Annotated in this window: 54 protein-coding genes (2 of these 54 cut by a window edge); 15 read left to right on the top strand and 39 right to left on the bottom strand. The window is 66.9% G+C overall.

Going from position 1 to position 56542, the window contains the following annotated elements:
* Together EC845_RS07755 and fabV are read left to right on the top strand one after the other, a co-directional pair.
* A protein-coding gene (locus EC845_RS07755) for an aspartate dehydrogenase (protein WP_123296855.1) crosses the window boundary here: on the top strand, positions 1 to 376 show its end. 434 nt of this gene lie to the left of the window's left edge; 376 of the gene's 810 nt are visible here — the last part of the coding sequence; its start codon lies beyond the left edge, outside the window; it ends in the stop codon at positions 374 to 376.
* 212 nt (positions 377 to 588) lie between these two features.
* A complete protein-coding gene (fabV, locus tag EC845_RS07750) occupies positions 589 to 1785 on the top strand; it encodes an enoyl-ACP reductase FabV (RefSeq protein WP_123296853.1) in 1197 nt (398 codons plus the stop codon).
* Positions 1786 to 1863: 78 nt separating this feature from the next.
* Here the strand turns inward: fabV and EC845_RS07745 are convergent, their stop codons facing one another.
* Positions 1864 to 3405: an acetyl-CoA hydrolase/transferase family protein gene (locus EC845_RS07745; RefSeq protein ID WP_123296851.1), complete on the bottom strand. Its 1542-nt coding sequence runs from the start codon at positions 3403 to 3405 to the stop codon at positions 1864 to 1866.
* A 254-nt stretch (positions 3406 to 3659) separates the two neighbouring features.
* Complete coding sequence (locus tag EC845_RS07740; RefSeq protein WP_233597982.1) at positions 3660 to 4898, bottom strand: nitrate/nitrite transporter; 1239 nt, start codon at positions 4896 to 4898, stop codon at positions 3660 to 3662.
* A 116-nt stretch (positions 4899 to 5014) separates the two neighbouring features.
* On the opposite strand from EC845_RS07740, the gene rutR reads away from it, so the two are divergent.
* Entirely contained in the window at positions 5015 to 5677 is a 663-nt protein-coding gene (rutR, locus tag EC845_RS07735) for an HTH-type transcriptional regulator RutR (RefSeq protein ID WP_123296847.1), read from the top strand.
* Here rutR and rutD read toward each other — a convergent pair.
* From rutD to rutA, 4 genes are all read right to left on the bottom strand, one after another.
* Entirely contained in the window at positions 5674 to 6459 is a 786-nt protein-coding gene (gene rutD, locus EC845_RS07730; protein ID WP_123296845.1) for a pyrimidine utilization protein D, read from the bottom strand. The two genes, rutR and rutD, sit on opposite strands and share 4 nt — an antisense overlap.
* Entirely contained in the window at positions 6456 to 6854 is a 399-nt protein-coding gene (gene rutC / locus EC845_RS07725) for a pyrimidine utilization protein C (RefSeq protein ID WP_123296843.1), read from the bottom strand. The genes rutD and rutC overlap by 4 nt, the downstream gene beginning before the upstream one ends.
* Before the next feature lie 61 nt (positions 6855 to 6915).
* Positions 6916 to 7719: a pyrimidine utilization protein B gene (rutB, locus tag EC845_RS07720; RefSeq protein ID WP_123296841.1), complete on the bottom strand. Its 804-nt coding sequence runs from the start codon at positions 7717 to 7719 to the stop codon at positions 6916 to 6918.
* Positions 7720 to 7731: 12 nt separating this feature from the next.
* Positions 7732 to 8847: a pyrimidine utilization protein A gene (rutA, locus tag EC845_RS07715; RefSeq protein WP_123296840.1), complete on the bottom strand. Its 1116-nt coding sequence runs from the start codon at positions 8845 to 8847 to the stop codon at positions 7732 to 7734.
* 393 nt (positions 8848 to 9240) lie between these two features.
* Here rutA and EC845_RS07710 point away from each other — a divergent pair, with 393 nt between their 5' ends.
* Positions 9241 to 10362, top strand: coding sequence for a 5-methyltetrahydropteroyltriglutamate--homocysteine S-methyltransferase (locus EC845_RS07710; RefSeq protein WP_123296837.1), 1122 nt, complete (start codon positions 9241 to 9243; stop codon positions 10360 to 10362).
* On the top strand, positions 10359 to 11699 hold the full coding sequence (locus EC845_RS07705; RefSeq protein ID WP_233597981.1) for an MFS transporter: 1341 nt from the start codon (positions 10359 to 10361) through the stop codon (positions 11697 to 11699). Before EC845_RS07710 ends, EC845_RS07705 begins: the two co-directional genes overlap by 4 nt.
* A 29-nt stretch (positions 11700 to 11728) precedes the next feature.
* On the opposite strand, the gene EC845_RS07700 is transcribed toward EC845_RS07705, so the two are convergent.
* A complete protein-coding gene (locus EC845_RS07700; protein WP_233597980.1) occupies positions 11729 to 12934 on the bottom strand; it encodes a glycerophosphodiester phosphodiesterase in 1206 nt (401 codons plus the stop codon).
* Positions 12935 to 13037: 103 nt separating this feature from the next.
* Between EC845_RS07700 and EC845_RS07695 the strand changes: the two genes are divergently transcribed.
* Complete coding sequence (locus EC845_RS07695; RefSeq protein ID WP_233597979.1) at positions 13038 to 13598, top strand: queuosine precursor transporter; 561 nt, start codon at positions 13038 to 13040, stop codon at positions 13596 to 13598.
* On the opposite strand, the gene EC845_RS07690 is transcribed toward EC845_RS07695, so the two are convergent.
* From EC845_RS07690 to EC845_RS07645, 10 genes are all read right to left on the bottom strand, one after another.
* Positions 13562 to 14272, bottom strand: a complete 711-nt coding sequence (locus EC845_RS07690; protein WP_123296836.1) for a TetR/AcrR family transcriptional regulator — start codon at positions 14270 to 14272, stop codon at positions 13562 to 13564. The genes EC845_RS07695 and EC845_RS07690 overlap by 37 nt on opposite strands.
* A gap of 183 nt (positions 14273 to 14455) precedes the next feature.
* The gene (locus EC845_RS07685; protein ID WP_123296834.1) at positions 14456 to 14776 is read right to left on the bottom strand and encodes a lipid asymmetry maintenance protein MlaB; all 321 of its coding nucleotides are present in this window, start codon (positions 14774 to 14776) and stop codon (positions 14456 to 14458) included.
* A 36-nt stretch (positions 14777 to 14812) separates the two neighbouring features.
* The gene (locus EC845_RS07680; RefSeq protein WP_123296832.1) at positions 14813 to 15469 is read right to left on the bottom strand and encodes a phospholipid-binding protein MlaC; all 657 of its coding nucleotides are present in this window, start codon (positions 15467 to 15469) and stop codon (positions 14813 to 14815) included.
* 161 nt (positions 15470 to 15630) lie between these two features.
* Positions 15631 to 16404: a VacJ family lipoprotein gene (locus tag EC845_RS07675; protein WP_123296830.1), complete on the bottom strand. Its 774-nt coding sequence runs from the start codon at positions 16402 to 16404 to the stop codon at positions 15631 to 15633.
* A 52-nt stretch (positions 16405 to 16456) separates the two neighbouring features.
* On the bottom strand, positions 16457 to 16948 hold the full coding sequence (gene mlaD / locus EC845_RS07670; RefSeq protein WP_123296828.1) for an outer membrane lipid asymmetry maintenance protein MlaD: 492 nt from the start codon (positions 16946 to 16948) through the stop codon (positions 16457 to 16459).
* Between the two features lie 71 nt (positions 16949 to 17019).
* Positions 17020 to 17802: a lipid asymmetry maintenance ABC transporter permease subunit MlaE gene (gene mlaE / locus EC845_RS07665; RefSeq protein WP_123296826.1), complete on the bottom strand. Its 783-nt coding sequence runs from the start codon at positions 17800 to 17802 to the stop codon at positions 17020 to 17022.
* A complete protein-coding gene (locus tag EC845_RS07660) occupies positions 17799 to 18620 on the bottom strand; it encodes an ABC transporter ATP-binding protein (RefSeq protein WP_123296825.1) in 822 nt (273 codons plus the stop codon). The genes mlaE and EC845_RS07660 overlap by 4 nt, the downstream gene beginning before the upstream one ends.
* A gap of 242 nt (positions 18621 to 18862) precedes the next feature.
* Positions 18863 to 20341 carry a glutamate synthase subunit beta gene (locus EC845_RS07655; RefSeq protein WP_123296822.1) on the bottom strand — a complete coding sequence of 493 codons (1479 nt, stop codon included), beginning with the start codon at positions 20339 to 20341 and terminating at the stop codon, positions 18863 to 18865.
* Between the two features lie 100 nt (positions 20342 to 20441).
* The gene (locus EC845_RS07650; protein WP_123296820.1) at positions 20442 to 25244 is read right to left on the bottom strand and encodes a glutamate synthase-related protein; all 4803 of its coding nucleotides are present in this window, start codon (positions 25242 to 25244) and stop codon (positions 20442 to 20444) included.
* A gap of 191 nt (positions 25245 to 25435) precedes the next feature.
* Complete coding sequence (locus EC845_RS07645; RefSeq protein WP_123296818.1) at positions 25436 to 26128, bottom strand: transposase; 693 nt, start codon at positions 26126 to 26128, stop codon at positions 25436 to 25438.
* 198 nt (positions 26129 to 26326) lie between these two features.
* Here EC845_RS07645 and EC845_RS07640 point away from each other — a divergent pair, with 198 nt between their 5' ends.
* The 4 genes from EC845_RS07640 (at position 26327) to EC845_RS07625 (ending at position 30402) form a co-directional block, all read left to right on the top strand.
* Entirely contained in the window at positions 26327 to 27376 is a 1050-nt protein-coding gene (locus tag EC845_RS07640) for a L,D-transpeptidase (protein WP_123296816.1), read from the top strand.
* Positions 27377 to 27527: 151 nt separating this feature from the next.
* The gene (locus tag EC845_RS07635; protein WP_199739752.1) at positions 27528 to 28337 is read left to right on the top strand and encodes a murein L,D-transpeptidase catalytic domain family protein; all 810 of its coding nucleotides are present in this window, start codon (positions 27528 to 27530) and stop codon (positions 28335 to 28337) included.
* Between the two features lie 106 nt (positions 28338 to 28443).
* A complete protein-coding gene (locus EC845_RS07630) occupies positions 28444 to 29133 on the top strand; it encodes a glutathione S-transferase family protein (RefSeq protein ID WP_123296814.1) in 690 nt (229 codons plus the stop codon).
* Between the two features lie 33 nt (positions 29134 to 29166).
* Positions 29167 to 30402 carry a multifunctional CCA addition/repair protein gene (locus EC845_RS07625; protein ID WP_123296812.1) on the top strand — a complete coding sequence of 412 codons (1236 nt, stop codon included), beginning with the start codon at positions 29167 to 29169 and terminating at the stop codon, positions 30400 to 30402.
* Between the two features lie 66 nt (positions 30403 to 30468).
* Here the strand turns inward: EC845_RS07625 and EC845_RS07620 are convergent, their stop codons facing one another.
* From EC845_RS07620 to EC845_RS07610, 3 genes are read right to left on the bottom strand one after another with little or no spacing between them, the layout of a single operon-like run.
* A complete protein-coding gene (locus tag EC845_RS07620; RefSeq protein WP_123296810.1) occupies positions 30469 to 31449 on the bottom strand; it encodes an ROK family protein in 981 nt (326 codons plus the stop codon).
* A 26-nt stretch (positions 31450 to 31475) separates the two neighbouring features.
* On the bottom strand, positions 31476 to 31670 hold the full coding sequence (locus EC845_RS07615) for a DUF2905 domain-containing protein (protein WP_123296808.1): 195 nt from the start codon (positions 31668 to 31670) through the stop codon (positions 31476 to 31478).
* A gap of 8 nt (positions 31671 to 31678) precedes the next feature.
* Positions 31679 to 32920, bottom strand: a complete 1242-nt coding sequence (locus EC845_RS07610; protein WP_123296807.1) for a class I SAM-dependent methyltransferase — start codon at positions 32918 to 32920, stop codon at positions 31679 to 31681.
* Positions 32921 to 33090: 170 nt separating this feature from the next.
* Between EC845_RS07610 and EC845_RS07605 the strand changes: the two genes are divergently transcribed.
* The 4 genes from EC845_RS07605 to EC845_RS07590 are packed head-to-tail and all read left to right on the top strand — an operon-like array spanning position 33091 to position 36064.
* On the top strand, positions 33091 to 33939 hold the full coding sequence (locus EC845_RS07605) for an SDR family oxidoreductase (RefSeq protein ID WP_123297965.1): 849 nt from the start codon (positions 33091 to 33093) through the stop codon (positions 33937 to 33939).
* Between the two features lie 19 nt (positions 33940 to 33958).
* Positions 33959 to 34327 (top strand): dihydroneopterin aldolase, encoded by a 369-nt coding sequence (locus tag EC845_RS07600; RefSeq protein ID WP_123296805.1) that lies wholly within the window; start codon positions 33959 to 33961, stop codon positions 34325 to 34327.
* A 51-nt stretch (positions 34328 to 34378) separates the two neighbouring features.
* Positions 34379 to 35401, top strand: coding sequence for a tRNA 2-thiocytidine(32) synthetase TtcA (gene ttcA / locus EC845_RS07595; RefSeq protein WP_123296803.1), 1023 nt, complete (start codon positions 34379 to 34381; stop codon positions 35399 to 35401).
* A gap of 21 nt (positions 35402 to 35422) precedes the next feature.
* Positions 35423 to 36064, top strand: a complete 642-nt coding sequence (locus EC845_RS07590; RefSeq protein WP_123296801.1) for a histidine phosphatase family protein — start codon at positions 35423 to 35425, stop codon at positions 36062 to 36064.
* 24 nt (positions 36065 to 36088) lie between these two features.
* Here the strand turns inward: EC845_RS07590 and EC845_RS07585 are convergent, their stop codons facing one another.
* The 4 genes from EC845_RS07585 to ftsZ all read right to left on the bottom strand — a co-directional run bounded on the left by EC845_RS07585 (position 36089) and on the right by ftsZ (position 39544).
* Positions 36089 to 37000 (bottom strand): NAD-dependent protein deacetylase, encoded by a 912-nt coding sequence (locus EC845_RS07585; RefSeq protein WP_199739751.1) that lies wholly within the window; start codon positions 36998 to 37000, stop codon positions 36089 to 36091.
* A gap of 13 nt (positions 37001 to 37013) precedes the next feature.
* On the bottom strand, positions 37014 to 37193 hold the full coding sequence (locus EC845_RS07580; protein WP_123296799.1) for a hypothetical protein: 180 nt from the start codon (positions 37191 to 37193) through the stop codon (positions 37014 to 37016).
* 23 nt (positions 37194 to 37216) lie between these two features.
* Entirely contained in the window at positions 37217 to 38140 is a 924-nt protein-coding gene (gene lpxC / locus EC845_RS07575; RefSeq protein WP_123296797.1) for a UDP-3-O-acyl-N-acetylglucosamine deacetylase, read from the bottom strand.
* Positions 38141 to 38338: 198 nt separating this feature from the next.
* Positions 38339 to 39544, bottom strand: coding sequence for a cell division protein FtsZ (gene ftsZ, locus EC845_RS07570; protein WP_123296795.1), 1206 nt, complete (start codon positions 39542 to 39544; stop codon positions 38339 to 38341).
* Here ftsZ and EC845_RS22115 point away from each other — a divergent pair.
* Positions 39543 to 39740, top strand: a complete 198-nt coding sequence (locus tag EC845_RS22115) for a hypothetical protein (protein ID WP_148077269.1) — start codon at positions 39543 to 39545, stop codon at positions 39738 to 39740. The genes ftsZ and EC845_RS22115 overlap by 2 nt on opposite strands.
* Positions 39741 to 39788: 48 nt before the next feature.
* Here EC845_RS22115 and ftsA read toward each other — a convergent pair whose 3' ends face one another.
* The 15 genes from ftsA to hslU all read right to left on the bottom strand — a co-directional run.
* Positions 39789 to 41018, bottom strand: coding sequence for a cell division protein FtsA (gene ftsA, locus EC845_RS07565; RefSeq protein WP_123296793.1), 1230 nt, complete (start codon positions 41016 to 41018; stop codon positions 39789 to 39791).
* 24 nt (positions 41019 to 41042) lie between these two features.
* The gene (locus EC845_RS07560; protein WP_233597977.1) at positions 41043 to 41846 is read right to left on the bottom strand and encodes a cell division protein FtsQ/DivIB; all 804 of its coding nucleotides are present in this window, start codon (positions 41844 to 41846) and stop codon (positions 41043 to 41045) included.
* Positions 41843 to 42841, bottom strand: a complete 999-nt coding sequence (locus EC845_RS07555) for a D-alanine--D-alanine ligase (protein ID WP_233597976.1) — start codon at positions 42839 to 42841, stop codon at positions 41843 to 41845. Before EC845_RS07555 ends, EC845_RS07560 begins: the two co-directional genes overlap by 4 nt.
* Positions 42838 to 44253 (bottom strand): UDP-N-acetylmuramate--L-alanine ligase, encoded by a 1416-nt coding sequence (murC, locus tag EC845_RS07550; RefSeq protein WP_123296791.1) that lies wholly within the window; start codon positions 44251 to 44253, stop codon positions 42838 to 42840. Before murC ends, EC845_RS07555 begins: the two co-directional genes overlap by 4 nt.
* A complete protein-coding gene (murG, locus tag EC845_RS07545) occupies positions 44250 to 45359 on the bottom strand; it encodes an undecaprenyldiphospho-muramoylpentapeptide beta-N-acetylglucosaminyltransferase (protein ID WP_123296790.1) in 1110 nt (369 codons plus the stop codon). Before murG ends, murC begins: the two co-directional genes overlap by 4 nt.
* Positions 45356 to 46654 (bottom strand): putative lipid II flippase FtsW, encoded by a 1299-nt coding sequence (gene ftsW / locus EC845_RS07540; protein WP_123296788.1) that lies wholly within the window; start codon positions 46652 to 46654, stop codon positions 45356 to 45358. Before ftsW ends, murG begins: the two co-directional genes overlap by 4 nt.
* The gene (gene murD / locus EC845_RS07535; protein ID WP_123296786.1) at positions 46651 to 48429 is read right to left on the bottom strand and encodes a UDP-N-acetylmuramoyl-L-alanine--D-glutamate ligase; all 1779 of its coding nucleotides are present in this window, start codon (positions 48427 to 48429) and stop codon (positions 46651 to 46653) included. The genes ftsW and murD overlap by 4 nt, the downstream gene beginning before the upstream one ends.
* 10 nt (positions 48430 to 48439) lie before the next feature.
* The gene (gene mraY, locus EC845_RS07530; RefSeq protein ID WP_123296784.1) at positions 48440 to 49618 is read right to left on the bottom strand and encodes a phospho-N-acetylmuramoyl-pentapeptide-transferase; all 1179 of its coding nucleotides are present in this window, start codon (positions 49616 to 49618) and stop codon (positions 48440 to 48442) included.
* Between the two features lie 4 nt (positions 49619 to 49622).
* Positions 49623 to 51110 carry a UDP-N-acetylmuramoyl-tripeptide--D-alanyl-D-alanine ligase gene (gene murF / locus EC845_RS07525; protein WP_123296781.1) on the bottom strand — a complete coding sequence of 496 codons (1488 nt, stop codon included), beginning with the start codon at positions 51108 to 51110 and terminating at the stop codon, positions 49623 to 49625.
* Entirely contained in the window at positions 51107 to 52660 is a 1554-nt protein-coding gene (locus EC845_RS07520; protein ID WP_123296779.1) for a UDP-N-acetylmuramoyl-L-alanyl-D-glutamate--2,6-diaminopimelate ligase, read from the bottom strand. Before EC845_RS07520 ends, murF begins: the two co-directional genes overlap by 4 nt.
* Entirely contained in the window at positions 52657 to 54405 is a 1749-nt protein-coding gene (locus EC845_RS07515) for a penicillin-binding protein 2 (protein ID WP_123296778.1), read from the bottom strand. The genes EC845_RS07520 and EC845_RS07515 overlap by 4 nt, the downstream gene beginning before the upstream one ends.
* A complete protein-coding gene (ftsL, locus tag EC845_RS07510) occupies positions 54402 to 54722 on the bottom strand; it encodes a cell division protein FtsL (RefSeq protein ID WP_123296776.1) in 321 nt (106 codons plus the stop codon). The genes EC845_RS07515 and ftsL overlap by 4 nt, the downstream gene beginning before the upstream one ends.
* Positions 54719 to 55675 (bottom strand): 16S rRNA (cytosine(1402)-N(4))-methyltransferase RsmH, encoded by a 957-nt coding sequence (rsmH, locus tag EC845_RS07505; RefSeq protein WP_123296774.1) that lies wholly within the window; start codon positions 55673 to 55675, stop codon positions 54719 to 54721. Before rsmH ends, ftsL begins: the two co-directional genes overlap by 4 nt.
* A gap of 14 nt (positions 55676 to 55689) precedes the next feature.
* Positions 55690 to 56118, bottom strand: coding sequence for a division/cell wall cluster transcriptional repressor MraZ (gene mraZ / locus EC845_RS07500; protein ID WP_123296771.1), 429 nt, complete (start codon positions 56116 to 56118; stop codon positions 55690 to 55692).
* A 350-nt stretch (positions 56119 to 56468) separates the two neighbouring features.
* Positions 56469 to 56542 carry the 3' end of an ATP-dependent protease ATPase subunit HslU gene (gene hslU, locus EC845_RS07495; protein WP_123296770.1) on the bottom strand. It continues 1249 nt past the right edge of the window, so only the last 74 of its 1323 coding nucleotides appear in the window; the start codon falls outside the window, past its right edge — the gene reads right to left on this strand; the stop codon is at positions 56469 to 56471.

The raw sequence follows: 56542 nt of genomic DNA, 5'->3' as shown, positions 1-56542 counted from the left end.
GTATGTCGGCCGCAAACCGCCCTCGGCCTGGCAGGGCACGCCTGCCGCCGCCCTGCACGCGCTCGAGGACCTCGACCGCCCCCTGTGCATCTTCGAGGGCAGTGCCCGGGAAGCGGCGCGCCTCTACCCCAGGAATGCCAATGTGGCGGCCACCGTGTCGCTCGCCGGGCTGGGGCTGGATCGCACGCAGGTCCAGCTCTACGCCGACCCGCATGCCGGCGGCAACGTGCACGAGCTCCGGGCCGAAGGCGCCTTCGGCTCGCTCGTGCTCACCTTGCGCGGCCAGCCGCTCGCCAGCAACCCCAAGACCTCGGCACTGACCGTCTACAGCGCCTTGCGGGCCGTGCTCAACCGGCGCGCCGCCTGGAGAATCTGAGCGGCCAGCGGCGGCTCCGGCACGAATGCGCGACACGGCGGCCGCGTGGACAAGCCCCGTCAAAACCCGCCCTCGCCGCCTGCCGCGCCGCCCCCAGGCTGCGGCAGGGGCTGCGTCATGAGGCAAAATCCGGTTCATCGTGGCCACCCGCAGTGGCATGCGGTCCGGATGACGGGCCGCCCTCTTCCTTAGCATCTGGACTGAATAACCTCATGATCGTCAAACCCCGCGTGCGTGGCTTTATCTGTGTGACCGCCCATCCGGTTGGCTGCGAAGCCAACGTCAAGGAACAGATCGACTTCATCAAGGCACGCGGCCCCATCGCCAACGGCCCCAAGCGTGTGCTGGTGATCGGCGCATCCACCGGCTACGGCCTGGCCGCCCGCATCACCGCCGCATTCGGCTGCGGCGCCCAGACCCTCGGCGTGATGTTCGAGCGCGCCGGTACCGACGGCAAGCCGGGCACGGCAGGCTGGTACAACACCGCCGCTTTCCACAAGCTGGCCGGCCAGGAAGGCCTGTACGCCCAGAGCATCAACGGCGATGCGTTCTCCGACGCCGTCAAGCAGCAGACCATCGAGACCATCCGCCGCGACCTCGGCCAGGTCGACCAGGTCGTCTACAGCCTGGCCTCGCCGCGCCGCACCCACCCGCGCACCGGCCAGGTCCACACCTCCACGCTCAAGCCCATCGGCAGCGCCATCCACCTGCGCGGCATCGATACCGACAAGGAACAGATCACGGAAGTGACGCTCGAACCCGCCAGCCAGGAAGAGGTCGACAACACCGTCGCCGTGATGGGCGGTGAGGACTGGAAGTTCTGGATCGAGGCGCTGCGCGAAGCCGGCGTGCTGGCCGACGGCGCCACCACCACCGCCTTCACCTACCTGGGCGAAGAAGTGACGCAGGCCATCTACTGGAACGGCTCCATCGGTGCCGCCAAGAAGGATCTGGACCGCACGGTTCTGGGCCTGCGCGAGACGCTGGCCGCGACCGGCGGCGACGCCCGCGTGTCGGTACTCAAGGCCGTAGTGACGCAAGCCAGCTCGGCCATTCCGGTGATGCCGCTGTACCTCTCGCTGCTGTTCAAGGTGATGAAGGAACAGGGCACGCACGAGGGTTGCATCGAGCAGCTCGACGAGCTCTACCGCAACAGCCTGTGCAGCGCCACGCCGGTGCTCGACGACGAAGGCCGCCTGCGCGCCGACTACAAGGAACTGGCACCCGAAGTGCAGGACCGCGTGAAGGCCCTGTGGAACGAAGTGACCAACGAGAACCTGCACGAGCTGACCGACTTTGCCGGCTACAAGCAGGATTTCCTGCGTCTTTTCGGTTTTGGCCTGCAGGGCGTGGACTACGGTGCCGATGTGGCGGTCGAAGTCGACATCCCCGGCGTGATCACGGTCTGAAGACCGCCGCCCGGCCAACACGCCCGGCCGGGCCACGGCGCCGCTTCGCATCGAACACGGCCCCACGCCGGCCGGTCATCAGCCCACCGCAGCCAGCTTGGGCGGCTGCGGTGCCCGCATGCTGCCCGTGTCCAGCCAGCGCTGATGCCAGGACAGCGCCTCGCCCAGCATGTGCGGCGTGTGCAGCCCGTAGCTGGTGTGCAGGGTCCGATCGAAATAATCGCTCAGCGCATCGCGGTAGTCGGGATGCACGCAGCGGTCGATCAGCACCCGGGCCCGCTGCTTGGGCGACAGGCCCCGCAAGTCCGCCAGCCCCTGTTCGGTCACCACGATGGAGACATCGTGTTCGGTGTGGTCGACGTGGCTGACCATGGGCACCAAGGCCGAGATCGAGCCGTTCTTGGCCGTGCTGGGGCTGAGAAACACCGACAGGAAACTGTTGCGCGTGAAATCGCCCGAGCCGCCGATGCCGTTCTGGATCCGTGAACCCATCACGTGGGTGGAATTGACATTGCCGTAGAGATCGGCCTCGATCATGCCGTTCATGCCGATGCAGCCCAGGCGCCGAACCAGTTCGGGGTGGTTGGAAATCTCCTGCGTCCGCATGACGATGCGCTGGCGGTAGAAGTCGATGTTGCGCTTGAACTCCTCGTTGGCCTGCGGGCTCAGCGCGAACCCCGTGCACGAGGCCATCTCGAGCACGCCTTCGCGCAACAGATCCAGCATGCCGTCCTGAATCACCTCGGTGAAGGCCGTCAGGTTGCGGAAACCGCTGGCCCCCAGTCCGGTGAGCACGGCATTGGGAATATTGCCCACGCCCGACTGCAAGGGCAGCAGATTGGCCGGCAGCCGCCCGAGGCTCACCTCGTGCTTGAGGAACGCGATGAGATGCTCGGCAATGCGTTCGCTGGTGGCATCGACCGGACTGAAGGGGCTGTTGCGGTCGGGGGCATCGGTGCGCACCACGGCCACCACCTTGGCCGGATCCACGCGCAGGTAGCGGTCGCCGATGCGGTCTGCAGCATGCGACAGCGGGATCGGCTTGCGGTGCGGCGGCAAGGCCGTGCCGTAGTAGATGTCGTGCATGCCGTCGACGCCGGCCGGCTGCCATTCGTTGACCTCGATGATCACGCGCCGGGCCAGGTCCAGCCAGGTCTTGTTGTTGCCGACCGATGTGGACGGCACCAGCAGGCCGTCCTCGCGGATGGCCGACACCTCGACCACCGCCGTGTCGATGTCGCCGTAGAAACCGAACCACGTGTGCTGTGCCACGTGGCTCAGGTGCGCGTCGATGTACTCCATGCGGCCGTCGTTGATGCGCTGGCGGGCATCGGGATCGGTCTGGAAAGGCAGTCGCAGGCTCATCCCGTCGACCTTGGCCAACGCACCGTCGAGCTCGGGCGCGGTCGATGCGCCGGTCAGCACCCGCACCTTGAAGGCCTCGCCCCGGTGGTGCGCCGCATCGATGTGGCGGGCCAGGGCTGCCGGCACGACCTTGGGATAACCCGACCCCGTGAAGCCGCTCATCGCCACGGTTTCCCCGGGCTGGATGAAGGCAGCGGCTTCGTCGGCACTCATGACACGGGCGTGGAAAGGGCTGTACTGGATGCGGTCGGTCATGTGAACACCTGTCTCTTGTCTCGGGATCGTCGGGGACGTCGCGTCCGCGGTCTGCCGCTCCCGGCATCGGCCAAGGGCCGAAGGAAAACCCGCCGCAAAAAACGGGCGAGCGGGGACTCGAGGACGATTATCCGGCCGGAGCAGCGGCGCATCCATGACACCGGCGAGTGGCCGAACGATTCAGTCTGTCATCGGGCGGCAAACGGTCCGCGCCTGCAATGGACGGAATGGCCGAGAGGGCCGAAAGGGCCGGTTCAGGCCGGCTGCTGCGCGGGCGGCTGGGGCAGCCATGCGAAGGCCGCAGCGCCCGCCACCATCAGCAAGGCCAGTCCGCCCAGCACTGCGGCATAGGGATCCCATCCCAGCGAGGACGCCCAACTGGCCAGCGCCCCGGTCAGCCACTGCACCCAGGCGACGCCCAAGAACATCGCCATGGTGAACACGGCCATCGCCCGGCCGGTGATGGCTTTCGGATAAGCGGCCCGCACATCCGCGTACTGCCACACCACGTAGCCCGACAGACAGCCCAGCAGCACCGGCACGGCGACATCCAGCCAGACCGATCCCAGAAAAGCCATCAGCAGATAGAACACGGCCAGCACCAGCGAGAACGCGACGATCCAGGGCCGCCGCAGCACGCCTGGATCGAGCCGGCCGAACAGCAAAGGGCCGACCAGCGCCGTCACCGATACCGCCGTCGCCACATGCCCGCTCTGCAGCAGCGAGAAGCCGTGGCGCTGCACCAGCAGCGGCCCCAGCCAGAGACCGCGCAGCGCGATGAAACAGGCATAACTGACCAGTGCCAGCGCCACGATGCCCCAGGTGTGGCGAAGCAGCAGCAGATCGCCGAAACGGCGGATGGCCTGGCCCAGCGATTCGGCGCCTGCCGCGCCGGGCTCCGGCCGGTCGTGCACCAGCCAGGCCATGATGGCCCAAGCCGCCATGGCCGCCAGGCCCAGCACGACAAAGCCCATGCGCCAGGAAGACGCCTGCACCAGCGATGCCAGCGGCGTGCCGGTGAACAGCATGCCCAGCCCGCCCAGGCCCATGGCAAAACCCGAAAGCGAGGCAAAGCGCTCGGTCGGGAATCGCCGTGCGATGAACACCGTGCACACGAGGAAAGCCGGTGCACACCCCATGCCGATCAGCACCTGCGCGGCCAGCAGCCAGGGATAGGACGGCGCCCACGCCGCCAGGCCGGAGCCGACGATGGCCAGGGGAAACGCCGTCAGGATGGTGCGGCGGACCCCATGCAGGTCGATGCCGATGCCCATGAACATCTGCATCGATCCGAAGGCGAGGTGGAACATGCCCGCGAACAGGCCGAGCTGCTGCGGCGACAGGTTCCACTCGTTCTGCAGCGGCACGGCCAGAATCGCCGCGACCGTCCGGTAGGCCTGGCTCAGGCTGAAGCCGGCCACCAGCGCCAGCAGCATGGCCACGGCCGAAACGTTTCGGCGACGAGCGGGCGCGGCGGCAACAGGTGGTGTCATGGCAAACCGGAAGGGCGTGGAAGGACGGCGTATCTCAGGGGCCAAGATAGCACGAGCCGCCCTGCGTTCGGGAACGGCGCCAGCAGGATCTGGCACGACTATCGCTAGGAAGAAGCATGAGCCATCGCCCTCCTCGCCTCCCGGTCCAAGCCGTTCGCCCCACCCGGGAACAGTCGGTCAGGGACAAGCGCGCCGTCATCATGCGTGCCGCGCTCGACCTGTTCTCGCGCTACGGACGGCACGGCACCTCGGTCGACCAGATCGCCAGCGCCGCGGGCCTGTCGAAAAGCAATCTGCTCTACCACTTCAGCAACAAGGACGATCTCTATGTCTGCGTGCTGCGCGAGCTGCTCGAGGTGTGGCTCGCACCGCTGCGCGACTTCAGCGCCGAGCAGGATCCGGCGGATGCACTGGCCGACTACATCCGGCGCAAGCTCGCCATGTCGCGCGACCAGCCCCATGCCTCCCGCCTGTTCTGCCTGGAAATGGTACAGGGCGCGCCGCTGCTGCGCGACGAGCTGGCGCACGAGCTCCGGCTGCTGGTCGAGTGCAAATCGGATGTCATCCGCACCTGGGTGAACCAGGGCCGACTGGCCCCGGTGGATCCGCACCACCTGCTGTTTCACCTCTGGGCGGTCACCCAGCACTATGCCGACTTCGCGGTTCAGGTCGAGGCCCTCACCGGCCGCACGCTGCAGGATCCGGATTTCTTCGAATCCACCGTCGCCAATCTGGTGGCGATCACGCTGGGAGGCGTTGTGCCCCGGCCGGCCGGCTAGCGCGCCACCTTCGCCAGAAAAGCCAGCATGCCGGCGTTGAAGGCCGGTGCCTCGGTGGCGCTGTGTGCGTGGCCGCCATGCGGCACGCTCTCGAGCGTGGCCTTCGGCAGACCCTGGGCCAGGCGCTGCGAGCAGGTCCAGGGCACCAGCACGTCGTCCATGGCGGCGGCCACCCACACCGGCACGGCGATGTCGCCCAGCCGGCTGTCGACATCGAACGCACGCAGCGCCGCGATGCGGGTCTGCATGGTTTGAGCACCGGGGAAATGGGCCAGCGCATGCTCGACCTCGCCCTGCACCTGCTCGGCATGCGCCGCCGCCCAGGCCGCCGGATACAGGAATATCGGCTGGGCCTCGACATAGGCTCTCGGCCCGCTGCGGGCCAGCAGCTCCAGCCGCGCATCGAAACACCGGGCCGAATGCGGATTGGGCTTGGACCAGGCATTGATCAGCAGCAGGCTGGCCACCCGCGCCGGCGCATCCAGCGCCAGTTGCAAGCCCACCAGGCCGCCCAGCGCATGCCCCATCAGATGGCACGAGGCCGTCTGCGTGCGATCCAGAATCTCGGCCACGTCCTGCGCCATGTGCGCGATGCTGTAGGGTCGCGGCAGTTCGCCGGGACTGCGCCCCGTGCCCCGCTGGTCGTAGGCGATCACCCGGTAGCCGGCTTCCAGCAACGCGGGCAGTTGCGGTTTCCAGAAGCCGGCCGCACCGCCCAGGCCGGACGACAGCAGCACCGTCGGCGCATCCGCCGGACCGTGCACGTCATAGGTCAGGCTCATGACGGCTCCTGCGTGCCGACGTGTGCGATCGAGGCGATCTCCACCAGCGCCTCGGGCTTGACCAGTCCGCACTGGATGCAATAACGCGCCGGCTTCACGCCCGGAAAGAACTCGGCATACACCGTGTTGATCGCGGCGTAGTCCGCCCAGTCGCGCAGGAAGATGTGGTTGAACGTCACGTCCTCCATCGTGCCGCCGGCGGCCTCGATCACGCCCTGGATCACCGTCAGCACATGCCGGGTCTGCGCGGCCGCATCGCCCACATGGACCACGTTGTTGTCCTTGTCGAACGGCAAGGTTCCCGAGACATACAGCACCCCGTCGGCCAGCGTGCCCGGTACGAATGGCGCGATCGGCGTGCCCGTTCCGGGCGGGATGATGGCTTTTTTAGGCATGGATCAAAACTCCTGTCTGAACAAACAAAAACACGGCACGCACACGCGGCGGTGCACGGACTCACGCGCTGCGGCGTGCATGGGTTGCGGGCGAGACGGCCTGGCAGAACGCGTCGACCTGCGTCACCCAGCCAAAAAAAGTCTCGATGTTGTAGACCGCTGCCGACTGGATCGGCGCACCGCCCAGTTCGTGCGTGGCATCCTCGAGCAGCACGCCGAAATACTCCAGGTGGAAGGCATCGCGCAAAGTGGACTCCACGCACACATTGGTGGCGATGCCGGTGAAGACCAGGTTGCGGATGCCACGCGCACGCAACGTCGAATCGAGCGTGCTGTTGAAGAAACCGCTGTAGCGCGTCTTCGGCACCACGATGTCGCCCGGCTGCGGCGCGAGAGCCTCGACCATCTCGTAGTCCCAGCCCCCCTTGGCCAGAAAGCGCCCCTGCAGTTCAGGCCGCCGCCGCATGGTCTTGAGCGCATTCGACTTGTGCCAGTTGGGCGAGCCGGGGCCGCCGGCTTCCACATAGGCCGCATCCCAGCCGTTCTGCAGGAACACCACCGGAATGCCGGCCGCCCGCGCGGCGGCCACGGCCTGCGCCACCCGGCCGATCACGCCCTGCGCACCCGAGATATCGAATCCCGCCGTGTCCACGTAACCGCCGATCGAGGCATAGGCGTTCTGCATGTCCACCACGATGAGCGCCGTCTGCGCAGGCACCAGCGCCAGCGGCTCGGGCCGGGTCGGCAGCAGCAGCGCGCGGCCCGTGCCCAGCGCGGCTACCGCCTCGGGGGCGCCGACGGGTTCGGTGGAAGTCAGGGTCTGGTTGGTCTTGTGCAGAGTCGTCGTTTGCGGATTCGCGGCCATTTCGATCTCCTGTCAGGCGGCGGCCGCCAGAGCGGCCCGGGCGCGCGAGGGCACCGGCGTGTCGGCACAGACCCGCGAGGCCATCAGCGGCTGGATGCGCTCGCCGAAGTTGTGCACGCCCTGCACGAAGTCGTCGAACGTCAGCAGCACACCCTCCGTTCCGGGCACCTCGGCCATCTCGTCGAGCATGCGCGCCACGCTGGCGTACGAGCCCACCAGCGTGCCCATGTTGATGTTGACCGCCGAGGTCGGGTCCGTCATCTGCCGCACATTGGTGTCGGTGCCGGACTTCGTGTCCGCCGCGCCCTGCTGCCCCATCCAGGCGATGGCCTCCTGGTCGGCCCCGGCCTTGTAGTGTTCCCACTTGGCACGCGCGGCTTCGTCGGTCTCGTCGGCAATCACCATCATCAGCACGTAGGTGCTGACATGGCGGCCGGTCTTTTCGGTGGCCTCGATCAGCCGCTCGGCCGCGGGCGCAAACGCCTTGGGCGTGTTGAGCCCCTTGCCGAAACAGAAGTTGTAGTCGGCATGCCGGGCCGAGAACGCCATGCCGGCATCGCTCGAGCCGGCGCAGATCACCTTCATCTCGCCCTGCGGACGCGGACTCAGGCGGCAATCGTCCATCTGGAAATGCTGTCCCTTGAAATCCGACTGCCCCTTGCCCCACAGCTCGCGCAGCACCTGCACGTATTCGGTGAGGTATTCGTAACGCGTGCCGAAGAAAGCGTCGCCGGGCCACATGCCCATCTGCGAGTACTCGGGCCGTTGCCAGCCCGTCACCAGGTTGACGCCGAAACGCCCGTTCGAGATCGAATCGATGGTCGAGGCCATGCGGGCCACGATGGCCGGCGGCATGACCAGCGAAGCGGCTGTCGCGTACAGCTTGATCTTGGTGGTCACCGCGGCCAGCCCGGCCATCAGCGTGAAGGATTCGAGGTTGTGATCCCAGAATTCCGTCTTGCCCCCGAACCCGCGCAGCTTGATCATCGACAGCACGAAGTCCAGGCCGTAGTGCTCGGCCTCCAGCGTGATCTGCTTGTTGAGCTCGAACGTGGGCTTGTACTGAGGGGCCGTCTCGGACAGCAGCCAGCCGTTGTTGCCTATCGGAATGAAAACGCCAACCTTCATGATCAAAAGCTCCTGAGTGGGTAGAGGCCATCGCGCCGGCCCGTGGGGCCGGTGCACTCATGCAGACATCCAGCCCTATGCATGCGCCATGCCAGTCGACAATTCCTTTTGGATTCAACGACTTGCTCGTCCCTCTCGAAAATTGGCTGACCAAATGGTCCAAATTTGGGCAGAACGCCCCGGCCAGCCGACCGGTCGTGGTGCGGCTTGACCTGTTTCCGTGCGCCGTTCGACCGGCATCGCCGACCCCAGTTGAATTTTTTTCATGATCGAATGAAAAAATACATCTTGCATCGATGACCTGTCATTCACAGAATGACGGCCCCTGTTCTGGATAACAGACGCCCGGCGCCGGCGGCCTCTGTCCAGGCGAACCCCATTCCAAGACCCGTCATGACCACTCCTCTGAACCCGCCCTTCCGCGCCGATCACGTCGGCAGTTTCCTGCGCCCCCAGTACCTGCTCGAGGCGCGTGAACAGCATGCCAAGGGCGCGATCGATGCCGAGCAACTGCGCCGCGTCGAAGACCGTGCCATCGCCGAAATCGTGAAGTTCCAGGAAGACGTGGGCCTCAAGAGCATCACCGACGGCGAATTCCGCCGCACGTACTTCCATGTCGACTTCCTGCGCCAGCTCGGCGGTGTCTCCAGCGGCGAACCCGTCACCATCCAGCGCCCGGACGGCAAGCTCGAACTCGCGCCCCCGGTGATGAAGGTCGTCGACAAGGTGCGTCACGTCAAGGACATCCAGCGCGCCGACTTCGAGTTCCTGAAAAGCCAGGTCTCGGCCGGCAGCACGCCCAAGGTCACGATCCCGTCGCCCACCATGCTGCACTTCCGCGGCGGCCGTGCCGGCATCAGCCGCGAGCACTACCCTGAGCTCGATCCGGCCTTCTACGACGACGTGGCCCGCGCCTATGGCGAGGAACTGCAGTCGCTGGCCGCCGCCGGCTGCCGCTACGTGCAGATGGACGACACCAACCTGGCCTACCTGTGCGACGAGAAGATGCGTGAAGCCGCCCGCCAGCGCGGCGACGACCCGGACGAACTGCCGCACCGCTATGCCCAGTTCATCAACAAGGTCGCGGCCTACAAGCCGGAAGGCATGATCCTCGGCATCCACCTGTGCCGGGGCAACTTCAAGAGCACGCACGCCGCCAGCGGCAACTACGAGCCCGTGGCCGAAGCCCTGCTGGCCGAAATGAACCTCGACGCCTACTTCCTCGAGTACGACGACGACCGCAGCGGCGACTTCCGCCCGCTGCGTTTCCTGCCCAAGGGCAAGCTGGCCGTGCTCGGCCTGGTGACCACCAAGTTCGGCGAGCTCGAGTCGAAGGACGACCTCAAGCGCCGCATCGAAGAAGCCGCCCGCTACGCCCCGCTCGACCAGTTGGCCCTCTCGCCCCAGTGCGGTTTCTCCAGCACCGTGCACGGCAACGACATCGCCGTCGAGGCTCAGCGCACCAAGCTGCGCCTGGTGATCGAGACCGCACAGGAAGTCTGGGCCGACGCGTGAGTCGACACGACGACGCGCAGTCGACGCTGCGCCAGGGACCGATGCGCCCGTTCCAGATCGTGGCCATCGCCCTGTGTGTGCTCATCAGCATGATCGACGGTTTCGACGTGTTGGCCGTGGCCTTCACAGGCCCCTCGATTGCAGCGGAGTGGTCGCTCACACCCGCCCAGCTCGGCCTGGTCTTCAGCGCCGGGCTGGCCGGCATGGTGCTGGGTTCGATCTTCATCTCGCCCTTGGCCGACAGCCTGGGACGCCGCCGCATCGTGCTCGGATGCCTGGTCATCCTGACACTGGGCATGGCCGCGACGGCGCTGGCCCAGAACCTCGAACAGCTGCTCGCCCTCCGGGTCTTCACCGGCCTGGGCATGGGCGGCATCCTGGCCGGCATCAACACCGTGGTGGCCGAGTACGCCAACGACCGCCGGCGCGATCTGGCCATCAGCTTCATGGCCATCGGTTATCCGATCGGGGCCATGCTGGGTGGCCTGGCCTCGTCCTGGATCATCGCCAACCAGGGCTGGCACGCGGTGTTCCTCTACGGCGCAGCCGCTTCGGCGCTGACCCTGCCGCTGGTCATGGCCGCCATGCCCGAGTCGCTCGACTTCCTGCTCGCGCGCCGGCCGCCCGGCGCCTTGGCGCGCTACAACCGCCTGCGCACCAAGCTCGGGCTGCAGACCGTGACCGCCCTGCCCGCTGCGGCCGCCCGCGCACCCCGTACCGGCATGGCGCAGGTGTTTCGCCTAGGCATGGCCCGCAGCACCGTGCTGGTGTGCCTGAGCTATTTTCTGCTCATGGTGTCGTTCTACTTTCTGGTCAACTGGACCCCCAAGGTGCTGGTCAGCATGGGCCGGTCGGTCCAGCAAGGCATTTCGGGGGCGGTGCTGATGAACCTCGGCGGCATCGCCGGCGGTCTGCTGCTCGGCCTGCTGTCGCCGCGCCTGGGCCTGCTGCGCGTGACCACGGCGGCGCTGGTGCTGTGTTTCGGCAGCGTGGTGTGGTTCGGCGGCACGCACGCCGGGTTGAACGGCCTGATGGCGCTGACCCTGGTCATCGGCTGCTTCATGTTCGGCAGCATGATCGGTCTCTATGCCCTGGCGCCCGCCGTGTTCCCGACGGCCGTGCGGGCCTCGGGCACCGGTCTTGCCCTGGGTATCGGACGCCTGGGCGCCACCGTCGGCCCGGCCCTGGCCGGTCTGCTCATCGCAGCCGACTGGTCGCGTCCGGCCTACTTCGGTGCATTGGCTCTGCCGCTGCTGCTGGCGGCCTGCTGTGTCTGGGCATTGCATCGCCCGGCTGCGGCAGCGCTGACGATCGGCTCGGCACCGGCCCGCAGCTGACCGCAAAAGGCTGCACCCGCTGCAGCCGCCTACCGCCGTCCGGAGCCGCACGCTGCGGCGGCGGCGCTCTTCGCCGTGCCCGCGGCGGCGTCCACCGCCCGGCGTGCCACACCCGGGTCGTCGGCAAACACCCCGTCGACGCCCGCGCGCAGATAGGCGACCACCTCGGCTTCGCCCCGGCCCCTGACTGTGTCGTCGCCCACCGGTTCGCCCTTGAGCGCCGCCGGCAGGAAGGCATTCTCGGGCCGCAAGGTCCACACCACCACACTCAGGTCGGCCGCGTGGGCCCGCGCCACCAGCTCGGAGGCCGCGCCACCGCGGGCCACGGCTTCCGGCCCCAGGACCAGCGATTTCACGGGCGCCAGCACATCGGCATAACGGCGCATGGCCGCCAGCCCTTCCGGCGTGAGCAGATCGGCGTAGCTTCGGCTGTCGCCTGCCACCGTGAAGTCGTACGGCTGGCCCCGTGCACCCACGAGTTGCGCCAGCCGCACGGGCGTGCGCTGCCGCAGCGCCTGCAGATTCGCGACCTCGAACGATTGGATCACCACCGGCGCATCCGCCTGGTTGAGTCCGTTCGCCTCGAGCAATGCCACCAGAGGCTCTTCCAGCGGCATGCCGATGGACTGGAAGTACGTCGGATGTTTGGTCTCGGGCGCCATGCCGATCGCACGGCCCAGCCGCGTCGATTCGCTGCGGACCAGATCCACGATCTGCTGCAGCGAGGGGATGCCATAGCGGCCATCCAGACGCGCATTGGCGGGCCGGATGGCCGGGATGCGCTCGCGCGCCCGCAGGGTCTGCAGTTCGGCCCAACTGAAATCCTCGGCGAACCAGCCGCTGACCCGCCGGCCGTCGACGGTCTTCGTGGTGCGTCGGTCGGCGTAGTCGGGCCGCTCGGCGACATCGGTGGTCGCCTCCACCACGTGGCCATCTGGCCCCAGCACCGCCAGCGCGTTCTCGTGACGCGCCACCAGCACGCCGTCGCGCGTGATGACCAGATCGGGCTCGATCACATCGGCACCGTCCGCAATCGCCTGCCGGTAGGCCTCCAGCGTATGCTCCGGCCGCAGGGCCGAAGCGCCGCGATGCGCGTACACCGCCGGCACGGGCGGCCAGTCGTCGCCGCCGGAAACATGCCAGGGCCGGGGCAGGCCGCAGCCCGCGGCCAGGGACTCGCCGCGCGCCGACGGCATGGCGGAGGCCAGCACGGTGCCCCACGCCAAAGCGATCATCGCACTGCGCCAGCCGGCTGGAACCGGTGACTTTCGGCCAGGCAACCCCATGCGCATCCCTTCTTTTGCAAGCGTTCAGGATCGATTAAACGACAATGTCGACATGACACGTCAGCCCGGCTCCTCCCACCTCTCGATCGCCCATCTCTGGCCGCCCGTGGCGGCCATGGCGCTGGTCATTGCGCTGTCCAACTACCTGGTGCAGTTTCCCATCACTGCCTGGCTGACATGGGGGGCATTCAGCTACCCTCTGGTTTTCCTGGTGTGCGACCTCACCAATCGCGCCGTCGGCCCCGCGGCGGCCCGGCGAGTCGCCTGGATCGGCTTTGCCGTCGCCATCCTGCTGTCGCTGGCCGTGGCCCCCTGGCGCATCGCCCTGGCCTCGGGTACGGCCTTCATCGTGGCGCAGGGGCTGGATATCGCCCTGTTCAACCGCCTGCGGCAGGCCAGTTGGTGGAAGGCGCCGCTGGCGGCCTCGGCTGCCGCGTCGGTGATCGACACATTGGTGTTCTTTTCGATTGCCTTTGCCGGCACGGCTTTTAACTGGCTGACCCTGGCCCTGGGCGACATGCTGGTCAAGCTCGCCATGGCAGTCGTGCTGCTGGCGCCCTATCGCTACATGCTCGGTCATCTCCAGGCCTGGCGGCCTTCGTCGGCGTCCTGAGCCGAAGGCAGGCTGGCCGGGCAGTTCATCTGGCTGACCACCAGTTCGTCGAGTTGCTGGCGAGAGGACGCCGGCAGATAAGGCGCCATCAGGGCCATCACCTGAACCGTTCCGCGCTGCATGGCCGCCGGACCGCTGTCGGGTTCGAGCGCCTGTCGCGGGTCGCGCACGTATTCGTAGCTCAGCCAATACATCAGCACCAGCACCATGCTGGCGGCCAGGCTGTCGGCATCGCGGGGCTGCAGCTGCAACGTACCCGCGCGCTGCAGCGTCACCAGCACTTCGAGCAGAGCCGCCTTCTTGTGCGCCAGCAGTTCCTGCATGTGCGTCTCGACGCGGTGGTTGTTGGCCAGCAGATGATTGAGGTCGCGGTACACGAAGCGGTACTGCCAGATGCTGCCGAACAAGGCCTGGGTGAACTGCCAGGCACCCGGCACGTCGCGCACCAGGTCGCTGGTATTGAGCACGGCCAGCATGGAGAACTCATGCTGGTCGAACAGGGTGTTGATCAGGTCGTCCTTGGAGGCGTAGTGGTAATACAGATTGCCCGGGCTGATGCCCATCTCGGACGAAATCTGCGTGGTCGAGACATTGGTCATCCCAAACCGATTGCACAAGTCCAGCGCAACCTCGAGTATGCGCTCCGCAGTACGACGCGGCGGCTTTTTACTCATGCAACGTGCCCTCTCGCGTAAACGCCCAAAGCGCGGCAAACGACCGCGCTGTGACGCTACTTTATAGGGAACGCACTCAAATCCTGTTAGCGCAAGCCCTAGGTCGGGAAGCCGGGCGGGCACACGTTTCGTGGTAGCCGGCAGCCTGCCGAACCGCGCCGCGCCAGCCGGCGCAGCCTCGACTCAGGCGGCGGCGGGCTGCTGCACGTCGACCAGTTCGTCCACGCCGTAGAGCACCGCGAGCTCGAGCAGATAAGGGGGCAGATTGCGCACCCTGAAATCCAGCCGGGCTTCCTGGGCCGTACGGCGGCAGGCCAGGATCACCGCCAGCGCGGTCGAATCGAAACGCCGCAGTTGCGAGCCGTCCAGCACCACCGCACCGCTGCGCTGGGCGCGCATCGCCTGCGCCAGCATGCGTTGCGCGTCGCTGCCCTGCGCATGGGTCAGCTCCGAAGGGAGCACCAGGGGCGCGGCGGGGGCATGGGATTCGGTGGACACGCTCATGGGTTTGCTCCAGGGCCGTTCAGGCCGTCGTCGTCATCAGGGCTTGGCAGCGGCGGCAGCGGGAGCCGACGTGCCTTGGCGGGCCGCCTGCTCGTTGAGCTGCTTGATCAGGCCATCGATGCCCGAATTGTTGACCACCTGGGCGAACTGGCTGCGGTAGGAGTCCGCCATCCACACGCCCATCACGTTGATGTCGTAGACCTTCCAGCCGTCGGCCATCTTCTGCATGCGATAGTCGAGCTGCACCGGACCGGCCTGACCGCCCTGGAGTTCGCTGTTGACGACGACCTCGGTGTCGGACGGCGCAGCGCGCAGCGGCCGCACGGCCAGCGTCTGGTTGCCGACTTGCCTGAGTGCACCCGCATAGGTGCGCACCAGCAGGTTCTTGAAGGCATCCTGCAATTGCGTGCGCTGCTGCGGCGTCGCATTGCGCCACGACGGGCCAATGGTCGAAGCCGTCATGCGTGCAAAGTTCACATGCGGCATCACCTTTTCGTTGACGACCGACATCACCTGCGTCACGTCGCCCGCCTTCAGGCCGGGGTCCTTGCGCACGATGTCGAGCAGTTCGGTCGACAGGCGTTTGATCATGGCATCCGGTGCCTCGACCTGCTGCGCCATGGCGGCACCGCCCCACAGCGAAGCCGAACCGATCAGCGCGGCAGAAAGAATATGGAATAAACGACGGTTCATGTTGTTGCTTTCTTGAGAGGGAGTTCGAGCTCCCGGTCATGTCGTGGAAGACATTGCAGGCAAACAGGGGCATCCACCCCATGTTTGAGACTGCGTTTTGTCGACGGATGTTCCCGAACAGCCGTGAATCCGGCTGGCCCGGATCACCGTCGGCGCCAGAATCAGGGGGCGACGGTCACGGGTGCCGGTCCAGGTGCCGAGTCATCCACACTGTAGTCGGTGTTGTCGTACTGAACTTCGCCATTCTTGCCCACCGTGCGTAGTTGCAGGTAAGCATCGCGTGTCAGCAAATACCGATCCAGCGCCGCCGTGTTGAGCAGGTCGGTGGCATTGAGCAGACGCGCACGCGCATCCAGGATCCGGCCGCCCGTCAGGCTGTTGCGCCAAGGGATGTCGTTGATCTGGCCGATCGGGTTGCCCCACGAATCGACAGGCAGTGCAGCGGTGTCGCGAATGGTCGAGGGGCCGAGCAGCGGCAGCACGAAGTACGGACCCGTCGGCACGCCCCAGTGGCCCAGCGTGAGACCGAAGTCCTGCTTGTGGCGGGCAATGCCCATGGGCGTGGCCACGTCGATCAAGCCGCCGATGCCGAAGACCGAATTGGTCGCCACGCGGAAAAAGCTGTCGGTGGTCGCTTGGCCCTTGCCTTGCAACAGGTTGTTCACCGTCGACCACATGTCGCTGAGGTTGCCGAAGAAGTTGCTCACACCCGTGCGGATGGGCGACGGCACCACGTTCACGTAACCTTGCGCCACGGGACGGGCAATGTTGTCGTCCACCGCATCGTTGAATTTGGAGATGGTGCGGTTGTAGGGCTCGAGCGGATCGCGCGGATCGGCGTTCGGCCCCGTCGCGCAAGCCCCGAGGGCCAGCGGCAAAAACAGGCACAGTGCAGCCTTGCGCAGGTGCTGGACGGGTTGCTCGGTCGTTTTCATTGCAGTCATTGTCGGTCTACCGGGATGGCGGAATTGTACGAGGGGGAGCCCGTCAGGGCTTCGCGGCCGGCGTATCGGCCGACGAACCGCCCTCGGCAGCCTTGTTGTAGAGGAACTGGCCGATCAGGTTTTCGAGCACCACGGCCGACTGGGTCTGGTTCACGACCGCACCCGCCGCCAGTTGCTCGTCCTCGTATCCGGCATCGACGCCGATGTATTGCTCGCCGAGCAGACCGCTGGTCAGGATCTTGAACGAGCTGTCCTTGGGAAAGTGGTACTGGTTGCGCATGGCCAGCGTGACATTGGCCCGGTAGGTCTGGCCGTCGAGCTGGATGTTGTCGACCCGGCCGACGTTCACGCCGGCACTCTTGACCGCGGCGCCGGGCTTGAGGCCGCCGATGTTGTCGAAGCGCGCGGTGATGGCGTAGGTGCTGTCGAAGTTCAGCGTCAGCAGGTTGGCCGCCTTGAGTGCCATGAACACGATGGCGGCGGCACCCAGCAGAACAAAAAGCCCGACCCAGATATCGTGGCGTGAGCGTTGCATAAATTCTTACTCCATTGCGGCCGTCGGGGCCTTGGGACCCGGCGGCCGGACATGCTGGAAACCAGCGTGAATCAAAAACTGAACATCAGGGCGGTGAGTACGAAGTCGAGACCGAGCACCACCAGCGAACCGATCACCACCGTCCGGGTGGTCGCCCGCGACACGCCTTCGGGCGTCGGCGTGGCGTTGTAGCCCTGGAACAGGGCCGTGAAGGTCACCGCCAGGCCAAACACCACGGCCTTGATGAGACCGTTGCCGATGTCCGTCCAGACATCGACACCCGACTGCATCTGCCCCCAGAAGGAACCGGAGTCGACGTTGAGCATCTGCACGCCCACGACCCAGGTGCCGATGATGGCCACGGCACTGAACATCGCGGCCAGCAGCGGCACGGCGATGACGCCGCCCCAGAAACGCGGCGCCAGCACACGGGCCACCGGGTTCACGGCCATCATCTCCATGGCCGAAAGCTGTTCGCCCGATTTCATCAGGCCGATCTCGGCCGTGAGCGAGGTACCCGCGCGGCCGGTGAACAGCAGCGCCGTGAGCACCGGCCCGAGCTCGCGCACCAGCGTCAACGCGACCAGCAGGCCCAGCGCGTCGGAAGAGCCGTAACGGCCCAGCGCATAGTAGAACTGCAGTCCCATCACGAAGCCGACGAAAAGGCCCGAGATGCCGATGATGACCAGCGAATAGTTGCCCAGGAAATGGACCTGGTCGACCACCAGGCCGAAACGCCGCAGCATGCCGCGGCCCTGCGCCAGCAACTGCCAGAAAAGACGGGCACCCGCGCCCAGGTCCGCGATCTTGCTGCGAACCGCAAAACCGACATCCGAAGGATTCCACCAACTCATGCCTGACCTCCGGGCACACCGAAATCCTGGGCCACGCTGGGCCCTGGGTAATGGAAATGCACGGGGCCGTCGGGCCGCGCCTGGACGAACTGCTGCACCAGGGGATCGGTGCTGGCACGAACCTCTTCGGGCGTGCCCTGCGCGGCGATGCCGCCGTTGGCCAGGATGATCACCTGGTCGGCAATGGCAAACGTTTCTTCCAGATCGTGCGAGACCAGGATGGTGGTCAGTCCCAGCGCCCGGTTGAGCCGGCGGATCAACTGCGCGGACGTGCCCAGCGAGATCGGATCCAGACCCGCGAACGGTTCGTCGTACATGATCAGCTCGGGATCCAGTGCGATGGCGCGGGCCAGCGCCACCCGGCGTGCCATGCCGCCGGACAGGTCGCTGGGCATGAGATCACGCGCGCCCCGCAGACCGACGGCATTGAGTTTCATCAGCACGATGTCGCGGATCAGCTCTTCGGGCAGATCGGTGTGTTCGCGCAGCGGGAAAGCGACGTTGTCGTAGACCGACATGTCGGTGAACAAGGCGCCGAACTGAAACAGCATGCCCATGCGCCGGCGTGCCTGGTACAGCCCCCGGGCGTCGAGACGGCCGACGTCCTGGCCGTCGAACAGCAGTTCGCCGGATTGCGCATGGGCCTGGCCCCCGATCAGACGCAGCACGGTGGTCTTGCCGCCGCCGGACGCCCCCATCAGGGCCGTCACTTGGCCACGCAGCACATCGAAGCTCAGGTTCTTCAGAATGGTCCGCTCCCCGTACCCGAAGGTCAGGTTGCGGCACTGGATCAGCGCGGAATCGTTGGTTGATGTCATCAGCTTGCAGTTGCCGGCATCATCATGCTCAGCCGGTGGGAGTAAGGGACGATGATACGATTTTTTGCGACTCCGCCAATTTCGGAAATGTAATGCCCCAAAAAGCAGACGGCGTACAGCGCTTGGAGCGCTGTACGCCGTCGTGTTTTCCAGCCCCGGACAGCCGGGGGCGGACACGGAAGACCGGGATCCGCCGGTGATCGACAGCCTCGAACCTGCGCAGATGCACAGGCTCGCGGGCGTCAACGCGGCAGGTCGGAGTAGCCCATCAGGAACTCGTCGACCGACCGGGCGGCCTGGCGGCCTTCGCGGATGGCCCAGACCACCAGCGACTGACCGCGGCGGATGTCGCCGGCCGCGAAGACCTTGGGCACGCTGGTGGCGTAGCCCCCGGTGAAATCGGTCGTGGCGCGTGCGTTGCCGCGGTTGTCCTTCTCGACACCAAAAGCCTCGAGCACGGCGGCCACCGGATGCACGAAGCCCATGGCCAGCAGCACGAGATCGGCCTGGTAGGTCTTCTCGGTGCCGGGCACCTCGACGAACTTGCCTTCCTTGAACTCGACCTGCACGGTGGTCAGACCGGTGAGCTTGCCCTTCTCGCCGATGAACTCCTTGGTGGCGATGGCGAATTCGCGCACGCCGCCTTCGTCATGGCTGGAGCTGGTACGCAGCTTGTAGGGCCAGTAAGGCCAGGTCAGCGACTTGTTCTCGGACTCGGGCGGCATGGGCATGAGTTCGAACTGCGTCACGCTGGCCGCGCCGTGGCGGTGGCTCGTGCCCACGCAGTCGCTGCCGGTGTCGCCGCCGCCGATGACGATCACGTGTTTGCCGTCGGCACGGATCTGGCCCTTGAACTTGTCACCCGCGTTGACCTTGTTCTGCTGCGGCAGGAACTCCATGGCGAAGTGCACGCCGGCCAGCTCGCGGCCGGGCACGGGCAGGTCGCGCGACTGCTCGGAACCACCGGTCAGCAGCACGGCGTCGAACTCGGCGTCGAGCTGCTCGGGCGTCACGACTTCCTTGGCCCAGTTGGTGACCTTGGAGTCCTTGCCCAGCGTGTCCTGGGCGTAGCCCACGGCCACGCCGGTGCGCACGGTCACGCCTTCGGCTTCCATCTGCGCCACGCGGCGATCGATGTGGCTCTTTTCCATCTTGAAGTCGGGAATGCCGTAGCGCAGCAGGCCGCCGACACGGTCGTTTTTCTCGAACAGCGTCACGTCGTGACCGGCGCGGGCGAGCTGCTGGGCAGCGGCCATGCCGGCCGGGCCGGCGCCGACCACGGCCACACGCTTGCCGGTGCGATGCTTGGCGATCTGGGGCTGGACCCAGCCTTCGCTCCAGGCACGGTCGATGATCGCGTGCTCGATCGACTTGATGCCGACCGCATCGTCATTGATGTTGAGCACGCAGGCGGCCTCGCAGGGTGCGGGGCAGATGCGGCCGGTGAATTCCGGAAAGTTGTTGGTGCTGTGGAGCACCGTGATCGCGCTCTTCCAGTCCTGGCGATAGACCAGGTCGTTGAAGTCGGGAATCACGTTGTTGACCGGGCAGCCGTTGTTGCAGAACGGCGTCCCGCAATCCATGCAACGGGCACCCTGCACCTTGGCCTGCTCGGACTCGAGTCCGATCACGAATTCCTTGTAGTGCTTGAGACGCTCCTCGACGGGCTTGTAGCCCTCTTCGATGCGCTCGTATTCCAGAAAGCCAGTGACTTTGCCCATGGCTCTTTCCTTTCAGTGTTCTTTCTTGTCTTCTCGTGGGGCGGCCCGTCCGCAGTGCCGCTGCAGGACGGGCCTGGCCGCGCAGGGCGGCCTCGTCGGCTTACTTGGCGTCGGCCGTGGTCGGCGTGACCTCGGCTGCGCGAGTCTCGGCCAGGGCCTTGGCTGTCGCCTCGGCCGCCAGGTTGCGTGCATGCATCTCGCCCAGGGCACGCTTGTATTCCTTGGGGAAGACCTTGACGAAGCGGGCACGGGCCTGCGCCCAGTGGTCGAGCAGTTCGCGCGCACGCTTGCTGCCGGTCCAGCGCAGGTGGTCCTGCAGCAGTTGCTTGAGCTGTTCCTCGTCGGTCTTGCCGCGGTGCCAGGTGCCGTGGTCGTCGCCGGCTTCCTGCGCATCCTGCGGCACCACCTTGTCGAGTGCGACCATCGCGGTGTTGCAGCGCTGGGCAAAGGTGCCGTCCTCGTCGTAGACGTAAGCCACGCCGCCCGACATGCCGGCCGCGAAGTTGCGTCCGGTCTTGCCCAGCACCACGGCCGTCCCGCCGGTCATGTACTCGCAACCGTGGTCGCCCGTGCCTTCGACCACCGTGGTGGCACCCGACAGGCGGACGGCAAAACGCTCGCCGGCCACGCCGCAGAAGAAGGACTCGCCGCTCGTCGCGCCGAACATCACGGTGTTGCCCACGATGATGTTCTCGTGCGCCGCACCGCGGAAGTCCAGGCTGGGCCGCACCACCACGCGTCCGCCGGACAGGCCCTTGCCGGTGTAGTCGTTGGCTTCGCCGATCAGGTAGAGCGTGATGCCGCGTGCCAGGAACGCGCCGAAGGACTGGCCGCCGGTGCCGTCGAACTGGATGCGGATGCTGTCGTCCGGCAAGCCTTCGGGATGGTGGCGGGTGACTTCACCGGACAGCATCGCGCCCACCGTGCGGTTGACGTTGCGCGCCACTTCCATGAACTTGACCTTCTCGCCATGCTCGATCGCCGGACGGGCCTTCTGGATCAACGACTGGTCGAGCGCGCGGTCGAGACCGTGGTCCTGGAACTCGGTGTGGTACAGGGTCGTGCCCATCAGCGGCGTCGGCACGGCGAACAGGCGAGAGAAGTCCAGACCGCGAGCCTTCCAGTGGGCCACGCCCTTCTGGGTGTCGAGCAGGTCGGCACGGCCGACCAGATCGTCGAACTTGCGGATGCCCAGTTGCGCCATGATCTGGCGCGCTTCTTCGGCCACGAAGAAGAAGTAGTTGATCACGTGCTCGGGCTTGCCGCTGAACTTGCGGCGCAGCACCGGATCCTGCGTGGCGACGCCGACCGGGCAGGTGTTGAGGTGGCACTTGCGCATCATGATGCAGCCCTCGACGACCAGCGGCGCCGTGGCGAAACCGAACTCGTCGGCGCCCAGCAGTGCGCCGATGACGACGTCGCGGCCGGTCTTCATCTGGCCGTCGGCCTGCACGCGGATGCGGCTGCGCAGGCCGTTGAGCACCAGGGTCTGCTGGGTTTCGGCCAGGCCGATTTCCCAGGGCGAACCGGCGTGCTTGATCGACGACCAGGGCGAGGCGCCCGTACCGCCGTCATGGCCGGCGATCACCACGTGGTCGCTCTTGCACTTGGCCACGCCTGCGGCGATGGTGCCCACGCCGATCTCGGAGACCAGCTTGGTGCTGATGCTGGCATGCGGCGCCACGTTCTTCAGATCGTGGATCAGTTGTGCCAGATCCTCGATCGAGTAGATGTCGTGGTGCGGCGGCGGAGAAATCAGGCCCACGCCAGGCACCGAATGACGCTGCTTGCCGATGTAGTTGGTGACCTTGCCGCCGGGCAACTGGCCGCCTTCGCCGGGCTTGGCACCCTGCGCCATCTTGATCTGGATCTGGTCGGCCGACACCAGGTACTCGGCCGTCACGCCGAAGCGTCCCGAAGCCACCTGCTTGATGCGCGAACGCAGCGAATCGCCGGCCTGCAGCGGCATGTCGACTTCGACGTGCTCGGCGCCGATCTCGCTGCGCAGCGTGGCGCCGGTCTTGATCGGGATGCCCTTGAGCTCGTTGCGGTAGCGGTTCTCGTCCTCGCCGCCTTCGCCGGTGTTGCTCTTGCCGCCGATGCGGTTCATGGCGATGGCCAGCGTGGCATGGGCCTCGGTGCTGATCGAGCCCAGCGACATGGCGCCCGTGGCGAAACGCTTGACGATGTCGGCAGCCGACTCGACTTCCTCGACGGGAATGGCGCGCGAAGGATCGATCTTGAACTCGAACAGGCCGCGCAGCGTGAGGTGGCGACGGCTCTGGTCGTTGATGATCTGGGCGTACTCCTTGTACGTGTTCCAGTTGTTGGCGCGCGTCGAATGCTGCAGCTTGGCAATCGCGTCGGGCGACCACATGTGCTCTTCGCCGCGGGTCCGCCAGGCATATTCGCCGCCGGCATCGAGCATGGTCTCGAGCAGGGGGTCGTCGCCGAAGGCCGACTTGTGCACGCGGATGGCTTCCTCGGCGAGCTCGAACACGCCGATGCCTTCGACGCGGCTGGGCGTGCCGGTGAAATACTTCTCGACCGTCTCGGTGTTGACGCCCACGGCTTCGAACAGCTGAGCGCCGCAGTAGCTCATGTAGGTGCTCACGCCCATCTTGGACATGATCTTCGAGAGGCCCTTGCCGATCGCCTTCACATAGTTGTAGATGGCTTTCTCGGGGCTGAGGTCGCCCGGCAGCGACTGGTGCATGTCGGCCAGGGTTTCCATCGCCAGGTAGGGATGGATGGCTTCGGCGCCGTAGCCCGCCAGCACGGCGAAGTGATGCACCTCGCGGGCCGAGCCCGTGGCCACCACCAGGCCGACGCTGGTGCGCAGGCCTTCGCGGATCAGGTGCTGGTGCACGGCCGACAGGGCCAGCGCGGCCGGGATGGCCACGTGGTCGGCATCGATGTCGCGATCGCTGACGATGATGATGTTGCTGCCGCCCTTGATGGCATCGACGGCTTCGGCGCACAGCGAGGCCAGCTTGGCTTCGACGCCTTCACGGCCCCAGCTCACCGGATAGGTGATGCTCAGGCGGTGGCTGCGGAATTTGCCATGCGTCAGCGACTCGATGCTGTTGAGCTTCTTCATGTCGTCGAAGTCCAGGATGGGCTGGGACACTTCGAGACGCAGGGGCGGGTTGACCTGGTTGATGTCGAGCAGGTTGGGCTTGGGGCCCACGAACGAGACCAGCGACATCACGATCGCTTCGCGGATCGGGTCGATGGGCGGGTTCGTCACCTGGGCGAACATCTGGCGGAAGTAGTTGTAGACCGGCTTGTTCTTCGACGACAGCACGGCCAGCGGGCTGTCGTTGCCCATCGAACCGATGCCCTCTTCGCCGTTGGCCGCCATCGGGGCCAGCAGGTACTTGATGTCTTCCTGGGTGTAGCCGAAGGCCTGCTGACGGTTGAGCAGGGGCACGTCGCTGCTGGGTGCCTTGGCATCGCCCTCGACGTCGTCGAGGCGGATGCGCAGGTTCTCGACCCATTGCTTGTAGGGGCGCGCGTTGACGAGCTGAGCCTTGAGCTCGTCGTCGTCGATCATGCGGCCCTGTTCGAAGTCGATCAGCAGCATCTTGCCGGGCTGCAGGCGCCACTTGCGCACGATCTTGTCTTCGGGAACCGGCAGCACGCCGGATTCCGAGGCCAGGATGACGTGGTCGTCGTCGGTCACCAGGAAACGGGCGGGACGCAGGCCGTTGCGGTCGAGCGTGGCGCCGATCTGGCGGCCGTCCGTGAAGGCCAGGGCGGCGGGGCCGTCCCAGGGTTCCATCATGGCGGCGTGGTATTCGTAGAACGCGCGGCGGCGGGCATCCATGCCTTCGTTCTGCTCCCAGGGCTCGGGCACCATCATCATCATGGCCTGGCCGATGGGGTAACCGGACATGACCAGCAGTTCCAGGCAGTTGTCGAACGTGGCGGTGTCGGACTGGCCGGCGAAGCTGATGGGATAGAGCTTCTTGAGGTCGTCGGCCAGCACCGGCGAGGCCATCACGCCTTCGCGGGCGCACATCCAGTTGTAGTTGCCCTTGACGGTGTTGATCTCGCCGTTGTGCGCCACGTAGCGGTACGGGTGGGCCAGCGGCCACTTGGGCATGGTGTTGGTCGAGAAACGCTGGTGCACCAGGCCGACGGCCGAGATGCAGCGGGCGTCCTGCAGGTCGATGTAGTAGGTGCCGACCTGGTCGGCCAGCAGCAGGCCCTTGTAGATGACCGTGCGGCTGGACATGCTCGGAACGTAGTATTCCTTGCTGTGCTTGAGCTTGAGGCGCTGGATGTTGGCACTGGCCGTCTTGCGGATCACGTACAGCTTGCGCTCGAGCGCGTCCTGCACGATCACGTCCGAACCGCGGCCGATGAAGATCTGGCGGATGATGGGTTCGGTCTTGCGCACGTTGGGGGACATGGGCATGTCCTTGTTGACCGGCACGTCGCGCCAGCCCAGCAGCGTCTGGCCCTCGGCCTTGACGGCACGCTCCATCTCCTGTTCGCAGGCCATGCGCGACGCATGTTCCTTGGGCAGGAAGATCATGCCGACGCCGTACTCGCCCTGCGGCGGCAGGGTCACGCCCTGCTTGGCCATTTCCTCGCGGTAGAGCTGGTCGGGCAACTGGATCAGGATGCCGGCGCCATCGCCCATCAGCTTGTCGGCACCCACGGCGCCGCGGTGGTCGATGTTCTCGAGGATCTTGAGCGCCTGGGTGACGATCGCGTGGGTCTTGTGTCCCTTGATGTGGGCCACGAAGCCCAGGCCGCAGGCGTCATGCTCCTGCGTGGGGTCGTACAGGCCATTGCGGCTCAGGTAATCCAGTTGTTCGTCCTGGTGGTCGCTGAGGGCCGTCGCGGCATGCGCGGAGCTCGCGCCGGCGGGCACGTCGTGTTGCGTCGTCATAGTCACACTCTTTCGGTGAATTCTTCGTGGGAATAGCAAGAATAGACGATCGCAACAGCCATGCCAAGCTCAAAAATTGGGGTCAGAACCCATTAAAAATCCGTGTATTTCCCTCGGAGAAATAATAGGGACAGATTAAATTGAGAAGCAAACCCCTTTGAAAACAAGGGAATGTGAACTGAACGGTGAATCTAGCGGGGCACGGAGACCGGCCGCCCGGGCTTGTTTTTGACCAGACGCCGGTCGGTGAGCTTTTGCAGCGATGCAACAAAAGCCTCGTTTCCCAGCGCCCAGCCGTGCAGCGCAGCCTCGGCCACGGTGGCCTGCAGGCGCTCGTCCAACCCTTCGCGCACCATTTCGGCGTATGCGGCTTCGCGTGCAAAAGGCGTGTTGCCCAGCGACCAGGCCTCGGGGTGGGGCTTCAGCAGCCGCGAAGGCTCCCGTCCCACGTAGTGGCGGCAACTCGACCAGGCATAGTCGTCGGCCCGGGCCACCAGGCCCGCCCGCACCGGGTTGGTGTCGATGTGCACCATGCAGGGCAGCAGGTAGGTCCGGGGATCGACGATGGTGGCCCTGTACCGGCCCTCCCAGAGGGTGCCCCGGTGCCCGTGACGCGTGTTGAAGTGACGCACGTAGCGGCGCCCCAGGGCCTGCATCAGCCGCGGCAGGCCGTCGTCGCTGCCGGGCGTGGCCAGCAGGTGGAAGTGATCGGGCATCAGCACATAGGCATGGAGGTCGACCCCGCAGGCCTGGGCACTGTCACCCAGCAGCGCCAGCCACTGCGCCCGGTCGGTGTCGTCGTGTGCAATCGGCTGGCCGCCGTGGCCGCGCTGGATGGCATGGTGGACATGATGGGCAAGAGCGAGTCGGGGAAGGCGGGCCATGGCAAATGATCGTGAAATGCTCGACAACAGGCCTGACGGCCGGGCTGCTGCAATCCGTCGCATCGACGCCCGGGACCGTTCGCGCAGCAGCCCGCATCTTAAGGCGGGTCGGCGGCCGGGGTGCGGCGCCTGCCGTCCTACGCCACGAAGCGTCACGTGGCCTGCCCCCGGGCGGCTCGTCGGGGGTACGCTAGGGCCATGAACACATCCACGAATGAAGGCTATGCGCGCCGGAAATTCATAGCTGTCGGCGCTGCGCTGCTGGCGGCTGGAATGTTCGGTGTTCCCTCGCACGCCCGGGCGGCCGGCGCCCCTGCCGGCCCGGTTCCTGCACGCGATGCCGCACTCAAGCCCGGCCAGTTCGTCTGGCAGCCCGAACTGGCGCCCAACGGCCCGCTGGTCGTGCTGGTCAGCCTGGACGAGCAACGTGCCTACGTCTACCGCGACGGCACCCTGATCGGCGTGTCGACCGTCAGCTCCGGACGCGACGGCTACGAGACGCCCACGGGGGTCTTCACCATCCTGCAGAAGTCGCGCGATCACAAGTCCAACATCTACGACGCCGCCCCCATGCCCTTCATGCAGCGCCTGACGTGGGATGGCATCGCCCTGCACGGCGGGGCCATTCCCGGCCATCCGGCCTCGCACGGCTGCGTGCGGCTGCCCAAGGCCTTTGCCGAAAAGATCTACGCCGCCACCAAGCGCGGCGACACGGTGGTGGTGAGCGATGCCCGCGTGCACCCGGCCGGCATCGCCTACCCGGCCATGCTGGCGCCCGTCGGCTCGGCCGAAGCCCCGCCGCTCGCCGACGGACCGCCCGACGCCTTCTGGGACGAGAACGTCAAGCCCGACGGCCCGCTGAGCGTGCTGGTGAGCCTACCCGAGCAGCGGGTGTTCGTGCTGAGCAACGGCGTGGTCATGGGCTCGGCGGCGCTGCAGACCGATGCCGGACTGGCCTTCGACGGCGCCGTGCTGATGGTGATGAGCAGCGCCCAGGAAGACCGGCCCAGCACGCTCGACCCCAGCCAGAACCGCTACCGCTGGGCCAGCTACCCGGTGGTCGGCCAGCCCCCGCCCATGCAGGACCTCGAAGCCCACATCAAGGCCCCGCCCGACTTCATGCGGCGCCTCTACGGCGTGCTCAAACCCGGCACCACGCTGCTGGTCACCAGCATCCGGCCGCTGCATCGCAGGGCCCTTGCGCGTGGCGCTGCACCAACAGAACGGGTGCTGGAATCCCTTCCCTGACGTCGAAACCGGTCAAATTCACGGCTTGCGCGGTATGCTCACGGCCCAACAAGTACCCAAATTAATGCCTCGTTGAAGGCTGGGAGCCGGGGGGTCATCGCAGGCGGCTGGTTGCATGTGCAGCCAGCCGCCAGCATGCTTTTTGTGAGCCATGACCGATTTGATTTCGCGACGCAAGACCCTGCGCGCGCTCGCCCAACTGGCTGTGGGTGGCGGCGCCTTGACCTCTCTGATCCGCCCTGCCGCGGCGGCAAGCCCGGCAACTTCCCCTGACCTGATGTCGCTGCTGCCCGAGTCCGCCGTGACACCGGGTCCCTTGGTGATGCGCACCGGCGCCACGCCGGCGGCTCAGCAACTGGCGACGTCTCTGTCGGCCACGGCACGACGCCTCGATCCGCAAGCCCTGCTGCTGGCCACCCAGGCCCTCGACGCCGCCCGACTGCGGCCCGGCATGCTCGACGCCATGCCCGGCGTGATGGCGGTGATCGACTACAGCCTGCCCTCGACCGAAAAGCGCCTGTGGGTGTTCGACCTCAAGCTGCGCCGTCTGCTGTACGAGGAATGGGTGGCGCACGGCCGCAACAGCGGCGACAACATGACGGTGCGTTTCTCCAACGAGGTCGACAGCCACATGTCGAGCCTGGGCGCCTATGTGGCGGGTGCGCCCTACACCGGCAAGAACGGTTATTCGCTGCGCCTGCGCGGACTGGAGCCGGGCTTCAACGACCGGGCCTTCGAGCGGGCCATCGTCATGCACGGCGCCCCCTACGTGAATCCGGACATCATCCGCACGCAGGGACGGCTGGGCCGCAGCTGGGGTTGCCCGGCCATGCGCGCAGACGTGACGCGCCCGGTGATCGATCTGCTGGCCCAGGGCGGTTTTCTCTTCAATTATTTTCCCGACCAGGACTGGCTGGCCCAGTCCCGCCTGATCGGCGGCATGGCGCAGTTGCGCGCCTGAGCCCGGCGCGCCGCTGCAGCGTGTCCGCGCGCGGGCGGTTTGGCCGCCTGGCGTTTTTTGGCTAGCATGGGGCTTTTCGCCCTCCTCCAGCCCGGTACGCCTCGACATGCTTCAGCTCTACATCGGCAACAAGAACTACTCGTCCTGGTCCATGCGCCCCTGGGTGCTGATGCGCCAGGCCGGCATCGTGTTCGAGGAGCGCCTGGTGCGTTTCGACAGCTTCGATGCCCAGTCGCAATTCAAGCAGACGCTGGGTGCGGTGTCGCCGGCGGGCAAAGTGCCGGTGCTGATCGACGACGGCCTGGTCGTCTCGGACAGCCTGGCCATCGTCGAGTACCTGGCCGAACGATTCCCCGAGCTCTACCTGTGGCCGCTGGCCGTGCACGACCGGGCCCGAGCCCGCAGCGCCTGTGCCGAGATGCACAGCGGTTTCGGCGCGCTGCGCGAGCATCTGCCCATGAACATCGAAGCCAGCCTGCCCGAGATCGGCGAGCGCGTGCTGCGCGAACGCCCCGACGTGGTGGCCGACGTGCACCGGGTGCAGTCTCTGTGGTGCGATCTGCTGGCCCGTCACAACGGTCCCATGCTCATGGGCAGCTTCAGCATTGCGGACGCGTTCTTTGCGCCCGTGGTGCTGCGCTTCAAGGCCTACGGCGTGCGGGTTCACCCCGACGTGGCGCGCTACATGGACAACGTGCTGGCGCTCCAGGGGGTCAGGGACTGGGTCGACGGTGCCCTGCGCGAACACGACTTCCGCGCCTTCGAGGAACCTTACCGCAGCGCACCGCCGGCCTGACTCCGGGCTGGCCGGCTCTCGTAAACTGTCGCCATGAAGATCTACATGGTGGGCGGCGCGGTACGCGACGGTTTGCTCGGTCTGCCGGTCAAGGACCGCGACTGGGTGGTCGTCGGTGCCACGCCCGAACAACTGGCCGGGCAGGGTTACGAGCCGGTGGGCCGGGATTTCCCGGTTTTCCTGCACCCCCGCACCCGCGAGGAATACGCACTGGCTCGCACCGAACGCAAGACGGCGCGCGGCTACCGGGGCTTTGCCGTGCAGGCCTCGCCCGATGTCACGCTGGAAGAGGACCTGGCCCGGCGAGATCTGACCATCAACGCCATGGCGCAGCGCACGCTGGACGATGGGCGTCTCGAACGCATCGATCCCTACGGCGGAGAACGCGACATCCGGCAGCGTGTGCTGCGGCATGTCACCGATGCCTTTCGCGAAGACCCGGTACGCATCCTGCGGCTGGCGCGTTTCGCCGCCCGTTTCGACGATTTCACCGTCGCTCCCGAAACCCTGGCGCTGATGCGGGAGATGGTCGCGGACGGCGAGGTCGACGCGCTGGTCCCCGAGCGGGTGTGGCAGGAACTGGCCCGCGGCCTGATGACGCCGCGGCCCTCGCGCATGTTCGACGTGCTGCGCGCCTGCGGTGCGCTGGCCGTGCTGCTGCCCGAGGTCGACGCCCTGTGGGGCGTGCCGCAGCGTGCCGACTACCACCCCGAAATCGACACCGGACTGCACGTGATGATGGTGATCGACATGGCCGCCCGGCTGGACTGCAGCCTGGCGGTGCGCTGGGCCTGCGTCTGCCACGACCTGGGCAAGGCCACCACGCCGGCCGACATCCTGCCGCGCCACATCGGGCACGAGGGACGCAGCGTCAAGCTGCTCGGCCCGCTCTGCAGCCGACTGCGCGTGCCGCTGGAATGCAGCGAGCTGGCCGAACTGGTCGCCCGCGAGCACGGCAACATCCATGGCAGCCTGGCTTTCGGTGCGGCGGCGCTGGCCCGCTTGTTCGACCGCTGCGACGCCTGGCGCAAGCCCGATCGTTTTGCACAGGCCTTGCTGGCCTGCGAATGCGATGCGCGTGGCCGCCTGGGCCTCGATGAAAAGGCCTATCCGCAGCGCCCGCGGCTGCTGGCCGCCCTCGAAGCGGCACGGTCGGTGCCGACCGCCCCGGTGGCGCAGGCCGCCGCCGCGGAGGGCCTCAAAGGGCCGGCGATCGGCGAGCGCATCCTGGCCGCACGGACCGAAGCCATCGCCGCGGCCCTTGCTTAGCACGCGGACCTGGGCAACGGCCGCACGAGGGACCGCGCCTGCAGCCCGCGGGCCAAGGGCGTCGGTTCAGCGGCAGCAGGCCGCCGGCCGCTCGCTGACCAGCGCCAGCGCGGCGTAATCCCCCACCTGCCCGCCCAGTCCGGCCGTGGCGATCTCGAACCCGTCGACCAGCGCGGGAAACTTGTCGTCCATCTGTTGCCGCAGACGCGGCAACAGGTAATCGCGGTTGTGCCAGTACACGGCACCGCCCAGGCTGATCTTTTCCAGATCGAGGGTGGCGACCAGGTTGTAGATCAGGCGCCCCAGCACCCGGCAGAGTTCGTCGACCTCGGCCTGCGCCTGCTCCTCGCCTTCGACGGCGGCGGCCAGCAGCTCTTCGGCCTCGCGGCCGATGCGGCGGGCCAGGGCGTTGCCGGCCACCAGGCTTTCGACGTCGCCGCGGTTGCCGCAGCCGCACAGAGCACCGTCGCCTCCGCGATCGCTGACGAAGGTGTGGCCGGCATGGCCCGCATTGCCGTTCTTGCCGCGCAGCACACGCCCGTCCACGCACAGGCCAACGCCGATACCGGTGCTCCAAGTGAGGTATGCACAGCTGTCGTTGTCCTGCAGTGCGCCCCAGCAGCGCTCGGCCTCGAGGGCCGCCACGCAGTCGTTCTCGATGCGCAACTGGCAATCCCCGCCCAGCGCGGCCCGCAGAGGCTGCTCCAGCGGCACCGCCGTCCAGTCGTTGGGCAGACCGCGCTCGGGGCCGGCCAGGCCGCCGCAGATATTGGGGTTCACGACCGCCAGTGCGCCGTCCTTTTTCAGGAAAGGCCCGCACGAGGCCACACCCACGGCATCGAGATCGTCCAGACCGATACCCTCGGCCTCGCAGGCCTGGCGCAGCAGGCGCAGCACCTGCTCGGACAGTGCGTTCTCGGCGCCTTCCTTGATGGTGGGTTCGCTCAGGCGCTCGCCCAGGACAGGCCGGCCTTGGCCGTCGACCTGGCCGTCGGGCGCCAGGCAGACCGCGACTTTGGTTCCGCCGATATCGACACATGCTTTCATGCTTGTACTCCTCTCATCCTTCCACCTCACAGCAGGCGGGCAACCAAACTCATCAAGCCACTGAGCACCAGGGTGCTGGCGATGGGCAAATTCACATCCCGCCCGAACAGACGAAACCGCAGGTCTCCCGGCAGGCGTCCCAGCCCCAGACGTGACAGCATGGGCCACAGCCCGTTGATCAGTATCAGGGCGAGAAAGGTCGCGAGAAACCATCGGATCATCGTGCAGCCTACAGCCTGTGGGTGCGGTCGCCCGCGGCAAAACCGACCGGAATCCAGTCGGCGGAGACGCCGCGCCCGAACGCCAGGACCTTGAACAGTTCGCCCATTTCGTGCTCGTGCACCAGGCGCTGCGCCATGGCGCGACCGGGCAGGTCGACGGCTTCCATCAACGGGCCCAGTCCGCAATTGAGCAGGAAACGGCCCTGGCTGGCATAACCGAAGACGTCCAGTCCGGCATCCTGCGCGGCCAGCGCCACGCCGGTGAAATCGACGTGTGCGGTGATGTCCTTGTCGCCGACGGCCAGCAACGGGTTGTCGTCGGCCTGGTGGTGGTGGTGGCACATCAGCGTGCCCTGGCTGCGCTGCGGGTGGTAGTACTCGGACTCGGGAAAGCCGTAGTCGATGAACAGCGCGACCCCGCGCTGCAGCCGGTCGGCCAGCGTGCGGACAAAAGCCTGGGCCTGGGGATGGATCTCGGTGAGGTAGTCGTGCGGGCCTTCGGGATCGAGCGGCGGGCGCAGATCGGTGGGCCGGTCGGCCCATGCGAGCCGGATGGCGGGTTCGGCGGCGGCTTCGTCCGCTTGTTCTGTGCTGACAGCCACGCCCCGCTCGTGCCAGGTGCCCTGCACGCGGTTCAGCAACTTGACGGGCATGGCATCGAGCACTTCGTTGCCCACGACCACGCCTTCGATCCGATCGGGCAGCGCATCGAGCCAGCGCACCTCGATCTGACCGGCCTGGACGATGGCATCGAGGGCGGCGCGCTGACGCTCGCGGAGGCTGGCCGAGAGCTCCACGATGGAATAACGGCGCAAGGCCGCGCCACGGGCCCGCAGGCTGCCGATCAGTTGGGCCGCCAGGGCGCCGCTGCCGGCGCCGAATTCCCACACCTCGTCGGTGCCGCTGGCCGCCAGGGCGTCGGCCACCTGAACCGCCAGCGCATCACCGAAGAGCGGCGACATCTCGGGCGCGGTCACGAAATCGCTGCCCTGCGGCGCACCGGGCATCGGCGGCATGGCGCCGAACTTGGGCCGGTTTCCGGCGTAATAACCCAGGCCCGGCGCATACAGCGCGAGGGCCATGAACCGGTCGAAAGGCAGCCAGGAGGCCTCTTTGGGGCCCGCCGGCAGGCCGGCGGCGCGGGCGATCAGCCGCAGCAGCGGCGTGGCGGCCGCGGCCTGAAGCACAGGGCCATCCGGCACGGAGCCGGCACGCGGCGGAGGGTTCGGTAAAATTCGCTGATCTTCCATGTGGTGTATCTCTCGGAGCGCAGGCGCGCAGCCTGCAATCCATCCAGTCGGGACGCGATGCCGGCCCGCCGTGGCCAGCGGGATCTCCCGCGCCGGGCCTGCCAACGGTCCGGCCATTGTCCACCATCATGGCCTCGCAGACCTGCCCCGCTTTCATTCGCATCACCTTCATGACCGACCGCCCCGTCGCTCTCGTCACCGGCGCCGCCAGGCGCCTGGGCCGGGAAATCTCGCTCGCACTGGCCAGCCAGGGCTGGGCCGTGGCCGTGCACTACGCCACGTCCGGAACCCAGGCCGTGACCACCGCCAGCGACTGCAGCGCACGCAGCGCCGCCCACACCCCGCTCGCCGAGGGCCTGGACGCCCTGCAACTGGCGGCCACCTTCGAAGCCGACCTGGCCGACGAAGCCTCGACGCGTGCCCTGCTGCCTCAGGTGGCCGCTCACTTCGGGCGCGTCGACGCCGTCATCAACAGTGCCTCGGTCTTCGAGCACGACGACAGCGGCAGTTTCAGCCACGCCAACCTTGCACGGCACTGGCAAACCAACACCGCCGCCCCCATCCTGCTGGCGCAGGCGCTCGACACCCACCTCAAGGCCCGCGCAGCGCTGCAGGGCCACACGACACTCGAAGCCGGCGGCGCCTGCGTGGTCAACCTGCTCGACCAGAAGCTGTGGAATCCCAATCCCGACTTCCTGAGCTACACGCTGTCGAAGGCCGCCCTCGAATCCGCCACCACGCTGCTGGCCCAGGCGCTGGCGCCTGCCGTGCGCGTGGTGGGCGTGGCCCCCGGGCTCACGCTACCCAGCCCCTACATGAACACGCCCGAGCACTTCGAGGCGCTGCACCGCCTGTCGCCCCTGGGCCGTTCGTCGACACCGGCCGACGTGGCCGACGCCGTGGTCTTCGCCGTGCGCAACCGGGCCCTCACCGGGACCACGCTGCTGGTGGACGGCGGCCAGCACCTGATGAAGTTCGAACGGGATTTCTCCCACATGCCGGCCCCCGCGGCGCCGTAGAACCAGACACAGATCCAACATGAGCAGCAAAGGCACCCAGATCCTGACCCTGACGGGCTTGCGTTTCGACGCCAACCTCGGCATTCTCGACCACGAGAAAGCCCATCCGCAGCCCATCCAGGTCGATGCCGAACTCAACCTCGGCACCCAGCCGCTGCGCCCCAGCGACGACGACATCACCCACGTGCTGGACTACCGCAAGGTGCGCCAGATCATCATCGACGAATGCACCGCCGTGCACGTGAACCTGCTCGAATCGCTGATCGGCAAGGTGGCGCACCGGCTCATGCAGTTGCCCAGCGTGGTCGGCGTCCGGGTGAAGATCGCCAAGCTCGAGATCTTTGCCGACTGCGAAGTGGCCATCCGCATCGAATCGGGCCAGTGGTAGTTTCGCCAGCCCCTGCCGCATCCCGCTGAATCCGACTTTCCCCACGACACCATGAACTCCACCGCCCCCGAACTGCACTGGACCGCCGACGACGGCGAAGACGTGCTCGCGCCGCCCCTGCCCGAAACCGCCGCCGGCGACAGGCCGTCCACCGACACGGCTGCGCGCGAACGCAAGATCGCCTTCGAGAACCGCAAGCTCGAAAAACGCCTGTGCCGCCAGGTCGGCCAGGCCATCGTCGACTTCAACATGATCGAGGACGGCGACAAGGTCATGGTCTGCGTCTCGGGCGGCAAGGACAGCTACGGCCTGCTCGACATCCTGATGAAGCTGCGCCTGCGCGCGCCGATCCGGTTCGATCTCATCGCCGTCAATCTCGACCAGAAGCAGCCGGGTTTCCCGGCCGACGTGCTGCCGCGCTACCTCGAATCGGTGGGCGTGCCCTTCCACATCGAGACGCAGGACACCTACTCCATCGTCAAGCAGAAGATCCCCGAGGGCAAGACCATGTGCAGCCTGTGCAGCCGGCTGCGCCGGGGCATCCTGTACCGCGTGGCCACCGAGCTCGGCGCGACCAAGGTGGCGCTGGGCCATCACCGCGACGACATGCTGCAGACGCTGTTCCTCAACATGTTCTTCGGCGGCAAGCTCAAGGGCATGCCCCCGAAGCTGGCCAGCGACAACGGCGAGCACATGATCATCCGCCCGTTGGCCTACGTCGACGAGAAGGATCTCACGCGCTGGGCCCAGGTGCGCGAGTACCCGATCATTCCCTGCACGCTGTGCGGCAGCCAGGAAAACCTGCAGCGCAAGCAGGTCGGCAACATGCTGCGCGACTGGGAACGCCAGTACCCGGGCCGCATCGAGAACATGCTGACCGCGCTGCAGAACGTGGTGCCCTCGCACCTGATGGACCGCAAGCTGCACGACTTCGCCAGCCTCAAGACCACCGGCCGCGCCGACCCCGAAGGCGACAAGGCCTTCGACCCCGACAGCTACGATGCCCCGCTGAAGTCGACTGCCGTGTCCGGCACGCACCCGAGCCTGCCGCCTGTGCAGGTCATCAAGTTCTGAACGAATCCCCCGAACGCGCCCATGCAATTCACCCGACTCATTGCCGTACGCCACGGCGAGACCGCCTGGAACGTCGACACCCGCATCCAGGGTCACCTCGACATCCCCCTCAACGAGACCGGCCTGTGGCAGGCCGGCCGGGTGGCCCAGGCACTGGCGGGCGAGGACATCCAGGCGATCTATGCCAGCGACCTGGCCCGCGCCTCGCAGACGGCCGCTCACGTCGCCGAAGCCAAGGGCATGCCCCTGGTGCACGAGATCGGCCTGCGCGAGCGCGCCTTCGGCGAGTTCCAGGGCCAGACCTTCCAGGACATCCAGCACCGCTGGCCCGACGAATCCGTGCTCTGGCGCAAGCGCGACCCGCATTTCGCCCCGCCCGGGGGCGGTGAATCGCTGGTGGACTTCGGTGTACGCATTCTCTCGGCCGTCGACCGGCTGGCGCAGCAGCACCAGGGCCAGCAGATCCTGCTGGTGGCGCACGGCGGCGTGATGGACGTTCTCTACCGGGCGGCGACGCGGCTCGACGTGCAGGCGCCCCGAAGCTGGCACCTGGGCAATGCGGCGATCAACCGGCTGCTCTGGACCCCGGACGGCCTGACCCTGGTCGGCTGGGCCGACACCAGCCATCTCGACCAAGGTCCGCGCGACGAGACCACGGCCTGAGATCGCCCGCCGGGGCCGGCCGGCTCAGCGCGCCAGGACGGCGTTCAGCGCTTCGGCCACCGGCGCATCCAGCTTGAAGGCCATCAGGGCATCGGCCCGCGTATGGCCGAGATTGACCGCAGCCAGCGGCATGCCGCGCGCGTGGGCCGCCACGGCATAGCGGTAGCTCGACTGCACCATGAGCGAAGAACCGAGCACCAGCAGGCCGTCGCTGGCGGCCAGCGCCTCGCCGGCCTGGGTGTGGCGCGCCGCAGGCACCGATTCGCCATAGAACACCACGTCGGGCTTGAGGATGCCGCCGCAGCGTGGGCAGTCCGGCACGCAGAAGCTGGAAAAATCCCGGTTTTCGAGATCGGCATCGCCGTCGGGCGCCAGATGGGCCGTCAAGGCGGCCCAGGCCGGGTTGAGCTGCTGCAGCCGCGATTGAAGATCGGCGCGTGCGGTGATGTCGTGGCATTGCATGCAGCGCACACGCGAAAGCCCGCCGTGCAGCTCCAGAACCGCACCGCTCCCGGCGGCCTGATGCAGGCCATCGACGTTCTGCGTCACGAGCAGCGAGATGCGGCCCCGGCGTTCGAGTTCGGCCAGCGCATGGTGCGCCCCGTTGGGCACCGAGCGGCCAAAGAAACGCCACCCGACCAGGCTGCGCGCCCAGTAGCGGGCCCGCACCAGCGGCTCGCGCATGAAGGGCCCCAGATGAATGGGCTGCGGACGTTTCCAGCGGCCATCGCGGTCCCGGTAGTCGGGAATGCCGGAATCCGTGCTCAGGCCTGCGCCGGTCAGCACCATCCAGCGGGCATGCCGGTCAAACAGCGCGGTCCAGGCGGCGGTGACCCGCGCCGCAGGCAGGGCCGCTGCCGGCCCGGCCGGTGCAGCGTCGAACGACGGACCCGAAACCGGATCGGCCACGTGAGGGGCGAGGCTGGACATCGTCATGCCCGGTACACGGCTAGGCCGTCAGCCGCTCGATGGCGAGTCCGGCGAAGAATCCCAGGCCGGCGATGATGGTCCACTTGAGCACGATCAGGCCGAGCTGCCGGTACCGCGGCTTGCCGGTCACCGCGTAGGCCACGAACAGGCCCGCCGCGACGACCATCATCAACAGCACGACAAATCGGAAAATGACCATGCGGGTCCTTGAAGGGTGCGGACCTACCAGGCCCGCGCCAGTTGCACAAATCCGCGCGGCGCGCGGGACGCATCCTTGAAAGTCACGATCTCGTAGGCGTCTTCGGCGGCCAGCAGCGCACGCAGCAACTGGTTGTTGAGGCCGTGGCCCGAGCGGAAGGCGCTGTAGGCGGCCAGCAAAGGCCGTCCCACGCAGTACAGATCGCCGATGGCATCGAGCATCTTGTGCTTGACGAACTCGTCGTCATACCGCAGCCCTTCGGCGTTGAGCACCTTGTAGTCGTCCATGACGATGGCGTTGTCGAGTCCGCCGCCCAGGGCCAGGCCATGGGTGCGCAGCATCTCGACATCTTTGGTGAAACCGAAGGTACGGGCACGGGCGATGTCGCGGGTGTAGTTGCCGACCGAGAGGTCGAACTCCACGCTCTGCCCGGTCGAGTCGACGGCCGGATGGTGGAAGTCGATCTCGAATCTCAGCTTGTAGCCATGGTAGGGCTCGAGACGGGCCCACTTGAGGTTGGCCCCCTCGCCTTCGCGCACTTCGACCGGCTTGAGCACACGGATGAAACGTTTGGGCGCGTTCTGCAGCTCGATGCCCGCGCTTTGCAGCAGGAACACAAAAGCCGCAGCCGAGCCGTCGAGGATGGGCACTTCGTCGGCGGTGATGTCGACGTACAGGTTGTCGATCCCCAAACCTGCAAAGGCGGACATCAGGTGTTCGGTGGTCTGGACCTTGGCCTGGCCCGCGGTGACGGTGGTGGCCATGCGGGTGTCCGTCACGGCCAGTGCGGAAACCGGAATATCAACAGGCGCCGGCAGATCGACACGGCGAAACACGATGCCGGTGTCGGGTTGCGCGGGGCGCAGCGTGATCTCGACACGCTGGCCGCTGTGCAGGCCCACGCCCACGGCGCGGGTGATGGTCTTGAGGGTACGTTGTTGCAACACAGCTAGATTTTAGTCGAGCGGCTCCGGCCAGACCCGGAGGGTCTCTGGAGCGTGGACGGAACGCCCGAGGGCGAATCCGCATGGAGAAGAGGATCGATCCCTATTGGACCAGCAAATCGCGTGGTCGCCATAGGATATCGATCCTAATTCCATCATAGGCGGGACCTAATGTCCCGCCGATGAAGACGACGAAAAGGCTCAGTCGGCCTGACGGCGCAGGAAAGCCGGGATCTCGAAGTCTTCCATGCCGCCGGAGGCCAGGGCATCGACCTTGGCTGCCGCTTGCGTGCGGTTGGTACGCCACACGCTGGGCACGGCCATGTTGCCGTAGTCGGCGGCCTGAACGCCGGCCGGGGAGGCATGGCCACCGTAGGCTGCTGCGGGCATGCCGTCGGTACCGGTGCCGCGCAGCACTTCGAGCACGGGCTGCTGGCGGCGGGCCGAACCCCGGCTCAGGCCGGTGGCGACCACGGTCACGCGGATCTGGTCGCCCAGGCTGTCGTCGTAGGCCGTGCCGTAGATCACGTGGGCTTCGGACGAGGCGTAGGCCCGGATGGTGTTCATGGCCAGCTTGGATTCGGACAGCTTCAGCGAACCCTTGGCTGCCGAGATCAGCACCAGCACGCCCTTGGCGCCCGACAGATCGATGCCTTCGAGCAGCGGGCAGGCCACGGCCTGTTCCGCGGCGATGCGGGCACGGTCCGGGCCTTCGGCGGCGGCCGTTCCCATCATGGCCTTGCCGGGTTCACCCATGACCGTGCGGACGTCTTCGAAGTCGACGTTCACGTGGCCGGGCACGTTGATGATCTCGGCAATGCCACCCACGGCGTTCTTGAGCACGTCGTTGGCCTGGGCAAAAGCCTCGTCCTGGGTGATGTCGTCGCCCAGCACTTCCAGCAGCTTCTCGTTGAGCACCACGATGAGCGAGTCGACGTTGGCCTCGAGTTCCTGCAGGCCCTGGTCGGCGTTGGTCATGCGGCGGCCGCCTTCCCAGTCGAAGGGCTTGGTCACCACGCCCACCGTCAGGATGCCCATTTCCTTGGCCACGCGCGCGATGATGGGGGCAGCGCCGGTGCCGGTGCCACCGCCCATGCCGGCGGTGATGAACAGCATGTGCGCGCCCTGGATGGCGTTGCGGATGTCGTCCTCGGCGGCCAGTGCGGCTTCGCGGCCCTTGTCGGGCTTGCTGCCGGCGCCCAGCCCGTTGGTGCCGAGCTGGATGAGCTTGTGCGCGGACGAACGGGTCAGCGCCTGCGCGTCGGTGTTGGCGCACACGAACTCGACACCCTGGACCTTGGTGTCGATCATGTGCTCGACGGCATTGCCACCGCCGCCGCCCACGCCGATCACTTTGATCTGGGTGCCTTGGTTGAACTCTTCCACTTCAATCATTTCGATGGGCATGTCGTTTCTCCTGAAAATTTGCTGCAACCGATGGGGTTGGTTGGATGGCCTGAAGTCAAAAACTGAAAACTCTGTCGATTTCCTCGTCCTGCCGCGCTTGCGCTGCGGTCTGGATCCGCGCCGGGGTCTGGCGATGGGCGTCGTCTTCGCCATCGCCATCGATCCCGCCAGGGCGGATGGCTCCTGCTCCGGTTGAGATAACGTTTGCTGTGCATGGTGCGTGAGTCCTGGGATTGGGCTGGGTTCAGAAGGTTCGACCGAACCAGTCCTTGAGTTGGCCAAAGACGTTCTGCACCGAGGTCGCTTTCTGCGCCACCTTCTGCCCGCGCAGCCGGCTCAGCCGGGCTTCCTCCATCAGGCCCATGACCGTCGCCGCACGCGGCTGGGCGACCATGTCGGAAAGGGTCTTGGCGTATTGCGGCATGCCGCGTCGCACCGGCTTGAGGAAGATGTCCTCGCCCAGCTCGACCATGCCCGGCATGACGGCGCTGCCGCCGGTGATGACGATGCCCGAGGACAACATCTCCTCGTAGCCGGATTCACGGATGACCTGCTGCACCAGCGAATAGATTTCCTCGACGCGCGGCTCGATCACGCCGGCCAGCACCTGCCGGCCCAGCATGCGCGGACCGCGGTCGCCGAGACCGGGCACCTCGACCTGCGTGGCCGGATCGGCCAGCAGCTGCTTGGCGCAGCCGTAGTCGACCTTGATGTCCTCGGCGTCCTTGGTGGGCGTGCGCAGCGCCATGGCGATGTCGCTGGTGATGAGGTCGCCGGCGATCGGAATGACCGAGGTGTAACGGATCGCGCCGCCCGAGAACACCGCCACGTCGGTGGTGCCGGCGCCGATGTCGACCAGCGCCACGCCCAGTTCCATCTCGTCCTCGGTCAGCACCGAGAGGCTGGAGGCCAGCGGATTGAGCATCAGCTGATCGACGTCCAGGCCGCAGCGGCGCACGCACTTGATGATGTTCTCGGCCGCGCTCTGCGCGCCGGTCACGATATGCACCTTGGCCTCGAGGCGGATGCCGCTCATGCCGATGGGCTCGCGAACGTCCTGGCCGTCGATGACGAATTCCTGGGGCTCGACCAGCAGCAGGCGCTGGTCGGTGGAGATGTTGATGGCCTTGGCGGTCTCGACCACCCGTGCGACATCGGCGGCGCTGACCTCGCGGTCCTTGATGGCCACCATGCCGCTGGAGTTGATGCCGCGGATGTGGCTGCCGGTGATGCCCGTGTAGACACGGGTGATCTTGCAATCGGCCATCAGCTCGGCTTCCTTGAGCGCCTGCTGGATGCTCGCCACCGTGGCGTCGATGTTCACCACCACGCCCCGCTTGAGTCCATTGCTGGGCGCCACACCCAGGCCGACCAGCTTGAGTTCGCCGCCCGGCAGGATCTCGGCCACCACAGCCATGATCTTGCTGGTGCCGATATCCAGTCCCACCACGATGTCTTTGTAGTCTTTTGCCATAGATGCTTTCGATTGCGTTGTCGCTTATTTCCTGCCGGTTTTCTTGCCGTCGCCCGTGGTCACGCCCACCAGCTTGAGCGCGTAGCCGTCGGCGTAGCGCAGGTCTGCGGTTTCGATGAAATCCGAGCGGGTGCGGCCGTACTTCGCCCCCGCCTGGGCAAAGGTGTCGACGAAGCGCTGGACACGGGCCACCAGCTGTTCGTCGGTACCCCGCCCGATATCGATGCGTGCGCCGCTGCCCATGCGCGCATGCCAGCCGCCGTGCACGGACAGCGCCAGCGATTGCAGCGGCTGCTTGAGCCCGCCCTCGAGCACCGGCTTGAGGACCCGGGACATGCGCAGCACTTCGGCGGCGCTGCCGTTGGGGCCGTCCAGATGAAGCAGGTTCTCGCCCTCGACATCGCCCAGGCTGGCCTCGAAGACCTCGCCATGCGTGTTGACCAGGGTCGATTTGTCGGGTTCGCCCCACAGTGCCGCGGCCTGATGTTCCTGCAGCTCGACTTCCATGCCGTCGGGAAAAGCCCGGCGCACCACGGCCCGGCGCACCCAGGGCAGGCTTTCGAACACATCGCGTGCCTGAACCAGGTCGACGGTGAAAAAACTGCCGACCAGGCGATTGACCACCTGCGCATGCACGGCGGCCGCATTCTGTCGCTCGACCTCGCCCCGCAGCACCACGTCGCGCAGCGCGAAGAGCGGCTGGCGCACCACCCAGCTGGCGGCCGCGCCCACCACGGCCAGCGCGGCCGCGACGAACAGCAGCGTCGCCAGGCCGTTCATGACGCGGACGTCCAACGGCTGGGGCTGGGGAGGCCAGGTCCGGCTCACTCGGCCGCTCCTTCGGCACGGGGCCGTTCGTTGTCGAGCGCGGCCGTCGACAGGATCTGCACGCACAGGCTTTCATAGTCCATGCCGACCGCCCGTGCCGACATCGGCACCAGCGAATGCGAGGTCATGCCGGGCGAGGTGTTGATTTCGAGCAGATAGGGCTGGCGCGTGTCGGCGTCGATCATGACGTCGACGCGTCCCCAGCCCCGGCAGCCCAGCGTCCGGTAGGCACGCAGCACCAGGTCCTGGATGTGCGCTTCCTCCTGGGCCGGCAGGCCGCTGGGCACGAGGTATTGGGTCACATCGGTGAAGTACTTGTTCTCGTAGTCGTAGTTGCCTTCGGGCGCCACGATGCGGATGGCCGGCAGTGCACGTGCTTCGTCGCCCGTGCCCAGAATGGGGCAGGTGACTTCGTCGCCGCGCACGAACTGTTCGCACAGCACCTCGGCATCCAGACCGGCCGCGGCTTCGACGGCCTGCGGCAGCGCCTCGCGGGTCAGCACCTTGGCCACGCCGATCGACGAGCCTTCGCGCGCCGGCTTGACGATGAGGGGCAGGCCCAGGCGCTCGACCAGCGCGTCGAGATCGGCGGCGGTGTAGCGGCCCCGGCGCAGCAGTTGATAGCGCGGCGTGGGCAGGCCCTCGGCCAGCCACACGCGCTTGGTGGTCGTCTTGTCGATGGAGATGGCCGAGGCCATCACACCGGAGCCGGTATAGGGAATGCCCAGCAGTTCGAGCGCGCCCTGCACGGTCCCGTCCTCGCCGAAGCGGCCGTGCAGCGCGATGAAGCAGCGCGCATAACCCTCGGCCTTGAGGTCGCCGAGGTCGCGTTCGGCCGGATCGAAGGCATGGGCGTCCACGCCCTTGGCCTGCAGCGCGGCAAGCACCCCGGTTCCAGACATGAGCGAAACCTCGCGTTCGGCCGAAGCACCGCCCATGAGCACGGCTACCTTGCCGAAATCACCGGGCATATCGTTGATGGTCACGGCGCTCATGCGGCCTTCTCCCCCTGGGCAAATTGCTCGACGACTCTGGCGGGCACGCCGCCGATGGAACCTGCGCCCATGCACAGCACCACGTCGCCGGGCTGGGCGTTGTCGATGATGGCTTGCGGCATCTGGGCAATCTGGTCCACGAACACCGGTTCGACCTTGCCGGCCACCCGCAGCGCGCGCGCCAGTGCGCGGCCGTCGGCGGCCACGATCGGGGCCTCGCCGGCGGCATAGACCTCGGCCAGCAGCACGCTGTCGGCGCCCTGCCCGATGACCTTGACGAAGTCTTCGAAACAATCGCGGGTGCGTGTGTAGCGATGCGGCTGGAAAGCCAGCACGAGACGGCGGCCGGGAAAGGCGCCGCGCGCGGCGGCCAGCGTGGCGGCCATCTCCACCGGGTGGTGGCCGTAGTCGTCGATCAGCGTGATCTCGCCGCCCGGCACCGGCAGATCGCCGTAGCGCTGGAAGCGGCGGCCCACCCCCTTGAACTGGGCCAGGGCCTGCTGCACGGCCTCGTCGCTCACATCGAGCTCGGTGGCCACGGCAATGGCCGCGAGGGCGTTGAGCACGTTGTGCCGGCCCGCCAGGTTGAGCACGACGGGCAGATCGGGCAGCGTCACGCCGTTGCGGCGCTGCACGGTGAAGTGCATCTCGCCGCCCACGGCACGGACGTCGATCGCCCGGACCTGTGCCGACTCGTCGAAACCGTACGAGGTGATGGGGCGAGAGACCAGCGGCACGATTTCGCGGATGGCCGGATCGTCGGTGCACAGCACGGCCGCGCCGTAGAACGGCAGGCGCTGCAGGAAGTCGACGAAGGCGCTCTTGAGCCGGCCGAAGTCGTGCCCGTAGGTGTCCATGTGGTCGGCGTCGATGTTGGTCACGACGGCCATCACGGGCAGCAGATTGAGGAAGGACGCATCCGACTCGTCGGCCTCGGCCACCAGGTAGTCGCCCGTGCCGAGCTTGGCATTGGCGCCGGCGCTGTTGAGCTTGCCGCCGATCACGAAGGTGGGGTCGAGGCCGCCGGCGTGCAGCACGCTGGCGACCAGGCTGGTGGTGGTCGTCTTGCCGTGGGTGCCGGCAATGGCGATGCCGCGACGCAGCCGCATCAGCTCGGCGAGCATGACGGCGCGCGGCACGACCGGAATCAGCTTGGCCCGAGCGGTGCTCACCTCCGGGTTGTCGTTGCCGACGGCGCTGGAGATGACCACGGCGTCGGCACCGGCCATGTTTTCGGCCGCATGGCCCACATAGGTCTGTATGCCGAGCTCGGCCAGGCGGCGCAGCGTCGGGCCGTCGGACAGGTCCGAGCCGCTGATGCTGTAGCCCAGGTTGTGCAGCACTTCGGCGATGCCGGACATGCCGACCCCGCCGATGCCCACGAAATGAATGTGTTTGATGGCGTGTTTCATGGCTGGGCCAGCTCCTCGCAGGCTTGCGCCATGATGGTCACGGCTTCTGTCTTTTGCATGCTCTTGGCCCGGCTGGCCATCTCGGCGAGTGCCGGGCGTTCCATTTTCTGAATCATGTCGGCCAGCTTCGCGGCGGTGAGGTCGCGCTGCTGCACCAGCCAGCCTGCCCCGGCATCCACCAGGAAACGGGCATTGCTGGTCTGGTGGTCATCGACCGCCGACGGGAAGGGGACAAAGACGGCGGCGGCGCCCACGGCAGCCAGTTCCGTCACGGTGCTGGCGCCGGCACGCGCCACCAGCACATCGGCCTGGGCATAGGCTTCGGCGGTGTCGTCGATGAACGGCACGAGCGTGGCCTCGATGCCGGCAGCGGCGTAGTTGGCGCGCAATTCGTCGATCTGCGCCGCGCCGCTCTGGTGCGTGACCACCGGACGCTGCGCCGGGGGCAGCAGCGCCAGCGCCTTGGGCAGCACCTCGTTGAGCGCCCGTGCGCCCAGGCTGCCGCCGACGACCAGCAGACGCAGCGGCCCGGTGCGGCCCGCAAAACGTTCGGCCGGCTCGGCCTTGTCGAGGAAAGGCGTGCGCAGCGGGTTGCCGATCCAGGCGGCTTGCGGCAAGGCATTCGGGAAGGCGCTGTAGACACGGTCGGCCAGCCGGGCCAGCACCTTGTTGGCCATGCCGGCCACCGAGTTCTGTTCGTGCAGCACCAGCGGCTTGCCCATGAGAACGCCCATCAGGCCGCCGGGAAACGTCACGTAGCCGCCGAAACCCAGCACCACATCGGGCTGGACACGGCGCACCACCGCGAGGCTCTGCCCGAAGGCCTTGAGCAGCCGCAGCGGCAGCAGGATCAGCGTCTGCAGGCCCTTGCCGCGCACGCCGCCGAAATCGATGGTCTCGAACGCAAAACCCTTGGGCGGCACCAGCCGGCTTTCCATGCTCGGCTTGGCAGCCGTGCCCTTGGCACCCAGCCAATGCACGCGCCAACCGCGTGCACGCAGTTCCTCGGCCACGGCCATGGCCGGGAAGATGTGGCCGCCGGTGCCACCGGCCATGACCAGGGCCACGCGCTGACGCGCCGGTGCGGATGTGCTGGATGGGCTCATCGCGTCCGCCCTCCCTTGCCCTGCATCATGAGCGCGCGGTTTTCGTAATCCACGCGCAGCACGATGGCCAGTGCCACCAGATTCATCAGGATGGCCGAGCCGCCGTAACTCATGAGCGGCAGCGTCAGGCCCTTGGTGGGCAATGCGCCCAGGTTGACGCCCATGTTGATGAACGCCTGGAAGCCCATCCAGACACCGATGCCCTGGGCCACCAGGCCCGAGAACACACGATCGAGTGCGATGGCCTGACGGCCGATGCTCATGATGCGGCGGGTCAGCCAGAGGAACAGGCCGATCAGCACGATCACGCCGACCAGGCCGAACTCCTCGCCCAGCACGGCCATCAGGAAGTCGGTGTGTGCCTCGGGCAGCCAGCTCAGCTTCTCGACGCTGTTGCCCAGGCCCTGGCCGAACCATTCGCCGCGGCCGAAGGCGATGAGCGAATGCGAGAGCTGGTAACCGCGGCCCAGCACATGCCGTTCGTCCCAGGGGTTGAGATAAGCGAAGATGCGGTCGCGCCGCCAGTCGCTCGAGAACACCATGAGCGCGAAGGCCCCGACGCACAGCAGTGCGATCAGGAAGAACATGCGTGCGTTCACGCCGCCCAGGAACAGGATGCCCATGGCGATGACCGCGATCACCAGGAACGCGCCCATGTCCGGCTCGGCCAGCAGCAGCAGACCCACGACCACGATGGCGACGCCCATGGGTGCCACGGCGCGGATGAAGTTTTCCTTCACGTCCATCTTGCGCACCATGTAGTTGGCCGCGTAGAGCACCACCGCGAGCTTGCCCAGCTCGGAGGGCTGGAAATTCATGACCTTGAGCGAGATCCAGCGCCGCGCGCCGTTGACATTGAGGCCGATGCCGGGGATCAGGACCAGGATCAGCAGCAACAGGGTGGCCACGAACAGCCACGGCGCCCACCGTTCCCAGGTTTCCATGCGGATCTGGAAGGCCAGGCAGCCGACCAGCAGGCCGATGCTGATCGACGTCAGGTGACGCGTGAAGAAATACGTGTTGCTGTAGTTGGCGAAACGCGGGTTGTCCGGCAAGGCGATCGAGGCCGAGTACACCATGACCAGTCCCCAGGCCAGAATGGCGGCCGTCACCCAGAGCAAGGCCTGGTCGAAACCCAGCAACCTTGCAGGTGCGGTACTGCTGCGCGCATAGGCGTGCGAGTCGATGCGCACGGGCAGCGCGTCGGCCGTCGCCTGTGCCCCACGGCCCAGCCAGCCCCACAGGCCGGCACGGCGGCCGCGACCGCCGAATTCGTCAGGCGTACGAGCGCTCATGCGGACGCCTCCTGAACCGATCCGGACGTCGCTTCTGCCAGGCCGTCGTCGGCGAGGGCCTGCACGGCCTCGACGAAGACCTGGGCGCGATGGCCGTAGTTGTCGAACATGTCGAAGCTGGCGCAGGCGGGCGACATGAGCACGGCATCGCCGGCATTCGCACGGCCGGCGGCCAGGCGCACGGCATCGGCCATGCTGGCTGCATGCAGCAGCGGCACACCGGTGCCGGCCAATGCAGCCTCGATCAGCGGTGCATCGCGGCCGATGAGAATCACCGCCCGGGCGTGGCGCTCGACGGGATCGGCCAGCGGCGAAAAATCCTGCCCCTTGCCGACGCCGCCCAGAATGACGACCAGACGCCGCTCGGCGCCCAGGCCGCTCAGTGCAGCCACGGTCGCGCCCACGTTGGTGCCCTTGCTGTCGTCGAAGTACTCGACCTGCTCGACCAACGCCACCGACTCCACGCGATGCGGTTCGCCGGTGTACTCGCGCAGGCCGTACAGCATCGGACCCAGCGCGCAGTCGGCCGACATGGCCAGCGCCAGCGCCGCCAAGGCGTTGACCGCGTTGTGACGGCCCCGGATGCGCAAGGCGTCGGCCGGCATCAGACGCTGGATGAACAATTCCTCTTGATCGTCGCCGCCGCGCCGCTTCTTGCGGGTTTCATCGGCGTCCTGGGCACGGACCAGCCAAGTCATGCCGTTGACGGATTCGATGCCGAAATCGCCGGGACGGCGCGGCATGTCGGCCCCGAAGGTGACATGGGTACGCACCACCGGACGCTGCAGCTTGACCTTGACCGGCTCGGGCAGCAAGGCCATCACCGCCGGGTCGTCGCGATTGAGCACCATCAGGCCGTGAGCACCGAAGACCCGCGACTTGGCCGCGACATAGGCGTCCATGCCGCCATGCCAGTCCAGATGGTCCTGGCTGATGTTGAGCACCGTGGCCGCCGTCGGTTCGAAGTTGCCGACGCCGTCGAGCTGGAAGCTCGAGAGTTCGAGCACCCACACCTGCGGCATGCCCTTCAGATCGGGCGGAGGCGGCTCAGGCGGCACGAGTGCGATCGGGCGCGGCGCATCGTCCGGCACGGCGTCGCCTTCGTCGGCATCCGGCTCGCCGGACTTGGCCACTTCGCTGTCGAGCACGGCGGCCCGGTCCAGCGCCTCGCGCACCAGAAGCAGCGTTTCGGATTCGGCGGCAGCCGGGCTGTCCGCCGTGGACTCGGACGCCTGCTGGGCGGCCTGCTCGTCGGCCTCCCGCTGGGCCTCGAGCGCCGTCGACAGCGTGTCGAGCAGCGCAGGGCCGATGTTGCCTGCGACCGCCACACGCTTGCCGGCGCGGGCGACGATCTGCCCGGTCAGCGAGGTCACGGTGGTCTTGCCGTTGGTCCCGGTGATGCCGATCACCTTGGGCGCATAACCCCGATCGGCCCCGAGATCGACCAGGGCCTGGGCAAACAGCGTGAGCTCGCCGCCGGTCCACAGGCCCATGGCCTGCGCGGCCTGCAGGACGGGCGCGATGTCGTGCGGCGAAAGCCCGGGGCTGCGGAACACGGCACGGATCGGACTGCCCTCGACCAGCGCGGCCGTGAACGGCCCGCCCACGAACACGGCATCGGGTACCGCCTGGCGCAGCGCGTCGAGCTGCGGCGGTGCTTCGCGGGTGTCGGCCACCGTGACCCGCGCGCCGCAGCGCGCGCACCAGCGCGCCATCGACAACCCGGAGATTCCGAGGCCGAGTATGAGAACGGGAACGTCGTGCAGGGTGTTCATGGCTGTGTGATCACCTCAGCTTCAGGGTCGAGAGGGCCAGCAGGCACAGCAGCATGGTGATGATCCAGAAACGGACAACCACCTGCGTCTCGTTCCACCCTTTCTTTTCGAAATGGTGGTGCAGCGGTGCCATCTTGAACAGACGCCGCCCTTCGCCGTAACGGCGCTTGGTGTACTTGAACCAGCTGACCTGCAGCATCACCGACAGCGCTTCGACCACAAAGATGCCGCCCATGATGGCCAGCACGATTTCCTGGCGCACGATGACGGCCACGGTGCCCAGGGCCGCACCCAGGGCCAGCGCACCGACGTCGCCCATGAAGACCTGGGCGGGGTGGGTGTTGTACCAGAGGAAAGCCAGGCCCGCGCCGGCCAGCGCCGCGCAGAACACCAGCAGTTCGCCCGAGCCGGGAATGAAGGGGAAGATCAGGTAACGGGCGTACACCGCGTTGCCCGTCACGTAGGCAAAAACGCCCAGCGTGCTGCCCACCAGCACCACCGGCATGATGGCCAGGCCGTCGAGTCCGTCGGTGAGGTTGACGGCATTGCTGGCCCCCACGATCACCAGGTAGGTCAGGATGATGAAGCCCAGGGCGCCCAGGGGATAGCTGACTTCCTTGAAGAACGGGACCAGCAGGTCGGCATGCGGCGGGAAGTCGGCCGTGAAGCCCGACAGCACCCAATTGCCGAACAGCTCGAGCACACGCACATTCGAGACCTCCGAAATGGAGAACAGCAAGGCCACCGCCGCCATCAGGCCGATCAGCGACTGCCACAGGTATTTTTCCCGGGAACGCATGCCCTCCGGGTCTTTCTTGACGACCTTGCGCCAGTCGTCGACCCAGCCGATGGCCCCGAAACCCAGGGTGACCAGCATCACGATCCAGACAAACCGGTTGGTCCAGTCGAACCACAGCAAGGTGGAGATGGCGATCGACAGCAGGATCAGGACCCCCCCCATGGTGGGCGTGCCGCTCTTGGCCAGATGGGTCTGCATGCCGTAGGCGCGGATGGGCTGGCCGATCTTGAGCGCCGTCAGGCGGCGGATCACCGCCGGTCCGGCCACCAGGCCGATGAGAAGGGCCGTGATGGCCGCCATCACGGCACGCAAGGTCAGGTATTGGAACGCCCTCAGGAAACTCCATTCGGGACCGAGGGAAGCCAACCAGTTGAACAGGCTCAGCAGCATGGGTTCAAATCTTTCTTTGTTGTTCTTGTGGGGAAATCTCTGCTGCGCGAACTTCAGCGGAAACCAGGGCGACTGCAGCGGGCTGCGCAGCCAGGACGGCCTGCACCACACGCTCCATGCCCATGAAACGGGAGCCCTTGACCAGCACCGCCGAGACACCCGGCATGGCCTCGAGCACGGCGGCCTGCAGGGCTTCGATGGTCGGTGCATGCCAGGCGTGCACGGTCGCCTGGCCGGCAGCCGTCTGACAGGCATGGACACCGAGATCCCCCAGCGTCCAGAGGTGGTCGATGCCGCGCTCGGCGGCGTAACGGCCGATCTCGGCATGGAAGGCCGGACCTTCGTCGCCGACCTCGCCCATGTCGCCCAGCACCAGCACACGCGGGCCGGGCAGGTCGGCCAGCACGTCGATGGCCGCACGCACGGAATCGGGATTGGCGTTGTAGCTGTCGTCGATCAGCACCACGCGGCGGCCCGCCCAGTCGAGCAGGCGGGCATGCGAACGGCCCTGCACCGGCCGGAAAGCCTCGATGCCCGCGACCACCCCGGCAGCCGGCACGCCGGCGGCCAGCGCGCAGGCCACCACCGCCAGCGCGTTGCGCACGTTGTGGCGGCCGGCCAGATGCAGCGCAAAGGACAGCACCTGCGTTTCATCGCCGGTACGGACCCCGGCTTCGACGAGCCAGTGGTCGTCCTGCCAGCGGGCCTGGCCGGTCACGCCGGCTTCGGGCACCAGGCCGAAGGTGATCACAGGGGACTCGCCGGCGAGCTCGCGCCACAGCGGCGCAAAACCCTCGTCGACCGGAAACACCGCGGTGCCGCCGGCGGCCAGCGAGGCAAACACCGCACCGTTCTCCCGCGCCACGGCCTCGACCGTGGCCATGAATTCCTGGTGTTCGCGCTGCGCATTGTTGACCAGCGCCACGGTCGGTGCAGCCAGGGGAGCCAGCCAGCCGATTTCGCCGGGATGGTTCATGCCCAGCTCCACCACCGCCGAGCGGTGATGCGCACGCAGGCCCAGCAGCGTGAGCGGCAGGCCGATGTCGTTGTTGAAGTTGCCGCGGGTGGCCAGCGCGTCCGCGCCATGCCAAGCCTGCAGCACCGAGGCCAGCATCTGCGTCACCGTGGTCTTGCCGTTGCTGCCGGTAACGGCAATCAGCGGCAGGTCGAACTGCGCCCGCCAGGCCGCGGCGATGAAACCGAGCGCCCGGCGGCTGGAACCGACTTCGATGCCGGGCAGGCCACTGTCCGCGACACCCCGTTCGCCCAGCACTGCGCAGGCGCCATGCAACGCGGCCTTCGGCAGGAAATCATGGGCATCGAACCGCTCGCCCCGCAAGGCCAGGAACAGATCCCCGGCCGCCAGAGTGCGCGTATCGGTGTGGATGCGCTCGATGCGGGTCGCCCCGTCGCCCACCACACGGGCGGGCTCGCCGGCCGCTTGCAGCCATGCCGCGACCTGGTCGAGCGTCAATGCCAGTCCTTGGGTCATGCCGGGCCTCCTGCAGCACGCGAAGACCACGCAGCCAGCGCCAGCCGGCCGTGTTCGAGATCGGAAAACGCATGCCGAACGCCTGCGATCTCCTGGTAGGTCTCATGCCCTTTGCCTGCCAGCAGCACCACGTCGGCGGCACTGGCCTGGGCCACGGCGTCGGCGATGGCACGCGCGCGATCGGGCTGCACCTGCACCGCCGAGGGGTTCTTCAGTCCCGCCAGCATCTGGTTGACGATGGCCATGGGCTGTTCGCTGCGCGGGTTGTCGCTGGTGATGGTCACGCGGTCGGCCAGGCGTTCGGCGGTTCCGGCCATGAGCGGCCGCTTGATGGGATCGCGGTCGCCGCCGCAGCCCACCACGATGTGCACATCGCCATGGCGGTGCTCGGCCATGGGCCGCAGCGCCTGCAGCACTTTCTCGATCGCATCGGGCGTGTGGGCAAAATCGACCACGACCTGGGGCTGGCCCGGCCCGCCCAGGCAGGCCATGCGGCCCGGCACGGGCGTCAGGCCGGCGCAGGCTTGTGCCGCGTCGTCCAGCGTCACACCCAGCGCCCGCAGGCCACCGATCACCGCCAGCAGATTGCCGACATTGTGCTCACCCACCAGACGCGTGTTCACCTGCACCGTGCGGTCGCCCGCGGCAGCCTGCTCGGTGACGGAAAACGCCAGCCCGTCGTGGACATATGCCACATCCTGGGCATGCAGGCGCGCCCGCGCGTCCCGGCCATAGGTCCAGAGGGCCAGGTCCTCGCGTCCCGCCAGTTGGCCGGCCAGCGCCGCGCCGTGCGCGTCGTCGATGTTGATCACCGCACTGTCGAGACCGGGCCAGGCAAACAACTCGGCCTTGGCCTCCCAGTAGGCCGCCATGTTGCCGTGGTAGTCCAGGTGGTCTTGCGAAAAATTGGTGTAGAGCGCCATCTTGATGCGCACACCGTCGAGCCGGCGCTCGGCCAGCCCGATGGAAGAAGCCTCGATCGCGCAGGCCCGCAGGCCCTGCGCGCGAAAATCCTCGAAAGCCTGGTGCAGGCTGACAGGATCGGGGGTGGTCAGACCGGTGTAACGCACATTCGGCGGCTGGCCGATACCCAGCGTGCCGACGAATCCACAGGCCCGGTCGACCGTCGCGGGGGCCTGCGCCGGCAACGACGACAGCGCCTGTGCCAGCCACCAGGCCGTGCTGGTCTTGCCGTTGGTGCCGGTCACGGCCAGCACATCCAGCGCCTGGCTGGGCTCGTCGAGCCAGGCCGATGCGATGAAGCCCGTCGCCGCCTTGAGCCCCTCGTAGACGGCGACCGAAGGCAAGGCGCCCGCGGACTGCCAGGCCGGCAGCCAGGCCTCGGCTCCCTGAGCCTCGACCAGACAGGCGACCGCACCCTGGGCCAGGGCATCCGGCACAAAACGGCGGCCATCGACCGCGGCGCCAGGCCAGGCAATGAAAGCCGAACCCGGCGACGCCTGACGGCTGTCGACGGTCAGGCTGCCGGCACCGCGCTGGCGGAGCCACTGCACGACCTGGCCGGGTGTATGAAGCACGGTCAGACTCATGGCTGGTGCTCCTCGCTCACGGGCTCGACGATTTCCTGCGCCGAGATCTGGGGTTTCACGGCCATGTCGGGCGGCACACCCATCAGGCGCAGGGTCTGCTGAACGACTTCGCTGAAGATCGGACCGGCCACCGTCCCGCCGTAGATGGAACGGGTCGGTTCGTCCACCATCACGGCCACGATGATGCGCGGACGCTCGATCGGCGCCATGCCGGCGAACCAGGCGCGGTACTTGCCTCGTTCGTATCCCTTGCCGGCCTGCTTGCGCGCGGTGCCCGACTTGCCGCCGATCGAGTAGCCCACGGTCTGGGCCAGTTGACCGGTACCGCCGGGGCCCGCGGCCAGCCAAAGCATGTGGCGAACTTCGGCTGCGTTCGCCGCCGAAAACACCCGGGTGCCGGCAGCCGATTCCGGGCTCTTGAGTATGGTCGCGGGGATCACGCTGCCGTCGTGGGCAAACGCCGTGTACGAACGCGCGATCTGCAGCAGCGACGCCGACAGCCCGTAGCCGTACGACATCGTGGCCTGTTCGATCGGCCGCCAGTTCTTCCAGGGGCGCACGCGCCCGGTGACCGCACCGGGGAACTCGATCTGCGGCTTCTGCCCCAGGCCCAGCGCCGTGAAGGTGTTCCACATCTCCTGCGAACTCAGGCGCTGCGAGACCTTGGTGGCCCCCACGTTGCTGGATTTCTGGATCACGCCTTCGACCGTCAGCACCCCGTAGTTGTGGGTATCGGTGATGGTCGAGCCCGTGACCGTGTAGCGGCCCGGCGTGGTGTCGATGATGGTCTGCGGCGTCACGCGGCCCAGTTCGAGCGCGGTCGCCACCGTCACCGGCTTCATGGTCGAGCCGGGCTCGAAGGTATCGGTCACGGCCCGGTTGCGCAACTGCTCGCCGGTCAGGTTCTCGCGGTGATTGGGGTCGTAGCTGGGGTAGTTCGCCAGCGCCAGCAGTTCGCCGGTCACCGTGTCGAGCACCACCACGCTGCCCGCCTTGGCACCGTTGTAGGCAATGGCATCGCGCAGCTTCTGGTAAGCGAAGAACTGCACCTTGCTGTCGATGGAGAGCTGGATGTCCTTGCCGTCGACCGGCGGCACCTGATCGCCGTAATCGTCGATCACCCGGCCCATGCGGTCCTTGATCACCCGGCGCGAACCGGCGCGCCCGCCCAGCTCCTTGTTGAAGGACAGCTCGATGCCTTCCTGGCCCCGGTCTTCGACGTTGGTGAAACCCACCACGTGCGCGGCGGCCTCGCCCTCGGGGTACTGGCGCTTGTATTCCTCGCGCTGGTAGATGCCCTTGATCTTGAGCTCGGCGATCTGGCGCGCCACGGGCACATCCACCTGGCGCTTGATCCAGACGAAGGTCTTGTCCTCGTTGGCGAGTTTTTTGTTGAGTTCGGCCAGCGGCATGTTGAGCAGCTTGGCCAGTTGCGCGAGCTTGCCCGGGTCGCGGTCCACGTCTTCGGGTATGGCCCAGATGCTCTCGGCGGGAATGCTGGAGGCCAGGATCAGCCCGTTGCGGTCGAGGATGCGGCCGCGGTTGGCGGGCAGCTCGAGCGTGCGGGCAAAGCGCACCTCGCCCTGCCGCTGGTAGAAATCGCGGTCGACGACCTGCACCCATGCCGCACGCGCGCCCAGGCCGACGAAGCACAGGGCCAGGCAGGCCACGATGAACTTGCTGCGCCAGACCGGCGTCTTGCTGGCCAGCAGCGGACTGGACGAATAACGGACGCTGCGCCTCATCGCGCCCTCCCCGCGGCGGCAGCCGGCTTGGGTTCGGGCGGCACGTACTGCGGCACCTTCACGCCGACATAGTCGGTGATGGCCGGCGTCGGCGTGCGCATCTGCAACTTTTCCTTGGCCAGTTGCTCCACCCGAAGATGGGTCGCCTGGGCCCGCTTCTCGACCTGCAGTCGCTCGAACTCGATCTCGAGCTTGCGCGACTCGTTGGTCGCCCGGTCGAGTGCCACGAACACATTGCGCGAATCATGCTGCGCATGCACCACCCCCAGGGCGCTCAGCACCACGGTCAGCAGCAGCAGCAGGTTCACACGGGTCATGCACGCACCTCCGGCACCTCGGCCCAGGGCAGCTCGGTGCGGCGCGCGACGCGCATGATGGCACTGCGCGAGCGCGGATTGCCTTCGACCTCGGCCGCACTGGGCTTGATGCGGGCGACGGCCTGCAACGCCATGGGCTTGGGCGCGGCAAAGGGTGCACGGCGGTCGTACACCTCGCGCGAATGCTGGGTGATGAAATTCTTGACGATGCGGTCTTCGAGCGAATGGAAGCTGATCACGACCAGCCGCCCGCCCGGCTTGAGCACCTTGAGCGCCGCCTTCAGCGCCTGCTGCAGTTCTTCAAGCTCGGCATTGATGAAAATCCGAAGAGCTTGAAAGGTCCGTGTGGCGGGATTCTGCCCTGCCTCGCGGGTCTTGACCGCACCAGCCACGAGCTGGGCCAGCTCGGCGGTGGTGGACAGCGCGCCCCGCTCCTGTCGGCGAGCAACAATCGCCTTTGCAATCGGAACAGCAAACCGTTCTTCGCCATAGTCACGTATCACCTCCGCTATCTGTGCAGACTCCGCATACGCCAGCCACTCCGCGACGCTCTCGCCGCGCGTGGTGTCCATCCGCATGTCGAGCGGACCGTCGAAACGGAAACTGAATCCCCGCGACGGGTTGTCGATCTGGGGCGAACTCACCCCCAGGTCCATCAGCACGCCATCCACGCTGGCCTCGGCCAGTTCGCCCAGATGGGCAAAGCCTTCGTGACGGATGTCGATACGCGCATCCGCCATCTGGCGGGCCACGGCGATGGCGTCCGGGTCCTTGTCGAACACGGTGAGCCGGTCGGCCGGCGCCAGTTGCGACAGCAGCAGGCGGGTGTGACCGCCGCGGCCAAAGGTGGCGTCCACAAAACGACGCGAGCCGCTGTCTTGCGCGGCTTCTTCCTGATTGAGCAGTGCCAGCACCGCCTCGTTCAGCAAGACGGTGGTATGAGTCAGAACCATGCTTGCTCCGGGGGCTAGAAAGAAAAGTCCTTGAAGACATCAGGCATCTGGGCCTGCATGGCTTTCGCTTCTTCCTCCGCATAGCGGGCCGAATCCCACAGTTCGAAGTAATCACCCATGCCCAACAGCATGGCGGACTTGGTGATGCCTGCGGCGGCACGCAACTCGGGCGAAATGAGGATGCGGCCGGTGCCGTCCATTTCGACGTCGGCGGCATTGCCCAGGAAAATGCGTTTCCACCAGTGCGCTTGCGCAGGCAAGGCATTGATGCGTTCGCGAAACTTTTCCCATTCGGGACGCGCGAAGATCATGAGGCAGTTGTGAGGATGCTTGGTGATGGTGAGTTGACCCGAGGCAGTGGCGCTCAGGACGTCACGATGCCGAGTCGGCACGGAGAGCCGACCTTTCGCATCGAGAGTCAATGAAGAAGCACCCTGAAACATGTTGCGCCGTTTGCCTTGGTCCGTCGGAAAGTGGGTCGGGACAACACTTCACACCACTAAATTCCACTTTTTCCCACTTTAACAGGAAAACTTCACAAGACAACCTGGCAAGTCAGATTTTTTCAATGAAATCAATGACTTAGGAATCGATCGTCACAATAACTCACATTGATTTTTTCTATATAAATTAAGGACTTAGCGTAGCCAGTGAATGTGTCGCTTGAAACTGGCCGACCGCAGGGGCGGCGCCTCGTCCTACACGGACCGGGACAGGGCGCGCGTCGCCGGCCCACAAAACACAAAAGCCCCCGGAGCGGGAGCTTTTGCGGAAAGGTCGGCGGAGGGAACCTTCAAAGAATATAGCGCGAGAGGTCCTCGTCCTGGCTGACATCCTGAAGTCGCGCATTCACATAATCGGCGTCGA

It is taken from the genome of Comamonas sp. BIGb0124 (assembly GCF_003752175.1).
Lineage (GTDB): Bacteria > Pseudomonadota > Gammaproteobacteria > Burkholderiales > Burkholderiaceae_C > Comamonas_F.
This window is presented reverse-complemented; position numbering and strand designations above follow the sequence as displayed.

Bases quoted from the DNA above. Each gene is read 5' to 3' on its own strand.
- fabV (WP_123296853.1), top strand. From the start codon at position 589: ATGATCGTCAAACCCCGCGTGCGTGGCTTTATCTGTGTGACCGCCCAT.
- EC845_RS07745 (WP_123296851.1), bottom strand. From the start codon at position 3,405: ATGACCGACCGCATCCAGTACAGCCCTTTCCACGCCCGTGTCATGAGT.
- EC845_RS07740 (WP_233597982.1), bottom strand. From the start codon at position 4,898: ATGACACCACCTGTTGCCGCCGCGCCCGCTCGTCGCCGAAACGTTTCG.
- rutR (WP_123296847.1), top strand. From the start codon at position 5,015: ATGAGCCATCGCCCTCCTCGCCTCCCGGTCCAAGCCGTTCGCCCCACC.
- rutD (WP_123296845.1), bottom strand. From the start codon at position 6,459: ATGAGCCTGACCTATGACGTGCACGGTCCGGCGGATGCGCCGACGGTG.
- rutC (WP_123296843.1), bottom strand. From the start codon at position 6,854: ATGCCTAAAAAAGCCATCATCCCGCCCGGAACGGGCACGCCGATCGCG.
- rutB (WP_123296841.1), bottom strand. From the start codon at position 7,719: ATGGCCGCGAATCCGCAAACGACGACTCTGCACAAGACCAACCAGACC.
- rutA (WP_123296840.1), bottom strand. From the start codon at position 8,847: ATGAAGGTTGGCGTTTTCATTCCGATAGGCAACAACGGCTGGCTGCTG.
- EC845_RS07710 (WP_123296837.1), top strand. From the start codon at position 9,241: ATGACCACTCCTCTGAACCCGCCCTTCCGCGCCGATCACGTCGGCAGT.
- EC845_RS07700 (WP_233597980.1), bottom strand. From the start codon at position 12,934: ATGATCGCTTTGGCGTGGGGCACCGTGCTGGCCTCCGCCATGCCGTCG.
- EC845_RS07695 (WP_233597979.1), top strand. From the start codon at position 13,038: ATGACACGTCAGCCCGGCTCCTCCCACCTCTCGATCGCCCATCTCTGG.
- EC845_RS07690 (WP_123296836.1), bottom strand. From the start codon at position 14,272: ATGAGTAAAAAGCCGCCGCGTCGTACTGCGGAGCGCATACTCGAGGTT.
- EC845_RS07685 (WP_123296834.1), bottom strand. From the start codon at position 14,776: ATGAGCGTGTCCACCGAATCCCATGCCCCCGCCGCGCCCCTGGTGCTC.
- EC845_RS07680 (WP_123296832.1), bottom strand. From the start codon at position 15,469: ATGAACCGTCGTTTATTCCATATTCTTTCTGCCGCGCTGATCGGTTCG.
- EC845_RS07675 (WP_123296830.1), bottom strand. From the start codon at position 16,404: ATGAAAACGACCGAGCAACCCGTCCAGCACCTGCGCAAGGCTGCACTG.
- mlaD (WP_123296828.1), bottom strand. From the start codon at position 16,948: ATGCAACGCTCACGCCACGATATCTGGGTCGGGCTTTTTGTTCTGCTG.
- mlaE (WP_123296826.1), bottom strand. From the start codon at position 17,802: ATGAGTTGGTGGAATCCTTCGGATGTCGGTTTTGCGGTTCGCAGCAAG.
- EC845_RS07660 (WP_123296825.1), bottom strand. From the start codon at position 18,620: ATGACATCAACCAACGATTCCGCGCTGATCCAGTGCCGCAACCTGACC.
- EC845_RS07655 (WP_123296822.1), bottom strand. From the start codon at position 20,341: ATGGGCAAAGTCACTGGCTTTCTGGAATACGAGCGCATCGAAGAGGGC.
- EC845_RS07650 (WP_123296820.1), bottom strand. From the start codon at position 25,244: ATGACGACGCAACACGACGTGCCCGCCGGCGCGAGCTCCGCGCATGCC.
- EC845_RS07645 (WP_123296818.1), bottom strand. From the start codon at position 26,128: ATGGCCCGCCTTCCCCGACTCGCTCTTGCCCATCATGTCCACCATGCC.
- EC845_RS07640 (WP_123296816.1), top strand. From the start codon at position 26,327: ATGAACACATCCACGAATGAAGGCTATGCGCGCCGGAAATTCATAGCT.
- EC845_RS07635 (WP_199739752.1), top strand. From the start codon at position 27,528: ATGACCGATTTGATTTCGCGACGCAAGACCCTGCGCGCGCTCGCCCAA.
- EC845_RS07630 (WP_123296814.1), top strand. From the start codon at position 28,444: ATGCTTCAGCTCTACATCGGCAACAAGAACTACTCGTCCTGGTCCATG.
- EC845_RS07625 (WP_123296812.1), top strand. From the start codon at position 29,167: ATGAAGATCTACATGGTGGGCGGCGCGGTACGCGACGGTTTGCTCGGT.
- EC845_RS07620 (WP_123296810.1), bottom strand. From the start codon at position 31,449: ATGAAAGCATGTGTCGATATCGGCGGAACCAAAGTCGCGGTCTGCCTG.
- EC845_RS07615 (WP_123296808.1), bottom strand. From the start codon at position 31,670: ATGATCCGATGGTTTCTCGCGACCTTTCTCGCCCTGATACTGATCAAC.
- EC845_RS07610 (WP_123296807.1), bottom strand. From the start codon at position 32,920: ATGGAAGATCAGCGAATTTTACCGAACCCTCCGCCGCGTGCCGGCTCC.
- EC845_RS07605 (WP_123297965.1), top strand. From the start codon at position 33,091: ATGACCGACCGCCCCGTCGCTCTCGTCACCGGCGCCGCCAGGCGCCTG.
- EC845_RS07600 (WP_123296805.1), top strand. From the start codon at position 33,959: ATGAGCAGCAAAGGCACCCAGATCCTGACCCTGACGGGCTTGCGTTTC.
- ttcA (WP_123296803.1), top strand. From the start codon at position 34,379: ATGAACTCCACCGCCCCCGAACTGCACTGGACCGCCGACGACGGCGAA.
- EC845_RS07590 (WP_123296801.1), top strand. From the start codon at position 35,423: ATGCAATTCACCCGACTCATTGCCGTACGCCACGGCGAGACCGCCTGG.
- EC845_RS07585 (WP_199739751.1), bottom strand. From the start codon at position 37,000: ATGACGATGTCCAGCCTCGCCCCTCACGTGGCCGATCCGGTTTCGGGT.
- EC845_RS07580 (WP_123296799.1), bottom strand. From the start codon at position 37,193: ATGGTCATTTTCCGATTTGTCGTGCTGTTGATGATGGTCGTCGCGGCG.
- EC845_RS22115 (WP_148077269.1), top strand. From the start codon at position 39,543: ATGTCGTTTCTCCTGAAAATTTGCTGCAACCGATGGGGTTGGTTGGAT.
- ftsZ (WP_123296795.1), bottom strand. From the start codon at position 39,544: ATGCCCATCGAAATGATTGAAGTGGAAGAGTTCAACCAAGGCACCCAG.
- ftsA (WP_123296793.1), bottom strand. From the start codon at position 41,018: ATGGCAAAAGACTACAAAGACATCGTGGTGGGACTGGATATCGGCACC.
- EC845_RS07555 (WP_233597976.1), bottom strand. From the start codon at position 42,841: ATGAGCGCCGTGACCATCAACGATATGCCCGGTGATTTCGGCAAGGTA.
- murC (WP_123296791.1), bottom strand. From the start codon at position 44,253: ATGAAACACGCCATCAAACACATTCATTTCGTGGGCATCGGCGGGGTC.
- murG (WP_123296790.1), bottom strand. From the start codon at position 45,359: ATGAGCCCATCCAGCACATCCGCACCGGCGCGTCAGCGCGTGGCCCTG.
- ftsW (WP_123296788.1), bottom strand. From the start codon at position 46,654: ATGAGCGCTCGTACGCCTGACGAATTCGGCGGTCGCGGCCGCCGTGCC.
- murD (WP_123296786.1), bottom strand. From the start codon at position 48,429: ATGAACACCCTGCACGACGTTCCCGTTCTCATACTCGGCCTCGGAATC.
- mraY (WP_123296784.1), bottom strand. From the start codon at position 49,618: ATGCTGCTGAGCCTGTTCAACTGGTTGGCTTCCCTCGGTCCCGAATGG.
- murF (WP_123296781.1), bottom strand. From the start codon at position 51,110: ATGACCCAAGGACTGGCATTGACGCTCGACCAGGTCGCGGCATGGCTG.
- EC845_RS07520 (WP_123296779.1), bottom strand. From the start codon at position 52,660: ATGAGTCTGACCGTGCTTCATACACCCGGCCAGGTCGTGCAGTGGCTC.
- EC845_RS07515 (WP_123296778.1), bottom strand. From the start codon at position 54,405: ATGAGGCGCAGCGTCCGTTATTCGTCCAGTCCGCTGCTGGCCAGCAAG.
- ftsL (WP_123296776.1), bottom strand. From the start codon at position 54,722: ATGACCCGTGTGAACCTGCTGCTGCTGCTGACCGTGGTGCTGAGCGCC.
- rsmH (WP_123296774.1), bottom strand. From the start codon at position 55,675: ATGGTTCTGACTCATACCACCGTCTTGCTGAACGAGGCGGTGCTGGCA.
- mraZ (WP_123296771.1), bottom strand. From the start codon at position 56,118: ATGTTTCAGGGTGCTTCTTCATTGACTCTCGATGCGAAAGGTCGGCTC.